The 57,264-nt window shown below is 68.2% G+C and carries 46 protein-coding genes and 2 pseudogenes (1 of these 48 cut by a window edge); 10 read left to right on the top strand and 38 right to left on the bottom strand.

The window, feature by feature from the left end; all coding sequences use genetic code 11:
- From IEZ31_RS30620 to IEZ31_RS30665, 10 genes are all read right to left on the bottom strand, one after another.
- On the bottom strand, nucleotides 1–290 hold the 5' portion of the coding sequence (locus IEZ31_RS30620) for a TadE/TadG family type IV pilus assembly protein (RefSeq protein ID WP_373294719.1). The gene continues 112 nt to the left of window position 1, outside the view; the window shows 290 of its 402 coding nt (coding positions 1–290); the start codon lies at nucleotides 288–290; its stop codon lies beyond the left edge, outside the window.
- A 41-nt stretch (nucleotides 291–331) separates the two neighbouring features.
- Entirely contained in the window at nucleotides 332–748 is a 417-nt protein-coding gene (locus IEZ31_RS30625) for a TadE/TadG family type IV pilus assembly protein (RefSeq protein WP_268241699.1), read from the bottom strand.
- On the bottom strand, nucleotides 745–954 hold the full coding sequence (locus IEZ31_RS30630; RefSeq protein ID WP_190253493.1) for a hypothetical protein: 210 nt from the start codon (nucleotides 952–954) through the stop codon (nucleotides 745–747). Before IEZ31_RS30630 ends, IEZ31_RS30625 begins: the two co-directional genes overlap by 4 nt.
- A 22-nt stretch (nucleotides 955–976) precedes the next feature.
- Nucleotides 977–1,927 carry a type II secretion system F family protein gene (locus IEZ31_RS30635; RefSeq protein ID WP_229835999.1) on the bottom strand — a complete coding sequence of 317 codons (951 nt, stop codon included), beginning with the start codon at nucleotides 1,925–1,927 and terminating at the stop codon, nucleotides 977–979.
- Nucleotides 1,858–2,745: a type II secretion system F family protein gene (locus IEZ31_RS30640; RefSeq protein WP_190253495.1), complete on the bottom strand. Its 888-nt coding sequence runs from the start codon at nucleotides 2,743–2,745 to the stop codon at nucleotides 1,858–1,860. The genes IEZ31_RS30635 and IEZ31_RS30640 overlap by 70 nt, the downstream gene beginning before the upstream one ends.
- The gene (locus tag IEZ31_RS30645; protein ID WP_229836000.1) at nucleotides 2,742–4,082 is read right to left on the bottom strand and encodes a CpaF/VirB11 family protein; all 1,341 of its coding nucleotides are present in this window, start codon (nucleotides 4,080–4,082) and stop codon (nucleotides 2,742–2,744) included. Before IEZ31_RS30645 ends, IEZ31_RS30640 begins: the two co-directional genes overlap by 4 nt.
- Nucleotides 4,083–4,185: 103 nt before the next feature.
- Nucleotides 4,186–4,938 (bottom strand): CpaE/TadZ family protein, encoded by a 753-nt coding sequence (locus tag IEZ31_RS30650; protein ID WP_190253497.1) that lies wholly within the window; start codon nucleotides 4,936–4,938, stop codon nucleotides 4,186–4,188.
- Between the two features lie 2 nt (nucleotides 4,939–4,940).
- The gene (locus IEZ31_RS30655) at nucleotides 4,941–5,582 is read right to left on the bottom strand and encodes an SAF domain-containing protein (RefSeq protein ID WP_190253498.1); all 642 of its coding nucleotides are present in this window, start codon (nucleotides 5,580–5,582) and stop codon (nucleotides 4,941–4,943) included.
- Entirely contained in the window at nucleotides 5,579–6,151 is a 573-nt protein-coding gene (locus tag IEZ31_RS30660; protein WP_190253499.1) for an ATP/GTP-binding protein, read from the bottom strand. The genes IEZ31_RS30655 and IEZ31_RS30660 overlap by 4 nt, the downstream gene beginning before the upstream one ends.
- Before the next feature lie 335 nt (nucleotides 6,152–6,486).
- The gene (locus IEZ31_RS30665) at nucleotides 6,487–7,038 is read right to left on the bottom strand and encodes a hypothetical protein (RefSeq protein ID WP_190253500.1); all 552 of its coding nucleotides are present in this window, start codon (nucleotides 7,036–7,038) and stop codon (nucleotides 6,487–6,489) included.
- A 309-nt stretch (nucleotides 7,039–7,347) separates the two neighbouring features.
- Between IEZ31_RS30665 and IEZ31_RS30670 the strand changes: the two genes are divergently transcribed.
- The gene (locus IEZ31_RS30670) at nucleotides 7,348–7,614 is read left to right on the top strand and encodes a hypothetical protein (RefSeq protein WP_190253501.1); all 267 of its coding nucleotides are present in this window, start codon (nucleotides 7,348–7,350) and stop codon (nucleotides 7,612–7,614) included.
- Between the two features lie 18 nt (nucleotides 7,615–7,632).
- Here the strand turns inward: IEZ31_RS30670 and IEZ31_RS56995 are convergent.
- Nucleotides 7,633–7,737: pseudogene (locus IEZ31_RS56995) on the bottom strand (IS5 family transposase); the annotation flags it as partial.
- Between the two features lie 596 nt (nucleotides 7,738–8,333).
- On the opposite strand from IEZ31_RS56995, the gene ltrA reads away from it, so the two are divergent.
- Entirely contained in the window at nucleotides 8,334–9,818 is a 1,485-nt protein-coding gene (gene ltrA / locus IEZ31_RS30675) for a group II intron reverse transcriptase/maturase (protein ID WP_190253502.1), read from the top strand.
- A gap of 108 nt (nucleotides 9,819–9,926) precedes the next feature.
- On the opposite strand, the pseudogene IEZ31_RS30680 reads toward ltrA, so the two are convergent.
- Nucleotides 9,927–10,722: pseudogene (locus IEZ31_RS30680) on the bottom strand (IS5 family transposase); the annotation flags it as partial.
- A gap of 310 nt (nucleotides 10,723–11,032) precedes the next feature.
- On the opposite strand from IEZ31_RS30680, the gene IEZ31_RS30685 reads away from it, so the two are divergent.
- Nucleotides 11,033–11,398, top strand: coding sequence for a hypothetical protein (locus IEZ31_RS30685; protein ID WP_190253503.1), 366 nt, complete (start codon nucleotides 11,033–11,035; stop codon nucleotides 11,396–11,398).
- Between the two features lie 84 nt (nucleotides 11,399–11,482).
- Nucleotides 11,483–12,208 (top strand): prepilin peptidase, encoded by a 726-nt coding sequence (locus tag IEZ31_RS30690; RefSeq protein ID WP_190253534.1) that lies wholly within the window; start codon nucleotides 11,483–11,485, stop codon nucleotides 12,206–12,208.
- Between the two features lie 393 nt (nucleotides 12,209–12,601).
- On the opposite strand, the gene IEZ31_RS30695 is transcribed toward IEZ31_RS30690, so the two are convergent.
- Genes IEZ31_RS30695 through IEZ31_RS30710 form a run of 4 tightly spaced genes read right to left on the bottom strand, consistent with a single transcriptional unit; the run spans nucleotide 12,602 to nucleotide 15,657 of the window.
- Nucleotides 12,602–13,363: an SDR family oxidoreductase gene (locus tag IEZ31_RS30695; protein WP_190253504.1), complete on the bottom strand. Its 762-nt coding sequence runs from the start codon at nucleotides 13,361–13,363 to the stop codon at nucleotides 12,602–12,604.
- Complete coding sequence (locus IEZ31_RS30700) at nucleotides 13,360–14,325, bottom strand: zinc-dependent alcohol dehydrogenase (protein WP_229836002.1); 966 nt, start codon at nucleotides 14,323–14,325, stop codon at nucleotides 13,360–13,362. The genes IEZ31_RS30695 and IEZ31_RS30700 overlap by 4 nt, the downstream gene beginning before the upstream one ends.
- A gap of 56 nt (nucleotides 14,326–14,381) precedes the next feature.
- Nucleotides 14,382–14,717, bottom strand: coding sequence for an L-rhamnose mutarotase (locus tag IEZ31_RS30705; protein ID WP_190253506.1), 336 nt, complete (start codon nucleotides 14,715–14,717; stop codon nucleotides 14,382–14,384).
- Between the two features lies 1 nt (nucleotide 14,718).
- Nucleotides 14,719–15,657 carry an aldo/keto reductase gene (locus tag IEZ31_RS30710; RefSeq protein ID WP_190253507.1) on the bottom strand — a complete coding sequence of 313 codons (939 nt, stop codon included), beginning with the start codon at nucleotides 15,655–15,657 and terminating at the stop codon, nucleotides 14,719–14,721.
- 144 nt (nucleotides 15,658–15,801) lie between these two features.
- On the opposite strand from IEZ31_RS30710, the gene IEZ31_RS30715 reads away from it, so the two are divergent.
- Complete coding sequence (locus IEZ31_RS30715) at nucleotides 15,802–16,545, top strand: FadR/GntR family transcriptional regulator (RefSeq protein WP_190253508.1); 744 nt, start codon at nucleotides 15,802–15,804, stop codon at nucleotides 16,543–16,545.
- Here IEZ31_RS30715 and IEZ31_RS30720 read toward each other — a convergent pair.
- The 5 genes from IEZ31_RS30720 to IEZ31_RS30740 all read right to left on the bottom strand — a co-directional run bounded on the left by IEZ31_RS30720 (nucleotide 16,521) and on the right by IEZ31_RS30740 (nucleotide 22,569).
- Nucleotides 16,521–17,366 carry an amidohydrolase family protein gene (locus IEZ31_RS30720; RefSeq protein WP_190253509.1) on the bottom strand — a complete coding sequence of 282 codons (846 nt, stop codon included), beginning with the start codon at nucleotides 17,364–17,366 and terminating at the stop codon, nucleotides 16,521–16,523. The genes IEZ31_RS30715 and IEZ31_RS30720 overlap by 25 nt on opposite strands.
- On the bottom strand, nucleotides 17,363–18,661 hold the full coding sequence (locus IEZ31_RS30725; RefSeq protein WP_190253510.1) for an enolase C-terminal domain-like protein: 1,299 nt from the start codon (nucleotides 18,659–18,661) through the stop codon (nucleotides 17,363–17,365). Before IEZ31_RS30725 ends, IEZ31_RS30720 begins: the two co-directional genes overlap by 4 nt.
- A gap of 272 nt (nucleotides 18,662–18,933) precedes the next feature.
- A complete protein-coding gene (locus IEZ31_RS30730) occupies nucleotides 18,934–19,968 on the bottom strand; it encodes an ABC transporter permease (RefSeq protein WP_190253511.1) in 1,035 nt (344 codons plus the stop codon).
- Nucleotides 19,961–21,505: a sugar ABC transporter ATP-binding protein gene (locus tag IEZ31_RS30735; RefSeq protein WP_190253512.1), complete on the bottom strand. Its 1,545-nt coding sequence runs from the start codon at nucleotides 21,503–21,505 to the stop codon at nucleotides 19,961–19,963. The genes IEZ31_RS30730 and IEZ31_RS30735 overlap by 8 nt, the downstream gene beginning before the upstream one ends.
- Complete coding sequence (locus IEZ31_RS30740; RefSeq protein WP_229836003.1) at nucleotides 21,502–22,569, bottom strand: sugar ABC transporter substrate-binding protein; 1,068 nt, start codon at nucleotides 22,567–22,569, stop codon at nucleotides 21,502–21,504. Before IEZ31_RS30740 ends, IEZ31_RS30735 begins: the two co-directional genes overlap by 4 nt.
- Nucleotides 22,570–23,129: 560 nt before the next feature.
- Here IEZ31_RS30740 and IEZ31_RS30745 point away from each other — a divergent pair.
- The 3 genes from IEZ31_RS30745 to IEZ31_RS30755 all read left to right on the top strand — a co-directional run bounded on the left by IEZ31_RS30745 (nucleotide 23,130) and on the right by IEZ31_RS30755 (nucleotide 28,910).
- Nucleotides 23,130–25,034, top strand: a complete 1,905-nt coding sequence (locus IEZ31_RS30745; RefSeq protein WP_190253513.1) for an RICIN domain-containing protein — start codon at nucleotides 23,130–23,132, stop codon at nucleotides 25,032–25,034.
- Nucleotides 25,035–25,416: 382 nt separating this feature from the next.
- Nucleotides 25,417–27,684, top strand: a complete 2,268-nt coding sequence (locus tag IEZ31_RS30750; RefSeq protein ID WP_190253514.1) for an alpha-L-fucosidase — start codon at nucleotides 25,417–25,419, stop codon at nucleotides 27,682–27,684.
- Nucleotides 27,681–28,910 carry a ricin-type beta-trefoil lectin domain protein gene (locus IEZ31_RS30755; RefSeq protein ID WP_229836004.1) on the top strand — a complete coding sequence of 410 codons (1,230 nt, stop codon included), beginning with the start codon at nucleotides 27,681–27,683 and terminating at the stop codon, nucleotides 28,908–28,910. The genes IEZ31_RS30750 and IEZ31_RS30755 overlap by 4 nt, the downstream gene beginning before the upstream one ends.
- Nucleotides 28,911–29,185: 275 nt before the next feature.
- Here IEZ31_RS30755 and IEZ31_RS30760 read toward each other — a convergent pair whose 3' ends face one another.
- From IEZ31_RS30760 to IEZ31_RS30785, 6 genes are all read right to left on the bottom strand, one after another.
- Nucleotides 29,186–30,106 carry a carbohydrate ABC transporter permease gene (locus IEZ31_RS30760; RefSeq protein WP_190253515.1) on the bottom strand — a complete coding sequence of 307 codons (921 nt, stop codon included), beginning with the start codon at nucleotides 30,104–30,106 and terminating at the stop codon, nucleotides 29,186–29,188.
- Between the two features lie 3 nt (nucleotides 30,107–30,109).
- Complete coding sequence (locus IEZ31_RS30765; RefSeq protein WP_190253516.1) at nucleotides 30,110–31,027, bottom strand: carbohydrate ABC transporter permease; 918 nt, start codon at nucleotides 31,025–31,027, stop codon at nucleotides 30,110–30,112.
- Between the two features lie 98 nt (nucleotides 31,028–31,125).
- Nucleotides 31,126–32,427 (bottom strand): ABC transporter substrate-binding protein, encoded by a 1,302-nt coding sequence (locus tag IEZ31_RS30770; protein WP_229836005.1) that lies wholly within the window; start codon nucleotides 32,425–32,427, stop codon nucleotides 31,126–31,128.
- Nucleotides 32,428–32,496: 69 nt separating this feature from the next.
- Nucleotides 32,497–34,695 carry a beta-galactosidase gene (locus IEZ31_RS30775; protein WP_190253518.1) on the bottom strand — a complete coding sequence of 733 codons (2,199 nt, stop codon included), beginning with the start codon at nucleotides 34,693–34,695 and terminating at the stop codon, nucleotides 32,497–32,499.
- Entirely contained in the window at nucleotides 34,590–34,916 is a 327-nt protein-coding gene (locus IEZ31_RS30780) for an L-rhamnose mutarotase (RefSeq protein ID WP_190253519.1), read from the bottom strand. Before IEZ31_RS30780 ends, IEZ31_RS30775 begins: the two co-directional genes overlap by 106 nt.
- Before the next feature lie 88 nt (nucleotides 34,917–35,004).
- Nucleotides 35,005–36,090 carry a LacI family DNA-binding transcriptional regulator gene (locus tag IEZ31_RS30785; RefSeq protein WP_190253520.1) on the bottom strand — a complete coding sequence of 362 codons (1,086 nt, stop codon included), beginning with the start codon at nucleotides 36,088–36,090 and terminating at the stop codon, nucleotides 35,005–35,007.
- Between the two features lie 335 nt (nucleotides 36,091–36,425).
- Here IEZ31_RS30785 and IEZ31_RS30790 point away from each other — a divergent pair, with 335 nt between their 5' ends.
- A complete protein-coding gene (locus tag IEZ31_RS30790) occupies nucleotides 36,426–37,466 on the top strand; it encodes an aldo/keto reductase (RefSeq protein WP_229836006.1) in 1,041 nt (346 codons plus the stop codon).
- Nucleotides 37,467–37,639: 173 nt separating this feature from the next.
- On the opposite strand, the gene IEZ31_RS30795 is transcribed toward IEZ31_RS30790, so the two are convergent.
- The 6 genes from IEZ31_RS30795 to IEZ31_RS30820 form a co-directional block, all read right to left on the bottom strand.
- Nucleotides 37,640–37,963 (bottom strand): DeoR family transcriptional regulator, encoded by a 324-nt coding sequence (locus IEZ31_RS30795; RefSeq protein ID WP_190253521.1) that lies wholly within the window; start codon nucleotides 37,961–37,963, stop codon nucleotides 37,640–37,642.
- A 437-nt stretch (nucleotides 37,964–38,400) separates the two neighbouring features.
- Nucleotides 38,401–39,315: an LLM class flavin-dependent oxidoreductase gene (locus IEZ31_RS30800; protein WP_190253522.1), complete on the bottom strand. Its 915-nt coding sequence runs from the start codon at nucleotides 39,313–39,315 to the stop codon at nucleotides 38,401–38,403.
- A gap of 351 nt (nucleotides 39,316–39,666) precedes the next feature.
- Nucleotides 39,667–41,718 carry a beta-galactosidase gene (locus IEZ31_RS30805; protein WP_190253523.1) on the bottom strand — a complete coding sequence of 684 codons (2,052 nt, stop codon included), beginning with the start codon at nucleotides 41,716–41,718 and terminating at the stop codon, nucleotides 39,667–39,669.
- An 83-nt stretch (nucleotides 41,719–41,801) separates the two neighbouring features.
- Nucleotides 41,802–43,142 (bottom strand): ABC transporter substrate-binding protein, encoded by a 1,341-nt coding sequence (locus IEZ31_RS30810; RefSeq protein ID WP_190253524.1) that lies wholly within the window; start codon nucleotides 43,140–43,142, stop codon nucleotides 41,802–41,804.
- A 74-nt stretch (nucleotides 43,143–43,216) separates the two neighbouring features.
- Entirely contained in the window at nucleotides 43,217–44,137 is a 921-nt protein-coding gene (locus IEZ31_RS30815; RefSeq protein ID WP_190253525.1) for a carbohydrate ABC transporter permease, read from the bottom strand.
- A gap of 2 nt (nucleotides 44,138–44,139) precedes the next feature.
- Complete coding sequence (locus tag IEZ31_RS30820; protein WP_190253526.1) at nucleotides 44,140–45,057, bottom strand: carbohydrate ABC transporter permease; 918 nt, start codon at nucleotides 45,055–45,057, stop codon at nucleotides 44,140–44,142.
- A gap of 200 nt (nucleotides 45,058–45,257) precedes the next feature.
- Here IEZ31_RS30820 and IEZ31_RS30825 point away from each other — a divergent pair, with 200 nt between their 5' ends.
- Nucleotides 45,258–46,349 carry a LacI family DNA-binding transcriptional regulator gene (locus tag IEZ31_RS30825; protein ID WP_229836007.1) on the top strand — a complete coding sequence of 364 codons (1,092 nt, stop codon included), beginning with the start codon at nucleotides 45,258–45,260 and terminating at the stop codon, nucleotides 46,347–46,349.
- Between the two features lie 476 nt (nucleotides 46,350–46,825).
- Here the strand turns inward: IEZ31_RS30825 and IEZ31_RS30830 are convergent, their stop codons facing one another.
- The 5 genes from IEZ31_RS30830 to IEZ31_RS30845 form a co-directional block, all read right to left on the bottom strand.
- Nucleotides 46,826–49,333, bottom strand: coding sequence for a hypothetical protein (locus tag IEZ31_RS30830; RefSeq protein WP_229836008.1), 2,508 nt, complete (start codon nucleotides 49,331–49,333; stop codon nucleotides 46,826–46,828).
- Between the two features lie 150 nt (nucleotides 49,334–49,483).
- Nucleotides 49,484–49,609 (bottom strand): hypothetical protein, encoded by a 126-nt coding sequence (locus tag IEZ31_RS58290; protein ID WP_268241700.1) that lies wholly within the window; start codon nucleotides 49,607–49,609, stop codon nucleotides 49,484–49,486.
- Nucleotides 49,610–49,743: 134 nt separating this feature from the next.
- Nucleotides 49,744–55,755 (bottom strand): ThuA domain-containing protein, encoded by a 6,012-nt coding sequence (locus IEZ31_RS30835; RefSeq protein ID WP_190253527.1) that lies wholly within the window; start codon nucleotides 55,753–55,755, stop codon nucleotides 49,744–49,746.
- A gap of 107 nt (nucleotides 55,756–55,862) precedes the next feature.
- On the bottom strand, nucleotides 55,863–56,714 hold the full coding sequence (locus IEZ31_RS30840; protein WP_190253528.1) for a sugar phosphate isomerase/epimerase family protein: 852 nt from the start codon (nucleotides 56,712–56,714) through the stop codon (nucleotides 55,863–55,865).
- A 7-nt stretch (nucleotides 56,715–56,721) separates the two neighbouring features.
- Nucleotides 56,722–57,264, bottom strand: a 543-nt coding sequence (locus IEZ31_RS30845) for a substrate-binding domain-containing protein (protein ID WP_190253529.1), incomplete at its 5' end; no start/stop codon positions are given.

Below are 57,264 nucleotides of genomic sequence, written 5' to 3' on the forward strand. Positions count from 1 at the left end.
ACGGTCACGGTCACGCTGGCGGGCTCGCCGGCGTCGCGCGCGAACTGCGAGGTGTCGACAGCGACCAGGAGAGTCAGGCAGCGCAGACCCTGGCCGTCGAGGGTGCTCACCACCGATTCTTCGGCGCGGCGCTGGGCGGTAGCGGCATCCCGGGACAGCGACGCAGCCCGCGCCGCGGAGTACGCGGCGGCGTCGACAGCAGCGTTGGCGAGCGAGACCCGGCCGACGAGCATCGCAAAGGATGCGAGCAGCAGCATGCTGGGCGCCAGGATCGCCAGCTCGACGGTCACGGAGCCGCGCTGTCCATCTCGACGCTGCATGCCCCGGGACATCACGGACTGCTCTCCGTGGTGAACCGCTCGATCGGGCTGTAGGCGGTCTGGCTGACCCGGAACCGCATGCCGAGCCACCCGAGCGCCGTGCCCGTGACGGTGACGCGGACCCCGATCACCTCGCCACCGCCCTCAGCGACCGGGACCACGACGACGTCCCAGTCGGTGAGGACGTCGCCCATACTTGCCAGGTAGGCGGCGGCCCGCGCCTCGCCGGCGCCCGGAGGAGCGGCGAACGCGGACTCGGCGGCAGCGCCCTTCTGCGCGGCCGCGAGGGCGACGGTGCGCGCGTGGAAGACGTTCGCCACCTGCACGCCGACCAGGATGAGCACGACGAAGACCGGAAACAGGATCGCCATCTCGACGTTGGTCGAGCCTCGATCGTCCCGGAGGCACCTGCCCAGCCGGCCGGTCATGGTGCCGGAGCGGCCGGGGCGGCGGCGTCCGGCCACATCCCAATCCAGCCGTACACGTAGTCGCTCACGGCGGCGAGCAATGCGAGCGCAAGGATCGCCCCGACCGCGTAGATGATCGCGGTGGGCACCACTTCCCCGCGGTCGTCCTCGCGAAGCGCGACCATCAGCCGCCACACGCGCGCTGCGATCGAGTTGATTACGTCCATCGGGGACCTCCTTGTTCAGCGGTCAGTTCACGGCGGGTGCGTCCAGCAGTCGCGCCGCGAAGGGGTACAGGGCGAGCAGCATGAGCACGATCAGCAGCAGCGCGCCGGGGATCTCCAGCTGGGAGGTGCGCAGTTCGGCGCGGGTGAGTTCGTCGGTGCGGATCTGGGCGCGTAGCGACGTCGCGCGTGCGCGCAGCGTCCGGTACACCTGGGCACCGGTCACGCCGGCGGCCTGCATGATGTCGCTGAGGTCGCCCAGCTCCGGCACGCCGACGTCGGCGCCGAGCCGCCGGAGTCCGTCCCAGGGCGCGGTGACTTCGAGCTCGGCGCGCAGGAGCGTCTGGCGGATGCGGGCGAAGACCCATCCGGTGCCTTTGCTCGCTGCCCTGGTGAGGGATTCTTCGGTACCGCGGCCGGCCGCACGCTGCAACGCGACCAGGTCGATGAATGTGCACACCGCGCGGCGGCACGCGCGCCGAGCACCGGCGGCCTTGCGAGCGACGTCGCGGTAGACGACCAGGACGAACAGGGCGGCGCAGCCGATCGCGGCAACGACGGGAACCCCGGCGCCGAAGGTTCGTCCCGTCAGCCCGAGCAGTCCGAGCAGGACTGATGGGAGCGCGAGGCCGATCAGTCCGCTTACGACCAGGCTGGTAAGGAACTCCTCGGGTCTGCGGCCGAGCAACTGCAGGTCTTTGACCGGGACGACGCGGAGCAGTTTGGCGGTGAGCCGGCCAATGACCCTGGACTGTCGGACATGTGCTGGGCGGTCATCCGCCGCTTGGAGCCGGACGAACGCCGGTCCGAGCGGCGGGCCGGCGGGGCGCAGCTCGTGGGCGACGAGGAAGAGCGCCAGGCCGAATCCGGCGCCGATGACGGCGGCGATGCCGACCCACGTGACGGTCATGACGGGTTCCGCGTGGTGGAGAGGAAGCGCGCGTCGGCCGGTGGCAGGCTCAGCGATCGCGCCCACCAGAGACAGCCGACGAACGCGCAGGCCAGCAGGGCCAGGACGAGCTGGCCACGCGGTTCGGCGTAGGGCGCGGTGTACTGGCGGCTGGCGATGCCGACGCCGACCAGGACGACCGAGCCGATGGTGAGGAACTGGATCTGGAATCGGGCCCGGGCCCGTTTCGAGGTGACCTCGCGCCGCATGGCGACCTCGTCGGCGGCGGCCTCGGCGATGCCGGTCAGCGCGTCGGAGAGCCTCGCGCCGCGGTCGCTGAGGTGGAGCGCCAGCGCGACGACCACCTGGTCGCTGATCGGGTCCTGCAGCGCGTCGGCAAACTCGTAGAGCGCGGCTTCCGCGTCCCATCCGGCTTGGATCCGAGCTGCGAGGAGCTGCACTTCGGCGGAGATCGCCGTCGGCGGGGCCTGTGCGGTCTCGACGATCGCCTCCTGCAGGCCGACGCCGGACTCCTCGATGTCACGCAGGCGCCGGGTCCACGCCTCGACCGCCTCGACGCGGACGGCGCCGCGCTGCTCCTCCTTGCCGGCGGACAGCAGCCATGGCACGCCCGGGACAGCGACGGCAACCAGCGGCGCGACGACCGGAACACCGCTGACGATCCACGCGAGCGCTCCCGCAGCGACCGAAGCGACCAGCCACATCCGATGCCGACGCCGCGCCTGCGCGTTCGGGTCCGGGCCGTGCCACAGCCAGCGCGCCCGCATCGCCCATCGCGACGGCGGTCGCTCCGTCCGCTCAGGATCGGCGACGGCGCTGATCGCCAGCGCCACGCTGCCGACGAGGCCCGCACCGACCACAGCGGCTGCGACGGTCGGATTCATGCGTGGCTCCTCAACCTCGGGAGAGGCCGAGGCCATGCGCCTCGGCCACGGGGCGTGATGAGCACGATGGGGTCGTAGCCGGCGAGGAGAAGCTGTCGCTTGAGGCGGTCCGGCTGGTGGAGAGGCACGGCCCGTCCATCCGGCCCGGGACCGAAGACGTGGGTGGTGCGCGGGCGACCTGCCTCGGTTAGGCCACCGACCTCCACGACGTGCGACACGAAGCGGTGCCGGCGTCCGCCGATCGCGCTCTCGTCGACCATCGTCACGTACACCACGAGGTCGAGGGCGTTGGCGACCTGGAGGTGGGCGCGGCGGTCGGAGTGTTCCTGCCGGTGGCTCAGGGCGAGTTCCACGACTCGGTCGAAGACCAGGCCCGGCTCGCGGGCGTGGATCGTGCACAGCGATCCGTTCGTGGTGCCCATCGCCTGGAGCATGGCGACGATCTCGCGCGACTTGACCTCCCCGACGATGATGTGCCGGGCGTTGAGCTGGAGGCTGAGCGGGATCAGGTCGTCGAGGGTGATCTCGCCGGCGGGCCGGCCGTCCGGGCCGCGCTCGCCGTGCCCTTCGCGCGCCTCCATCGAGACCGCCCACGGATGTCGGCCGGTCTTGTGCAGGCCCAGCTCGCGGGCCTCCTCCAGGACGACGAACCACTCATCCGCTGGGATCTCGCTGGCCAGAGCACGCAGCAGCGACGTCTTCCCGCTGCCGGGGACGCCGGCGACCATGATGTTGAGCCCGGCCCGCATCGCCGCGCGCAGAAAGTCCCGCAGCAGCGGGTCGATCATTGCGGTCTTGTTCGGGTCGGTCCGGTCGAGGTCAACGAGTTCGTCCAGGTCGACGCTGAGGATCTGATGGTTGCGGATCACCGCCACCGGCCGAGGGGTCACCAGGTACGTCGCCGCCAGGCGCTGGCCGGTGGGCAGCTCCATGCTCAAGGTCGGCTTGTCCTTGGTCAGCGCGCGCTCGGTACCGCCGGCTCGTCTTGCCAGCGCCTGCAGCATCAGCACGAGGTCTTCGTCGCTGTCGGCGACCGGGTCGGCCAGTTCGATCCGGCCGTCGGGGCGCTCGATCCGGACGCCGTCGCAGCCGAGGACTGTGATCGTGTCGAACGGATCGCGTAGCAGCCGCTCCAGCCGGCCCAGCCCGAGCAGCGCGGCGAGCACGGCGTCGAGCAGCCGCCGCTCGTAGTCGGGGCCGAGCGGCGATCCGGTCATGGTCTGCCGATCGACGTAGTCCCGGACACGTTGTGCCGCGATGCGCCGGCTTTCGGTGTCCAGGTCACGCGGCGAGAGGTAGACGCGTTCGGCGAGCGCTCGCGAAAGCTCGTCGCTCACCACTACCTGAAGCTCTCGGACGACGGTGTAGTCCGGATCCTCGAAATGCTCGTAGTGCCGTTCGACCGGTGAGGCTGCGGCGGAGCTCCGCCATTTTGGCCGTTCAGACGTCTGCATGTTCGACCTCCTGTCGCCCTGCGACGGTCGATCCAGCTGCTGCGGCGGCCCGCAGCAGTGGCTGGCGGGTCTTGACCGTGCCGCCGTGGGTGAGGACCCGCGCTGAGCGCTCGTCGCTCGGCAGCCGTGCCATGACCGGCACTTCCATGTGCCACGAAACGATCCGGTCGTCGTAGTCGCCGTCGCCGACGACGAGCAGGCCCAGCTGGCCGCCAGGGACGGTGTCGGCGAGGAGCGTCTGGACCAGCGCCCGCGCCGGCAGCAACGAAGCCAGCACGGGCCGGACGACGATCAGCGTCAGGTCCGCCTGATGCACCAACGGCCACGGCGCATGCGGTGCAACCAGCCGCCCGCAGTCGACGATGACGTCGAGGCCAATGTCCTGGCGGAGTGAGGCGAAGAACGACGCGAGCCGGTACCAGTTCGGGTCCAGGCTGACCGCCTGGTTGGGGTTCGCGATGCCGGGCAGCAGCAGCCGTCGCCGGTCCGGCGGGTCGAGGTCGACCAGCTGCGACCAGAACTGCTCGCGCGCCTGACCACGCAGCTCCGCGACGATGAGCTGCATGAGCCCACGTCCCCCGTCGAGCTCCAAGTGCTGGAGGTAGCCGGCGGCGACCGACCCGCCGGACGGATCGCACTCGGCGAGGACCACCGGGCCCGGCCAGGTCAGCGCGAGCGCCAGTCCCGACGTCGTCACCCCCGGGGAGCCCTTGGCGCTGGCCAGGCACACGACGACCATGGTCAGTTCCCCGAGGTGAGCGTCAACACGAGCCGTCCCTGGGCTGCGAGCCGCGCGACCTGCGGTCCGTCGTTGTCCCGCACGGCGACGGATACGGTCGCGGACCCGTCGCGGGCACCGGCGATGACGTGGACCACGGTGGCCGGGATGGACGGGGCAGGCTCGATTGGTTTGCCCTGCGCGGTCTCGTCCTGTGTCGACACGAGCAGTACCGCCGCTCCTGGACGAAGTGGTGTCGACGGCATTTGGCCGGCCTTCAGCGCGAGTCCGACCACCTGCTCACCTGGTGCCGGGAACGGCTTGTCAACGAGGGCGCCGTCAGACAGCAACGTTCCGGCCAGCAGCGGGATGAAGCTGTACTTGCCGACGACCGCTTGGGTCCGGTTCTGCGGTACAGGAGCCAATCCGGGATCCGGGTTGAGGTGAACGGTGACGAGGTCGGCCGCCGCGAGCCGGGCGCCGGCCGGCACGTCCCTGGCGAGGGCCAGGTACGGCTGGGTGCGGCTGACGTAGCCGAACAGCGCGACCGCCGCCAGCGCGAACACCGCCATGAGCGCCAGCGCCAGGCCGAGGCGGCCCCGGCGCACGGTGCGCCCACGCACCACTCGCGGCTGCGGGATCGCTGCTGTGGGCGTTGTGGTCATCCGGTCACCACCTGCAGCTCGTCGATCCTGATCGAGGTCGTGGCGACGCGGGTCACGGTCTCGGCGCCGCTGGCGCCGCCGCCTCCCACCCACCAGTCGATGTGCCATGTCGTCGTTGCCGTCACCGTGTAGCGGCCACCCGGCTTGGTGCGGCTCGGTGCCGAGTAGCCGTCGTAGCCGCATGTCGGCGAGCTGGAGCTGCCCTGTGCCGCCTTGTCGTAGGCGGTGCCCGGGTTACCGCACACGACGGCGTGGCCGTCGCCCATCTCCCAGCGGATCTTGGTGGCGTTACCGCGTGCGGTGACTGAGAGGCCGGGCACTGCAGCGGTTGCCGTGATCGGGCCCCAGGTCTGGGGCGTGACAGTGGTCCACATCCACACCGGCAGGCCGACGAGGCCGGCGCCGTCCCGGCCCGGGCTGATGCCGATCTGCGCGGCGCGCATCGGCAGGTCGCGGACCGCCCGGGCCGCCAGCTCGGCCGGAGTCGGTGCGCCCGCAGTCCCGGGTGGCGGGTCGTCCCGCCATACCAGGGTGCCGACGACGTCGCCGAAGCAGCGCTGCCGATACACGGCGCCGTCGCCTGGTGCGTGCCCGCCCCACGCCGGGTCCCCGGCGGGCGGCTGGGGTGATTCGAAGGCGTAGTAGCAACCGTCGGCCGGGTTCAGGTGCCCCCACCCCGGCTGGGTACACGGGACGACGACTCCGTTCGCGGTGCATTTCTCGCTGCCGCCTCCCCCGCTCCCGCCTGGCGTGCCTCCGCCACCACCTTCGCCCGGCTTCTCGGCGACGACCTTGCACTCGCCGACTGGCGGGCAGGTCCAGTAGTCCGCAGACGCCGGCTCCGCCGCCAGACCGATCGCCGCAGCAACGGTCGTGGCAACAATTGTGCTGCGCAGGGCCGGCGTCAGCACGGATCGCCCCGGTAAGCCGTCGACTCGTAGACGTACCACTTAGCGTTGACCCGCTTCGCTTTCACGACGACCGGGTAGCGCTTTGGCTGCGCCGGTGGCGGTGTCTTGCCACCTACCGCGTGCCAGTTCGTGCCGTCGAAGCAGTCCTCGATCACGGCCTGGCCATCGGAGAGCTGGAGCTCTGTGACCGCCGGCGTCCAGGTCGGTCGGCCGTCGTTGTGCACGCCATCGATTGACATGATGTACATGCTGTTCAGCAGCTGGCCCAGGAGCGGCTCGCCGACGTAGGCGGCCAGCTCGGTGGTGCGATAGTCGGCCGTTGCCGACGCCTTGATGTACGTAGCCAGATAGCCGTTGTAAACGGCGAGGATCTGACGCCGTGCCTCGTCCTCTTCCAGGCTTGTGGTCGGTGTAGCGCTGGCGCTTCCGGAGATTTCCGGCAATGTCGGTCCGGTCTGTACGTCCTCGCCGCATCCTGCGAGCGTGGCTAGGACCATCCCCAGTACCAGCACCGCCCGTGTTCGGATCCACGTCGTCACGATCATGCTGCTCAACCTCCCCCGTAGAGCTGTTATCCACGGGTTTAGCGCGCATCGATGGCCATCCGCTACGCACTGTGCGGTGCGCATTCACGGCTCGTACCCTGTCGTACGCACTTGGCGGTGCGTTCTCAGCGGCGCGCACACTCGGCATGGAGACATGGCACGGAACCAGCCCACGCGCGGCCTTGTCGTGACGCGTGGGACACGACCACACTGTGGCCTAACGCGCGGAACGTCGATGCTGCCGCGGGAGTCTGACTCGTGGGAGCGGATCGGATGGAATCGCCAGGCGATCGCCGAGACCTGCAATCCGTGATCGATTTCCTGGGAACACCCCTGATCGTCGACGTTCTGCGGACGATCCGAGACGGGCGCCCGCCGCGCGAGAACCCAGACCTCTGCCGGTACGGCGACGCCGTCGACGTGGCCGTGGACGCACTCGCCGCAGCGGGAGCGGTTTGCCGCCATCCCGGGGCCCAGCATCCAGGCGAGCCGACGCTCGTGTTGACCACCAAGGGGCGGCTCGTCTGCTCGCTGGTGGACGAGGTCGTCGGCTTCGATTTCGACGAGGCCTGCTAGGGAGTGTGTCGAAGTCGGTCACAGCCATTCGTTAATCGCGGCGATGTGGAGGGTGGCTTCGTAGCGCACGGCGAGTTTGTCGAAGCGGGTGGCGACGCCGCGGTTGCGTTTGAGCCGGTTGATGGTGCGCCACGAGGCGCTGGTGTCCGGATGGGGGTGGAAGACCGTCCATCTCCTTGCTGTCGTAGCAGCGGGAAGAAGCTGGAGGCAGCCTGAGCCGGGGATCGCCGGGGAGGGTGGGAGCAGCCTCGACAAAGTCGTGTCGGTTCAGTACTACCGGATGGGCTGGGCGCGGTGAGCGAGACGGGAAGGTATACGCGAGGAACCGGTGACGTTACGCCTCTTGACGGCTCGCCAGCTCTAACCCGGTGGATTTGGGCTGGTTCGCGGTGCGCACCCGGTCATTGATCATGGCTGGGGAACTTCGGGTCCGGTCTCATCAGCTGGGGCTTGGAGGCCACGGTGAATGGTCTACGGCAGTAGCCGTGGCGATACCGCAGGGGCAGAGCCGGGTGCCTAACTCGTCGACCGGACAACAGTGAACGTGGGAATCACCCGCTTCCGTTCCATGCATCTTCTCGGCCAGAGCAGACATGTGGTGGATAGGCGCGATGCCGGCCGAAGGCGCGGGTGAGGCGGAGCCGCCGTAGTACTCCGAGCCAGGGAGAGCCTGTGCACATGGGGAAGGGCGGCAGCGTGTCAGTCAAAGAAGGAAGGCAATGTCCGAAGATGCGCCGGTGAATACCAGCGCCGTGCTGTGGCCAGATCCTGATTCGGCCATGCGCATGGTACGGAGTATGCAGACTAAATTGCACCGCTGGGCGGCCGGAGATCCCGGTCGCCGGTTCGGTGACCTGTTCAACCTCGTCGACGATCCGGCGTTCCTAGTGCATGCCTGGGAACGGGTGTCCACGAACAAGGGCGCCCGGACCGCAGGGATCGACAGGGCCACTGCGGCCCAGGTCGAGGCTTGGATCGGGGTCGAGGCTTTCCTGGAGCACGTCCGGGACGCGCTGAAGTCAGGCGAGTTCCGGCCGGTCGAGGTGCGGCAGGTGATGATCCCGAAGGGAACGTCCGGGAAATTCCGGAAACTGGGGATTCCAACTATCGCTGATCGCGTGGTCCAGGCCAGCCTGAAACTGGTGCTCGAACCCATCTTCGAGGCGGACTTCAAACCGTGTTCGTACGGGTTCCGTCCCAACCGGCGGGCACATGACGCCATCGCTGAGATCCACTATTTCACCGCCAACCCCAGGAACTATCAATGGGTGCTGGAGTGTGACATCAGAGCCTGCTTCGATGAAATTTCGCACACGGCTTTGATGGACCGCCTCAGGGTGAGGGTCAAAGACAAGCGTATCTGCGCGCTGGTGAAGGCGTTCCTCAAGTCCGGGGTCTTCACTGAACTCGGAAACAAGGAAGAGACACTGACCGGCACCCCACAGGGCGGTATCCTTTCACCGTTGCTCGCTAATATCGCGCTATCCGCGCTGGACGATCACTTCGACCGGCAATGGCAGCAACAGATGAAAACCGGCGGTCAACGAGCCAAACGCAGAAGACACGGCCAAGGCAACTGGCGCCTCGTCCGCTATTGCGACGACTTCGTCCTGGTGGTGTCCGGGGAACGCCGCCATGCCGAGGCTCTGCGGGAGGAGGTGGCGGCCGTGCTCGCACCCCTGGGGTTGCGGCTGGCACCGGAGAAGACCGCTGTGGTCCACATCGACGAGGGCTTCACGTTCCTCGGCTTCGACATCCGCAGAATGCGGAAGCGGGGGACAACGAAGTATTGCGTCTACACCAAACCGTCCAAGAAGGCCATCCAATCGGTCAAGGACAAGGTGAAGACCAAGACCTACAGGTCAACCCGCCACATGGATCCGGACGAGCTGATCCTCAGCCTCAACCGGTCATTGGCGGGCTGGGCGAACTACTTCCGGCACGGCGTGTCCAAAGCGACCTTCAGTGCGGTCGACTCGTTCGCATGGGAACGGTTGATGCGCTGGATACGCGCGAAGTACGCGGGCAAGACCGAACTGTCCATGAAGGAACTCCGCCGTCGCTTCTGCGACCAAGGGTGGAGATTCGCCCACAACGGGGTCGTGTTCATCGGCGCGTCCAGCGTCGCGGTGACCCGCTACCGCTTCCGCGGTAGCACCATCCCTACCCCGTGGACCCCGAAACCGGCAGCAGCCAACAGCTGACCCGCGGGAAAGACACGTGGAGCGCCCGATGCGCGGAGACGCGCACGTCGGGTGCGGCGGGCGGGCCGGGGAAACCCACCGTGAGCAATCACGGCAGGGCGCCCCGGTCCGACCCAACCCGCACTCGACGGCGTGACGTTGTTTGTAGGTCTCGGGGTCGAAGGCCGGTGGCCGGCCGCCCTTCGACCCGAGTTTGCGCCGGTTGGCGTCCTGGTCGGTCTTGGACGGGATGGTCGCCTTGATCCCGCGGCGGCGTAGGTAGCGGCGGTTGGCGCGGGAGGTGTATGCCTTGTCGGCCAGGACCCGGTCCGGGCGGGTGCGCGGCCGGCCGCCGTGCAGCCGGGGTACCCGGATGCCGTCCAGGACCACCGTGAACTGCGGGCTGTCGCCGCGCTGGCCTGCGGTCAGGACCACCGACAGCGGCTTCTGGCCCTGCTCGCAGCCCAGGTGAACCTTGGTGGTCAGCCCGCCGCGGGACCTACCCAGCGCGGGTCGGCTGGTTCGTCGCGGACTCCGCCGGGCGGATCCGCCTGCAGATCCCCCTTTTGCGTGCCCCGGCGGCGTGCTGATGCGCTCGGGCGGTCGTGGAGTCCACCGACACATCCCAGGTGATCTGCCCGGCCGCGTCGGCGAGGGTCTGCAACGCGGTCAGGATCTGCGCCCAGACTCCGGCTCGCTGCCACCGCCGGAACAGCCCGGCCACCGCGGACCACGATCCGTAGCAGGGCGGCACGTCCCGCCATGGGGCGCCGACCCGGACCCGCCACCGGATCCCGTCGATCAACTGCCGCTTGCTGAACAACGACGGCCGACCCGACCGTTGCGGCTTGGGCAGCAACGGTTCCAGCGCTGCCCACTGCGCGTCGGTGAGGTCATGCCGCCGTGTCACCGCTAAGGTGTCCACGAGGTCTCCGGTGCAGGTTCTTCTTGGTCGATGAACCAACTACCGGAGACCTCGCCCATTGTCGATCTCCGACACGCACCCGATCACGTCAGACCAGGTCACGCCACACCCTCGACTTCGACACACTGCCTAGCCCACGGACGCCCAAGGTTGGCGTTTCGGATGGCATCACAGCGAGAAATTTCGATCTCTGCGAACAGTGCCGGCGCTTCCTTGACGCGCGAGGTAGCGCCGCACGCAAACTGGTGTCGACGAAATGTCGGGTTTCGACGTGGAGCACAGACCAGCCGGGCGCAAGGGGGACGGTGGCGTGGAGTTCGGCGATCTCCTGGAAATCCGGGAACTGCTGCAGTACCAGCACGTGATCGGCGCCGTGGTCTGCCTCGGCGAGCGCCCGATGCGCTACGGCGAACTCGGCAGCGCCATCACCGAGTGGACCGGCAGCCGCATCGGCGACGGTGAGGTAACCCGAACCGTCCACCGGCTGGTCGGGAGCGGACTCGCCGACGAGACGTACGCCCAGGGACACCGCCTGCTCGTTCTCACGGCAGCGGGAATGCAACGGCTCGACACGATCCGCGCACTGGGACGGGCCCTTCGCCGCGGCAACAGCAGGATCGCCGCCCACTCTGCGGAGCCTGACCACATAGGAGGGTCATCAGGTGATGAACCGTAGCGCTGGTGCCGAGCGACCGACGCCGCCCAGCACCAGCTGTCGCTGAGTTCGGCAGCGTTCATGAACGCGTGGGCTCCCGCGGCCATGGCTGGCGTCGGCATCCTTGTCGGGTCTGCAGCGCGCGTCGAGGTCTTCCGTAGCTCCGTGCCCGCCGGCTCGCCACGACAGGCAGCGTGTCCCCGTTGTGCTTGCGAGCTTGTCCACCCGGGACGCCTGTGGCACAGCTGGGCTGTTCTCTGCCGCGGGACTTGCCGTTCGTGCGGCTCGCGCATCGGCCCCCCACTCGCCGCTGTCGAATTGGCGACGGCGTTCCCCTTCGCCGCCTTGACATTGTGCGTCGATGCGCTGGTCCCGCTGCTGGTCTACTGCTTCGTGGCTGCCGTGGGCGTCACGCTCACCTTCGTCGATCTGGCTGTGCATCGTCTGCCCGACCGGCTGACCATCACGCTGGCTACAGGCGTCGTGGCGGCGTTCGGAATCACTTCCCTCGCCGACGGCGAACGCATGGCATTGCTGGAGGGGCTCGTCTCGGGCCTTGGCGTGGCATTGGTCTACGTGTTGATGTGGTTGGTCACGAGCGGTGGAATCAGCCTTGGCGACGCGAAGCTAGCCTTGGGCCTAGGGGTCGTTGTCGGCTGGTCCGGCTGGCGATCCGCCGTCTTCGCAGTGGTTTTGGGCCTCGTCCTCACTGGACTCGCGGCAGTCGTGTTGTTGTCCGCCGGGCGGGCAAGCCGAAACGACCCCATTCCACATGGCCCGTTCATGATCCTCGCAGCGCTCACGACGGTCAGCGCCATACACACATGGTGACGGTCGCGCGGCCGCGGGAAGCGTGCCGGTCGCTGGGCGCCGGGGTTCGAACCCGGGTCTGGCGCCGCGTTCTGGTGCTCAATCGCGCCGCGGCCGCCTTCGGTGCCGCCAGGCGCCCGGCATTGGCTGCAGGTCGAGGTCAGCACGGAGCAGAACATTCCTCCGAGGAGCGGCGCACGTTCTTCCGTCAGTACGCGACCCGGAGGCGCTCACCGCACGGTGACGACGCTGTCGCGGTTCAGCCGCGCGGTACACAGTGGACAGTGCACATTCAATCGACGCCCTCGGCTGCCCGCCTCCCCGGGGCCACCGATAGTGGACAGCGGGCGCCGACGCATCGCGGCGTCGCCGGTGCCGGTCGCGGCTCGGCCGTGCCCGGCACCGACCAACGTTTCACCGGGCGAGCCAACCTCCGTCGACCGGGATGATGGTCCCGTGGATGTAGGCGGCGGCGTCGGAGGCGAGGAATACGGCAGCGCCCGAGATGTCTTCGGGTCGTCCCCATCGACCAGCCGGGATTCGCTTGAGAATCGCTTCGTTGCGTTCCGGATGGTCCTGCAGGGCCTGGGTATTGTCCGTGGCGATGTAACCCGGAGCGATGGCGTTGACGTTGACCCCGGACCCTGCCCACTCGTTGGCCAATGCTCGAGTGAGGCCAGCGATGCCCGACTTGGCGGCGGCGTAGCCTGGGACGTTGATGCCGCCCTGGAAGCTCAACATCGACGCGGTGAAGATGATACGACCGGCGCCCCGGGCCAACATGCCAGCGCCGATTTCACGGGCAAGCACGAACTGGGCGGAGAGATCGACCTCCAGGACGTGGTCCCAGTCGGCGTCGCTGTGTTCGGCGGCGGGGGCGCGTCGGATGGTGCCGGCGTTGTTGACGAGGATGTCGACCGGTCGGCCAGCCGCAACCAGTGTGGCGGCGAAGGCCGACACGGCCGCGCGGTCGGCGAAGTCGACGCTGTGTGCCGCGAAGGTACGGCCAAGGGCCTCGACCCGCTTGCCGGCTTCGCTGCCTTGCGATTCGAGGGAGGCGCTGACGCCGATGATGTCGGCCCCTGCTGCGGCGAGTGCTTCGGCCATCGCCAGTCCTATGCCGCGTCGGCAGCCGGTTACCACGGCGAGTCGTCCGGTCAGGTCGAAGGGGCTCATGCGTTGCCTCCGCAGTCAATGAGGACTTTCACGTCACCGCCGGTCTCGAGGGCAGCGAATGCGTCGGCGACGTGTTCCAGCGGTACGATGCGGGAGATGAGTCGGTCGGCCGGCACGTCTCCGGCGTGCACGAGTCGCACTGCCGCTTCGTAGTCTTCGCGTTGGTAGACCCGCACGCCGACGATCTCCAGCTCCCGCCAGAAGACGCGGTGCAGGTCGATCTCGCGGGCCTTCGGGTGGATGGCCACGACGACGAGGCGGCCGCGGACAGCAAGTAGTTCGGTGGCCAGGCGCACGCCGGCGGCGGAGCCGGAGACCTCGAAGACCACGTCCGCGCCGGCGCCGCCGGTTCGTTGCTGGATTTGCGCAGCGACATCGGTTGTCTGCGGATCGAGCGCCGGCAGTCCCAGCTGGGCGGCCACGGCGCGACGGTGGGGGTCGAGCTCCAGGACGGTGACCTTGGCTCCGGTGGCCTGGGCGACCTTGCCGATGAGCAGTCCGACCGGGCCGGCGCCGATAACGACGGCGGACTCGCCTGCGGTGAGCCGGGACCGGCGGACATCGTGTACTGCGACTGCGGTCGGCTCGATGAGGGCGGCTTGTTCCAGCGGCAGGTCCTCGGGCAGCCGGACCAGGATGTCCGCCGGCACGGTCCAGGACTGCTGCATTGAGCCACTTGAATCGATGCCGATGAAGTTCAGCCGGTGGCAGATGTGATTGTGGCCAGCCTCGCAGGCCGGGCACTCGCCGCACCAGGCGAGCGGCATCACGGTGACCGGGTCGCCGGGCGCCCATCCGGTGACATCGTCGCCCACCTCGGCGATTCGGCCGGACATCTCGTGTCCGATGACGGCGGGCAGCTGGACGCGGTGGTCCATGGCGCCGTGCAGGATATGCAGATCAGTGCCGCAGATGCCGGTGTATGCGACGTCGATGCGGACCTGTCCGGTCCTGGGCGGCACGCGTTCGGCGGTGTCGACGGTGATGGTGTGTTGGCCGGTGTAGTGGGCGGTTCTGGTCATGCCGTCTCCTCATTCAGGTGCCAGACCTCCTGCATCGGCGCCCACCAGTGCCCGGAGCCGGGTTCGGCGAGGGACTCCTGGCATGGGTCGGTCAGCGTCCACCATTGTCTGGTGCGAGGGTCCGCCGCGATGCGGGCCTGGTCGGCCTCGTGGTCGTCGCCGACGTACTCGTAGTAGCCGACGAGTAGATCGCCGTGCAGGAAGATGGAGTAGTTACGGATGTTGGCTCGAACAAGCATCTGTTCGACGTCCGGCCATACCGATCGGTGCAGCAGCAGGTACTCCTGCCGCTGCCCGGGCCGCAGCCGGATGATCGAGCAATAGCGCTGCATATCAGGCCTTCCTGGTGTTCTCGGGCCGGCCGCTGGGCCAGGCATAGCCGAGCACCGGCGCGAGAACCTTTTCAATGTCGACAAGCAGTTCGGGATCCGTCGGCTCCAGCGCCCAGCGCACGTTTCGCGCCATATTGCCGGGGCTGGCGGAACCGACGAAGGTAGTCGCGAATGCGGAGGGCTCGGCGGCGAACCGGACGGCAACCTGGGCGATGTCGGTCCCGCGATCGGCGCACAGACGCGCGGCGGCTGCGGACGCCTCGCGGACGGCCGCGGGGGCCGGGTGCCAGGGCGGCGCGCCACGCTGGGAGAGCAGGCCCATGCCGAGCGGGGAGGCGTTCATGACGGCGGTCCCACGTGCGGCAAAATGCGGCACGGCCTCGAGCAGTGCCCGATCGAGCAGGGTGTAGCGGCAGTAGGACAAGACGGTATCGACTGGAGCCTCGGCGGCAACGTGGGTCAGGGCTTCCAGGGGATAGCCGGTGATGCCGACGAAGCGGACTTTGCCCTCCTCCTGCAGGCGGCGCAGCGCCGGGAGCGCCTCCGCGGCAACCTGGCCGAGGTCGCCGAACTCGATGTCGTGGCACTGGATGATGTCGAGGTGATCGGTGCCGAGCCGGGCCAGGCTCTCCTCGACGCTCGCGACGACGCGGGCGGCGGAGAAGTCGAAGTCGTCCTCACCGTAGCGTCCGACCTTCGTCGCCAGAATGTAGCTGTCCCGATCGATGCCGTGCAGGGCGCGGCCGAGGACGGTTTCGGCGACGGTCGCGCCATAGTAGGGCGAGACATCGATGATGTTCACCCCAAGGTCGAGCGCGGTACGCACCGCGCGGATGCCGGCGTCCTGGTCGATCGGCGCGAAGACGCCGCCGAGCGGCGAGGCGCCGTATCCGAGCATCGACACGCGCAGCCCGGTTTTGCCGAGTGTGCGGTACTGCATGGGAGTCGCGCCTTCCTGACATCTGATGTCTACTCGATTCCGCCCAGGAGATGCGGAGCTGTGGGGGGAAACCCCGGACCACGGTCGACGATTCATCTGACGTGGGAGATAAGATGGCGGCTCTGGCGGGTGGAGGAGGCCGGTGTGGCACTGACGGATGATGCGATCGCGAAGATCCGCGGCATGATTCAGTCCGGCGCGCTGCCGCCCGGGGCGCGGCTGCCGACCGAGCAGCAACTGTCGGTGCAGATGGGCATCTCGCGGAGCGGGGTCCGCGAGGCGGTGAAGGTGCTCGAGGCGGCCCGCGTCCTCGACGTCCGCCGAGGCGACGGCACCTACGTGACGAGCCTCGCTCCGCGGCTGCTGCTGGAGGGCCTCGGCTTTGCCCTTGAGCTGCTCCGCGATGACACGCTGCTGGAGGTCATGGAGGTGCGCCGCATGCTGGAGCCGGTCGCCACCGGTGTGGCCGCCTTGCGCATCACCGACGAGGATCTCGACGAGCTCAGCAAGATTCTCGACGACATGCGCAGCGCGGCCGACGACGCCGAGCGGCTTATTCAGTACGACGCGGCATTCCACCGCACTGTCGCCGCGGTCACCGGCAACGAGACGTTGACCTCGTTGCTCGACGGCCTGTCCGGGCAGACCCTGCGGGCGAGGGTGTGGCGCGGGCTTATCGAGGGCAACTCGTCGCACATCACGCTCGCCGAGCACGAGGCGATCTATCACGCGCTGCGTGATCGCGACCCTTTGCTCGCCCAGGCAAGTGCACTTATGCACGTCAATACTTCGGAATCGTGGCTGCGGGCGGTGCTTGCAGCGCCACCGGAGGAGCCGGCCGACTCCGTCGCACCGCAACGGAGTCAACGGTCCACCGCCAATCCGTAAGTGCGCGCCGCCGTGCCGCCGAAGACCTCGTCCCACGCAGGCGGTGGCAGCACCTGCTCAAGGGCGATGCGGACGTCACCGTAGCTGGCGGCCAGCAGACAGACAGGCCAGTCGGAGCCGAACATCAGCCGGCCGGCGCCGAACTCGGTGACGGCGACATCGACGAAGGGCCGCAGCTGCTCGTGCGTCCACCCGGGGCCGGCCTCGGTCACCATGCCGGACAGCTTGCACGTCACATTGGCGTTGCCGGCCAGATCGGTGAACGGCCCGCGCCAGTCGCGCAGACCCGCCGTGCCTTCGTCGATGCGCGGCTTGCCGAGGTGGTCGAGGACGAGGCGCAGCTCGGGCACGGCGGCGGCGGCCCGGGCCGCCGCCGACAACTGGTCGACCCGGATAACCAGGTCAAATGCAAGGCCGGCGGCAGCCACCGTGGCAAGCCCGCGCCGCACATCCGCCCGGTCGAGATATGCCGGATCCGCCTCACCCTGCACCTGCGATCGAATCCCGACCAGCAGCTCACCGCCACGCAGCCGACGGAATCCCGCGATGGTTGCGGCCAGTTCGGGATCTGCCACGTCAGCCCATGCCACCACTCCAACGATCTCCGCGGTGTCCGCTGCGTAGCCGAGGAACTCGGCGGCCTCATCAACATGGCAGCGACCGCCCTCGACCAGCACGGTGCGGTCGACTTTGGCGCCGGCGAGCTCAACCCGTAGCTCGTCGGGGGTGAAAGCGCGGCGGATGCCGGCCAACGCGGGGTCGTTCAGCCACGTGTAGCCGCGTTCGGGCCGCCACAGATGGTGATGTGCGTCGACGATCACTCGGCCGCCCACTCCGGTCCTTCGGGAAAGCTGTACGCCGTCAGCGACTCCGCCACGATCTGCGCGCTCATGCCGGGCGCGGTGGGCGCCAGGTAGCGGCCGCCGCTGACTCGCACCGGATGGACGAAGTGCTCGTGCAGGTGGTCGACGTACTCGATGGCCCGGTTCTCTGTCGTGCCGCTCACGGCTACGAAGTCGAACATCGCCAGGTGCTGCACGAGCTCACACAGCCCGACACCGCCGGCATGCGGACACACCGGCACACCGAACTTCGCTGCCAGCAGCAAGATTGCCAGGTTCTCATTCACGCCACCGACCCGGCAGGCGTCGATCTGCACGACGTCCACGGCGCCGGCCTGCAGGAGCTGTTTGAACATCACGGCGTTGTGCACGTGCTCGCCGGTCGCCACCTTGATCGGCGCCAGAGCCTTACGGACGGCGGCATGGCCGAGCACGTCGTCGGGCGACGTCGGTTCCTCGATCCAGTAAGGGTCGAACTCGCGCAGTTCGCGCATCCAGCCGATGGCGTCGGGCACGCCCCAGATCTGGTTGGCATCGACGGCGATGCGCGTCTTCGGGCCGACGGCCTCGCGAGCGATCGCCATGCGGCGCACGTCATCGGCGAGGCTGCCGCCAACCTTGAGCTTAATCAGCTCGTAGCCGTCCTCGACGGCCTCTTTGCACAGTCGCGCGAGCTTTTCGTCGTCGTAGCCCAGCCAGCCCGGCGTGGTGGTGTACGCCGGGTAGCCCTCTCGCCGCAGCAGTTGTTCGCGAGCGTCGCGGTTGATGCTCGCCGCGCGCAACAACTCGAGGGCCTCGACCTCTGTCAGCGCGTCACGCAGGTAGCGGAAGTCGATCTGGGCGACGATCTGCTCCGGCGTGAGGTCGGCGAGCAGTTTCCACAGCGGCTTGCCGGCACGGCGGGCGGCAAGGTCCCACACCGCGTTGACGAGTCCACCGGCGGCCATGTGGACCACACCCTTCTCCGGCCCCAGCCAGCGGATCTGGCTGTCTCCGATGAGCCGGCGGGCCAGTGCCCCGGGGTCGGCGACGAGCTCGGCGACCGGCTGCCCGACGACCATCTCGGCGAGGGAGCGCACCGCGGCCACCTCGATCTCGGTGCCACGTCCCACCGTGAAGATCAGACCGTGGCCCTCCGCGCCCTCGGTGGTGCGCAGCACGACGTAGGCGGCGGAGTAGTCCGGGAAGGGGTTCATCGCGTCCGAGCCGTCGCGGTGCCGGGACGTGGGGAACCGCACGTCGAGGGTGTCCACGGACAGGATCGTTTCAGTCACAGTTGCTCCTGGGGTTGGTCCGGCGCCGCGCAGCGGCCCGCGAATGCACGATGAGCCGCTGGCGGAAGCCGCGCTCGCTCACCCACATACATCTGATGTATTTGTACCGCGGCGGCCGGCCCTACGTCCAGTACTCGGCTCCAACTGACCGTCTAGCAGCACATATTCGCGACCACCGCCGACCCGTCGCTCGCGATAGATCCTATGAATGTGAGATAGGGGCCGGATGCGCCCACTCGCACCCGGCCACCCACCCACCCTGGAACGACCGGTCAGGTCTGCGCCTTGCCGCCCGTGATGCGCGACACCACCAACGCGACCAGGATGACCGTGCCGTTGAGGAAGTTGGTCCACTGCGCCGGCACGCCGGCGAGGGTCAAAACATTGATAATCATAAATAATAGCAGGATGCCGGTGAACGCACCGAACACCGTGCCCTTGCCGCCATTGAGGCTGACGCCGCCGATGACCGCCGCGGCGAACACTTGGAAGATCGCTCCGTCACCTTGCGCCGCCGGCACCGCCGCGAGCCGGCCGGAGATGAGTAGCCCGGCGAGCGCGGCGAGCATGCTGGCGACGATGAGCGTCAGCCACAGCACTCGGTCGGTGCGGATGCCAGCCGCACGGGCAGCGTCGATGTTGCCGCCGATCGCGTAGAGTGCCCGGCCCGCTCTCGTGAACCCCAGCACGACGACCGCCAGGGCGAAGAGCAGCAGTGAGATCCAGATCGATGCCGGGACGCCGAGCCATGACGTGGACCCGAGGTACCGCATCGACTCCGGGAGGGCGAAGAACGTCTTGCCGCCGGACACGCCGGTCAGCAGGCCGCGCAGCACGATCAGCATGCCGAGCGTGACGATGAATCCGTTGAGCCCGAACCGTACGATCAACAGGCCGTTGAACGCGCCGACGAGGGCTCCGACGAGCAGCACCACGGGGATGGACAGCGCATCGGGCAGGACGTTGAGGCCGAGTCCGTGCGTCACCGCTGGGTCGATGATCAGCCACGCCGCAATCCCCGGTGCCAGGCCGAACGTCGACTCCAGCGACAGGTCCATCTTGCCGGTGATGAGCACCAGCGTCTCGGCGAGGACGACGATGGAGATCTCCGACATGCTCTGCAGCACGTTGATGATGTTGTCGGACTGCAGGAATACCGGGTTGACGATGAAGCCGACGATCGCGACGGCGACGATCGCCGGCACCAGCGCCAAGTCGCGCAGGCGTGCGATCGCGATGGTCCGCCGTCGCGTGGCGGGCGGGGGCGCCGCCGACGAGGCGGTGGCGTCCAGAAGCGTGTCAGACATGGTCGAGATCGACCCCTTCCATGGCGGCTACCAGGTCGTTGTCGCGCCAGCCGGACGGCATCTCGCGCACGACACGACCCTGGAACATGACCAGCACGCGGTCGCAGATACGCAGGTCGTCCAGCTCGTCTGAGACGACGAGCACGACGCTGCCGCGCTCACGCACGTCATCGATGACGCCGAGCAGCGTCTGTTTCGAGCGCACGTCGACGCCGGCGGTCGGCGCGATGAGCACCAGCAGCTTCGGGTCGCTGGCGAGGGCGCGGCCCATCACCACCTTCTGCTGGTTGCCTCCGGACAGGTCGGAGACCGGCACGTGTGGACCGGACGCCTTAATAGCCAGCGCATCGATGGTCCGGCGAGCGAAGGTGTCGCGCCGGGCCGGTGAGATGAGCCCGCCGGCGGAGATCCGGTCCGGCACGGTCATGGTGACGTTCTCCGCGATGGACAACAGCGGCACGAGGCCCTGGTGGTGCCGATCCTGTGGCACCAGACCGACACCGGCTGCAATCGCGTCGGGCACGCTGCCTGGCCGCACCCTTCGACCATCGACGGTCACCGTGCCGGCAGCGGGCTTCGCCAGGCCGACAACGGCCTCGGCGACCTCGAGCTTGCCGCTGCTACCGCCGCCGGCAAGCCCGACGACCTCGCCGGCCCGAGCCTCGACCGTGATCTCGGCGCCGGATACGGTCCGTAGTTCATGGACCACCAGGCGGACCGGGGCGGCGGCGGGTGGCGGCGGCCGGTGCGTCGCTTCGGGTAGGCTGACGTCCTCGCCTGTCATCGCGGCGACCAGGGCCGCGCGGTCGAGCTGGGCCACCGGCGCGGTGATGACATGGCGCGCGTCGCGGAACACCGTCACCTGGTCGCAGATGTCGTAGATCTCCTGCAGGTGATGGCTGATGAACAGGAATGTGACGCCCTGCGCCCGCAGTGCCTCGATGCGCTCGAAGAGCCGGGCGATGCCGGCACCGTCGAGTTGTGCGGTCGGCTCGTCGAGAATGATGAAGCGCGCACCGAACGACAGTGCCCTCGCGATTTCGACGAACTGCCGTTGCTCGACCGTGAGCGCCGACGCCGGTTGCTGGACGTCCACGTCGACCGACCAGGTGGCCAGTAGTTCTCGGGCGGCTCGGCGCAGCGCTCCCCACCGGATGAGCCGGGCCGGTCCGCGGTCGTGCCGGTTGAGGAAGAGGTTCTCGGCGACGGTGAGCGTCGGGATGATGGTCGATTTCTGGTAGACGCACGCGACGTTGCGCCGCCACGCGTCTCGGTCGGCCAGGCCCGGTGCCGGGCGGCCAGCGAACGCGACCCAGCCGGTGTCGGGCGCCTGGAGCCCGGTCAGGATGCTGACCAGAGTCGACTTTCCCGCGCCGTTGCGGCCGACGAGCGCGTGGGTCTCCCCCGGCCGCACGACGATCCCGGCGCCATCGAGGGCGACCGTCGATCCGAAGCGTTTGGTGATGTTGACGGCCTCAACGGCGGGCCGGTCGTCGCCGACCGGCCCGCCGATCGTGCCGTGCTGGTCGAGCGTCATGCGTTGTTGCCCCAGAGGGTTGCATCGTCGTACTTCAGCGTCTTCTCCCCGCCGATCGTGGCGCCGTCGGCGGTGACCAGCGGTGCGGCGAGCTGGTCTTCCAGCAGGCCGTCACGGACCTGGATGATGGTGCTGTTGTGGTCGGTCGGGCCGGGCTGGAACGTCTTGCCCTCGATGCCGGCCTTGGCGTAGTAGAGGCCGTACTTCGCGAACAGGTCGGCCGGCTGACTGACCGTCGCGTCGATGAGGCCTTCCTTAATGTTCTTGAGCTCCTCGGGGATGCCGTCGTTCGACACGATGAAGACGTGCTTCGGGTCGGTCGGGGCCACCTGCAGGCCCTTCTGCTTGAGCACCTGCAGGGTGCCCGACAGCGCGAAGGACGACTGCATGTAGATCCCCTTGATGTCCGGGTCGGACGCGAGGCGGGTCTGCAGCTTCGACGCCGCGACATCGCCCTTCCAGTCGGTCGCCTCACCGAAGACGGTGATGCCGGGGAAGTCCTTCTTCATGCACTCGTTGAACGCCTCGGTGCGGTCCCGGCCGTTGATCGAGTCGAGCCCGCCCTGCAGCATCACCACCTTGCCCTTGCCGCCGAGCTTCGTGCCGAGGAACTGGCATGCCTTCGTGCCGTAGGCGCGGTTGTCCGCTCGGACGACCATGAACACCTTGCCCGTGTCGGGCCGCGTGTCGATCGTGACGACGGGGATCTTCTTGCTCGACAGCTGTTCGAGCGTGGGCGCGATCGCAGCCGTGTCCTGCGGCGCCATCACGACACCCTTGACACCCTGGCTGATGAAGGTCTGGGTGTTGGAGATGAGGCTGGCGATGTCGTTCTGCGAGTTCGTCGTCTTCAGCTCGACGCCGAGCTCCTTGGCCGACTGCGGCACGTACTTGATGTAGGAGTTCCAGAAGTCCGTGTCGGACCGTGGGTAGTCGACACCGATGAGCGGCGCGGAGCCGCCCGAGTCACCGCCGGACGACGAGTTGTCGCTGCAGGCGGTCGTTAACGCGGTGGCAGCGATCATGGTGAGGACGCCGAGGCTGCGCAGGGACGTACGGTGCATCAGTCTCCTTCCGGGAGCGCAACGGCGCTTCGCCGTCGACGAGGCGGGCCGCGCGACGGCACGCCGGACTAGCCAGGCGGGGTGTCCTGGGGCGCTCCGCGAAGGGGTATTTGAGGGGTGTGGTCAGACCGCCCACAGAGCGGTATTCATCAGATGTCTTTATAGATCAGACCCCGGAGGATGTCCAGACATCCCGGAACATCCCAGCTCGCACGCGCATCGCTCATTCCCCCCGGGCCGTGTCATCAGATGAATCCAACCGATCGGGGCGATTGCGGCAGCCGCTCCTCATCGGCGCGCCCCGGCGAGACCCGCAGCACCCACGACCGGAGCTAGCCGGGCTGGCCACAACGCCAGAGTGTTGACATCGGCACCGATTCATCTTATGTTTCGTCAACGTTACGGCGGGGGCCGCCAGCCCGCCCTCCCTAACGATGACGCGCAACCAGTGGCAGCGCTGCTGTGCTGCCCAGTCCCGCATGAGCGCACCACCTCGTCGCGGCTTCATTGATCAGATGTCGATGCGCCGCGATTGACACCCCTCTGAGGAGCCGACTCTCATGCACCACAGCCACACTCCACGCCTGCCACGGCGCGACCTGCTGCGCCGCACCGCGATCGTCGCCGGCGCCGCCGCCGTCGCCGGACCTCTGGTGACCGCCGCCGAACCCGCACACGCCGCCGTCATTCCGCCCGGCGGCAACCTGCAGCAGGCGCAACAGCGCTTCGTCGACCTGCGGTTCGGCATGTTCATCCACTTCAACATGGGCACCTTCCACGACGCCGAGTGGGTGCAGCCCGGCCGCGACCCGCTGACGTTCAACCCAACAGCCCTCGACTGCGGGCAATGGGCAGCTGCGGCCAAGTCAGCCGGCATGACGTTCGGCGTGCTCACCGCTAAGCACCACGACGGCTTCTGCCTCTGGCCCAGCGCACAGACCACGTACAACGTCATGAGCAGCTCGGTCCGCCGCGACGTCGTCCAGCTCTACGTCGACGCCTTTCGCGCCGCCGGCCTACAGCCTGCCCTCTACTTCTCCATCTGGGACCGCAATCAGGGCGTCGCAAAGGACTCGATGTCGGCCGCCGACATCGCCTTCGTCAAGGCCCAGATCACCGAGCTTCTGACCGGCTACGGACCCATCCCAGCCCTCGTCATCGACGGCTGGGCCTGGCAGATGGGCCACCGTCAGGCCCCCTACGGTGAGATCCGTGACCACATCAAGGCGCTGCAACCCGACATCATCCTCGTCGACCACAACGGCCAGACCGAGCCGTTCGAAGAAGACGCCATCTACTTCGAGGAACCCAAGGGCATCTGGGCACCGGCCGGGAACACCTACGCCTGCTGCCAGGGCCAGAACATCGTCAACACGGGCTGGTTCTGGCACCCCTCGACTCCCAACGCCAGGCCGCTGAGCGCCGACAACATCGTCAACGGCCACCTCAGAGTCCTCGAGTCCCGGTACTGCACGTTCATGCTCAACTGCCCGCCCAACACAGCCGGTCAGCTCGACGCCAACATCGTCAACAGGCTTCGCGAAGTTGGTCCACTGTGGACGCCAAACCTCGCCAGGCCTGCGCTCCCTGCTCAGCCGGACGTCCTCGACCACGTCGTCACACCCGTCGCGGTGACATCAACCAGCGGCACCGCTACCAACGCCATCGACGGCATCCTCGACTACACCAGCCGCCCCGTGCAGACGCTCTGGCAGTCGACCGGCGCGCTACCCCAATCGGTAACACTCGACCTCGGCGCGGTGTATTCAAACCTCGACATGCTCACATGCCTGCCCCGCCAGGACGGCACCACGACCGGCAACATCACGTCGTACCGCATCCTCGCCAGCACCGACGGCGTCACCTACACGCAGATCACCGCTGGCGCCTGGTCGGCCGACAAGGCCCTCAAACGCGCGTCGTTCCCTCCGTTGCGCGCCCGCTACCTCCGGCTCGAGGCTGTCGCCGCGGTCGGCGGCAGCGTAGCGGTCGTCAGCGAGATCGACTGCGGCGGCGTCGCCGCCCGACCGGTCAGCGGAGGCACCGGCTACTGGAACCTCATCAACCGCTACAGCGGCAAGGCATTGGACGTCACCGCCGCATCGCTCGACAACGGCGCGCCGGTCATCCAATGGACCAGCACGAACGCAACCAATCAGCAATGGCAGCTCGTGCACGTCGGCGCAGGGTACTGCAAGCTCATCAGCCGCCACAGCGGCAAGGTACTCGACGTCACAGGGGCCTCCACGGCCGACGGTGCTCCCGTCATTCAGTGGACCGACACGACCAGCGCCAACCAGCTGTGGAAACTGGTCGGCGTCGGCGACGGTTACCACAAGCTCGTCTGCTACCGCAGCGGCAAACTGCTCGACGTTACCGGCCCGTCGACCAGTAACGGAGTGCAGGTAGTGCAATCGGCCGACCACGGCACCGCCAGCCAGCAGTGGCGGCTGACCAACGGCTGACCCCTTGCCGCTCAGCTCTCCGCGTCCGCGACGAATGCGAGAGCTGAGGTCGGCGTGAATGACGGGCTCCCGGCCGGCCTCGACGGCGTCGCCGTCGAGGCCGGCCATCGGTCGCTGGCTGCTGGGTCTTCCCGCCCCATCGCCGGGCAGCCGCACCGACGGCGCGCCTACGCCGTGGACGGCACCAAGCGGGGCCCACCGCCGACGCAAGGTCGATACATCAGATGTTGCTGGCGACAAACCGTCCGACTGGAGTCGCAGTGTCCCACTACCTCGGGATAGATGTCCAGTTATGTCCGCGTTGACACCGTTAGACATCGATCCTTAACATCAGATGTCTGGCACGGAGGTGTCAACGAAATCACTGCTTGGAGTGATCTCCATGTCCCGATCATCGCTGAGCCGGCGAGCCTTTCTGGCCGTCGCCGGTGCCACCGGAGCCGCTGCCGCCATCGGCTCCAACGAATTGCTCCACGCGGTCGCCGCCCAGGCCGCGATCCCCGGACCGACGAACTACTCCGCCACGTGGACGTCGGTCGACCAGCACCCACCGGCGCCCGAATGGTTCCAGGATGCCAAGTTCGGCATCTACTACCACTGGGGCGCTTTCAGCGTGCCGGCCTTCGCCAACGAGTGGTACCCGCGCAACATGTACAACAACGGCTCCTCCGAGAACAACCACCACAGAAGCGTCTACGGCGATCCGTCGGTATGGCCGTACCACAACTTCATCGACGGCGCCTATGACAAGGCCGGCACCTGGGCGCAGTTCGCGCCGAAGCTCAGGTCCGCCGGCGGCAACTTCGACCCCGACGAATGGGCGCAGCTGTTCGTCGACGCGGGCGCCAAGTTCGCCGGGCCGGTCGCCGAGCACCACGACGGCTTCTCCATGTGGAACAGCGGCGTCAACGAGTACAACTCCGTCGCCAAGGGGCCGAAGCTTGACCTGCTGCGGTTGCACGCCGACGCGATTCGCGCCAAAGGCCTCAAGCTCTTCGTGGCCATGCACCACGCGTACAACTTCACCGGCTTCTACCAATGGGCGCCGGCGCAGTCCGACCCGATCCTGCGGAAGGTTTACGGCCAGCTCGGTACTCCCGCCGAATACCAGCTGTGGTACGACAAGCTTCGGGAGATCGTCGACGGCTACCAGCCCGACATCCTCTGGCAGGACTTCAACCTGAGCCCGATTCCGGAGTCATACCGGCTGAACTTCCTGTCGTACTACTACAACCGCGCGGTCGCCTGGGACAAGGAGGTCGTCGCCACCTACAAGGACGGCTTCAACACCAACGGCGAGGTCTACGACTTCGAGCGCGGCGGCCCGGCGGGCATCCAGTCGCCCTACTGGCTCACCGACGACAGTGTCTCCAGCTCAAGCTGGTGCTACACCGTGGGCATTGGCTACTACTCGCTCAACGAGATGCTGCACTCGCTGATCGACCGGGTAAGCAAGAACGGCAACATGGTGCTCAACATCGCGCCGATGGCCGACGGCACCATCCCTTCCGGGCAGCGCACCGTCCTGCTGGGCATGGGTGACTACCTGAAGCGCTTCGGCGAGTCCATCTACGCCACCCGTGCGTGGAGTGCCTTCGGCGAAGGCCCGACGCAGATGGGCGGCGGCTCGTTCAGTACACCGCGTGCCGGCACCGCGCAGGACATCCGGTTCACCCGCAGCAAGGACAACCGGATCCTCTATGCCACTGTGCTCGGCTGGCCGGGTGGCACGCTGAACATCACCACCCTCAACCAGAACCGGATCAACCTCGGCACGCTGACCTCCGTGCGGCTGCTCGGCTTCACCGCCGGCACTTCCATTGACCTGCCGAACCGTACGCAGGACGGCAGCGGGCTGCGGATCACCCTGCCCTCCAGCGGCCCTCCCTTCAGCGCCGCTGCGTACGTGGTGAAGCTGACCTTCTCCGGCCAGATCCCAACCCTAGGCCCGGGTGGCAGCGGCGACTCGTCGACGGTTGCGAGCGTGTACTCCCACGTGGACTACGTCGGTGGCGCCAACCTGGCGTTGGGCAGGTACGACGCGGCGCGACTGCAGGCGGCCGGTATCGGGATGCGGAGCATCTCGTCGGTGAAGGTATCCCCCGGATACCAGGTCCTCGGCTACGCCAACGCCAACTTCACCGGCAGGAGCTGGACCTTCGCGTCCGACAACGCCGACCTTCGCAATACCGGCAACAATGACGCCATCGCCTCGGTGACCGTGACGTTCAATCCGTCGGCGTACCTGCGGATCGCGAACGCGACCACTGGGCTGGTGCTGGACAGCGGCGGGAACGTCGCATCCGGATCGGTGCTCAAGCAGTGGAGCTGGGACGGCAGCACAAACCTGCAATGGCAGTTCGTCGACCTGGGAAACGGCTTCTACCGCATCGTCAACCGCACCAACGGCATGGTCGCCGACAGCTGGGGAAACACGGCCAACGGTGCCAACGCCGTGCAGGCGCCGTGGAACGGCGGCGACAACCAGCAGTGGAGCCTCAACGGCATGGGCAACGGCCGCTACCAGATCGTCAACCGTGGCACCGGCACAGCCCTCGACGGCATGGGCAACGGCACAAACGGCTCCACCGTAGGCATGTGGATGCCGAACAACAGCCCCAACAACCAATGGACCTTCACGGTCGTATGACCGCCAGCACCGCGCCTCGTCGCAGCCGGTTGGAAGCCCTTCGGTGGTGGCTGCCACAAACTCGCGGCCTTGATGCACGTCGACACCTCGGAACGGCGGCTGCACGAAGGAAGAGAGGAACCGTCATGTACTCCTTCACACATAGGGCATCCGCCGCGGTCGGCGCGGTGCTCATGGCCGCCGCGTTGGTGATCACTGACGGCGGTGCGGCTCACGCACAGTCGGCCTCTGCCGTCAGGATCATGCCCCTGGGCGACTCGATCACAGATGGGCACAACGTCCCGGGCGGCTATCGCGTCGCGCTGTGGCAGAAGTTCGACGAAGACGGTACCGCCGTGGACTTCGTCGGCTCGGCCGCGAACGGGCCGTCGACGCTGGGAGACCGGAATCATGAGGGCCATTCAGGATGGCGGATCGACCAGATCGACGCCAATGCCGTGAGATGGATGAGGGCGAGTGCCCCACGCACCGTCCTGCTGCATGTCGGCACGAACGACATCCGTCAAAGCTATGACGTCGCCAACGCCCCGGCCCGCCTGTCGGGCCTCATCGACAAGATCCTCCAGGTCAACCCGGACGTCGAACTGTTCGTCGCACAACTCATCCCCGAGGCCGATCCGACCTTCGAGGCACGCATCCTGGCGTACAACGCCGCCCTGCCCGGCATCGTGCAGCAGAAGGCACAGGCGGGCTTCCACGTCCGGCTGGTCGACATGCACTCGGCACTGACCACCGCCGACCTCGCAGACGGAGTCCACCCGAGCGCGTCCGGTTACGCGAAGATGGCGGCCGCCTGGCACAGCGCGCTGCGCGCTGCGCCGCTCGCCCTGACCCCGTCGCCCGAGCCCCAGGTCGACGTCCCCGGCCGGCTGGGCACCTCGAACTCCAGCCGCTGCCTCGACGTGACCGGATATGTCACCGCGCCGGGCACGCCGCTGATTCTGTGGAACTGCCACACCGCCGGGAACCAGCGGTTCACCCGCAGCGCCACGGCCGAGCTGCGGGTCTTCGGCAACCGGTGCCTGGAGCCCTCCGGCACCTCGTTGCTCACCGCACTGTGCACAGGTTCCGACAACCAGAAATGGGTCTTCCGCGTCGACGGCCGAATTGTCGGTACCGCGTCGGGCCTGTGCATGACACCGGCGGGCGGCGGCACGGCCAACCACACCCCGATCAAGCTCGTCGACTGCTCAACCGCTCCCGCGCAGAGGTGGGTCGTGCGCTGATCGAATCTCGGCAGACAGACGGGTCGTGCCGGGCGGTCGCCGCCGCCCAGCACGACCCTGCCCGCGCACGGGCCAACCCGTCCACCACAACCGAAGCCGCTGCCGCAGCGCGAGCAGGTGAAAGGCCTCATCGGACAGCGAGCTCCGGCGATCGTTGCGCGGATACCGTGACGTTCCAGGTCGAGATCCGCGAGCAGGGCTTCCGCGGCAGCATCAGACGTTGCGCCGCAACCACGACATCACGACACCATGGGTCTCAGGAGATAGCTTGGATGTCATTTGATGGCACCGGCACCGAGGTCGTTGCGCCAGAAGCGTTGCAGCATCAGGAACGCGATGACGAGCGGGATCACGGACACCAACGAGCCGATGATGGTGAGGCTGAAGTACTCGGGGTAGTGGGTGACCTGCGAGTTCCAGGTGTACAGACCGAGGGTCACCGGGTAGGTGTGCTCGTCGGAGAGCATCACGAGCGGGAGCAGGAAGTTGTTCCAGATGGCGACGAACTGGAACAGGAACACGGTGACCAGACCGGGAGACATCAGCCGCAACGCGATGGAGACGAACGTGCGCAGCTCACCGGCGCCGTCGACGCGGGCGGAGGCCAGCAGCTCGTCGGGCACCGATGCCGCAGCATAGATGCGAGACAGGTACACACCGAACGGGCTGACCATCGACGGCAGCAGCACCGACCAGTAGGTGTTGGCCATCCCGACCTCGCTGAGCAACAGGTACAACGGGATCGCCAGGGCGGTGCCCGGGACGAGGACGCCGCCGAGCACGACAGAGAACGCCAGTTCCCGGCCGCGGAACTCGTACTTCGCCATCGCATAGCCGCACGCTCCCGCAAACAGGGTGGCCACGGCCGCGCCGACCAGTGAGTACAGCGCCGAGTTTGCCAGCCAGCGCAGATAGATGCTGTCGTCGTTGGTGAACAGGTCAGCCAGCTGGGAGCCAAGCGCAAAGCGTCGGCCGAACCAGAACCCGAATGTGCCGTAGAGGTCACCGGTGTCCTTGGTGGAAGCGATCGCGAGCCATAGCACCGGGGCGAGGAAGTACACGCCGAACACGAACAGCACGCTGGTGAACAGCAGCTGGCGAGGCAGTCGGCGGTTGCCCGTCGTGCGGGCGGCCGGGCCCGGCGAAACGAGCGGTCCGGGTGCGTTGACCGAGGAACCGGCCACGGTGGTGGTCATGTCTCACGCCTCCAGAGCTCGGCGCCAGGTGGCCCGCAGCAGGACAAAGGACAACACGAACGTGATCAGTGCGATACACACCGAGATCGCCGCGGAGTAGTAGATGTTGTTGCTGACGAACGCGGCGGTGTAGGCCATCAGGTTCGGGGTGTAGGCGCTGTCGACGGAACCGGTGAGTTTGGCCAGCACGGACGGTTCGGTGAACAGCTGCAGGGTGCCGATGATGGAGAACACACCGGTGAGCACCAGGGCGGGAACCAGCATCGGAACCTTGATTCGCAAGGCGATGGCGAACTCGGTGGCGCCGTCGGTGCGGGCGGCCTCGAGGATGTCGCGGGGCACGGCCTGCAGCGCCGCGAAGATGATCAGCATGTTGTAGCCGGTCCAGGACCAGGTGACGATGTTCGCGATCGACCACAGCGTCGCGTCGCTGCTGAGGAAGTTGACCCGCCCGAGTGGGGTGTGCGACAGCACGTCCGAGATCGGGCTCACGGCCGGGGAGTACAGGAATCCCCACAGGATCGCGGCGATGACGCCCGGTACGGCGTAGGGCAGGAAGTACACGATGCGGAAGGTCCGGCCGAGCCAGGCCAGCCCGCTGTCGAGGATCAGCGCGAGCGCCAATGCGATGACGAGCATGACGGGTACCTGCACGATGCCGAACAACAAGGTGCGCACAATGCCGCGACCGAACGACGGGTCGGCCAGCACCTGCGCATAGTTGTCGAACCAGACGAAGTTCACCGACGGCGCCGAGAATCCGAAGCCGCCAGTCTGGACGCGCTTGTGCAGGCTCGCCCACACCGCATAGCCGATGGGTGCGAGGTAGAAGGCGGCGAAGAGCACCGCGAACGGGGCCGCGAGCACGTACGGCGCGGCGGGTCGCCGGTTCCTGCGCCGGCGCCGGGCAGAGGCTGGCATGAGGTGCTCCACTCCTCGAAGCGGTGGGATGTGGGCCGGTGGCCGGCTCGGGTCGCGCAGCCGGCCACCGGCATTGACAGGATGAGCTGTCAAGAAAGTCAGGCCACGGGGAATCCCGCCGATTTCATGGCGGTCACGGTTTTGTCCTGGGTCTGGGTCAGGGCGTCGTTGATCGTGCCCCGGCCGGATTCCATCCTTCCGGTGGCGTCCTGGAAGAAGGTGAACGAGTCCGACATGGTCGGACCCCACCGCCAGGTCGGGGCCAGCGTCTGCGCCCCGAACGTCTCGTAGATCTTCTGACCGCCGAAGAAGTCGAACGACGCATGGTACGTGTCGGTCTTCGTCCAGTTGCTGGTGGCCATGTACAGGCCGCTGGCGGTGGCCAGCATGCTGATCGATTCGGGGTCGGTGTTGAGCCACTGGATGAACTTCGCGGCCTGCTCCGGGTGTTTGGAGCCCTTGAGGACCACGTTGGTCGAGCCGCCCCAGTTGCCCGTCTGGTTCGCTCCGGCGGTCCACTGTGGCATCGGTGCGGCGGCCCACTTGCCCGAGGTGTCCGGGGCGGCTTTCTGCAAGTTCGGTCCGCCCCACGCGCCGACGATCCAGGTGGCGAGGGTGCCGTCCTGCAGTTCCTTGTTCCAGCCGTCGCTCCAGAAGCCTTCGGCCTTGACCAGCTTGCGGTCGACCAGGTCCTGCCAGTAGCCAGCGACCTTCTTCGAGGCGTCGTCGTTGATCGACACACCCCACTTGTCGCCCTGCTGAGTGAACCAGGCTCCACCGGCCTGCCAGACCAAACCGGTGAACCAGTCGCCCTGGTTGGTGGGGAAGTTCGTGATGTAGGCGTTCGGGAACTTCGCCTTCACCAGCTCGGCGTCCCTGGCGTACTCCTGCCACGTGGCCGGCGGTGCGGTGATGCCGGCGGCGGCGAAGAGGTCTTTGCGGTAGAACAGACCCATCGGCGCGATGTCCTGTGGGATGGCGTAGATCGCCTTGCCACCCGACACTTGGGTCCAGGTCCACTCCGGGAACGCGGCCTTCGTCTCCGGCGTCACGTAGGAAGAGATGTCGACCAGGTCGCCCAGCTGGGCGAAGTTGGGCAGGAACGCGTACTCGATCTGCCCGACATCCGGGGCGTTGCCTGCCTTCACCGCCGCATACATCTTGGTGTAGGTGCCCTGCGACCCACCGGGTACCGAGTTGAGGTGGACCTGGATGTTGGGGTTCTTGCTGTTCCAAAGGTCGACGGCCTTGCCGATGTCGTCGACCCAGGACCAGAACTCCAGGGTCACCTTCCCGTCGGCGCTGCTGCTGGTGTTGTCGTCGCTGCACGCGGTGGTGGCGGACAGCGTGGTCAGGGCGAGGGCGGCTGCGCCCATGGTCAAGAACTTTCTTCTGTGCATGAGGTGTTTCCTCCATCCGAGGATTTGAGGTATGCACACACCCGGTGAGTGTCGGGTGGATTCGGAGCGTCAGGCGGTGAGCAGGGCGGTGGTGTCCCAGGCGGCCAGCTGCAGCTGGTGGCCTTCGGGGTAGGTGTCGCCCGTCCGCGCGCGCTGCGCGGTGAAGGGCAGCCGAACGCTGACCGGTTGGCCGGACCAGTTGCCGACGAACCAGAGCTTCCGACCGCCGGGCAGAGATGCCGAGTCGATGCGCACCGACGTTGGCAGCTCTGTCCACAATGGTGTAATGCCGGCAGCGGCTGCCGTCCATCGGGCGAGATCTCTCGCCAGAACCGGGTCGGGTAGGGTGCCGACCCAGGTGATGCGCCCGGCGAACCACCGGTGGGTGGTCACTGCGGGATATTGGCCCCATGACGGGTGGTCGTAGTGCAGGACCGGCTCGGCGGTGGTCACCCGCAGCAGGTCGGCCCAGTAGGTCGCCGAGGCGCCGTCGGAGGCGATCGGCTCGCCCGCCGCAACGGCCACCGGCACAGCGGTGCGCAGATTGGTGAATTCTTGGTATGCCACACCGGCCGGGACCGACAGTGGGCCGGGTGCCGTGTCGGTCCGGGCCCGGCCGTGCTCGTCGACGTAGCCCGTGCGCAGAGTGAGGACCAGGTGCCCACCCGCGGCGGCGTAGTCAACCAGCCGGCTCGCATCGGCATCGGCGAGCACGTACCCGGCCGGCACCACCAGCACTGGCCACCGGCTCAGATCCTCGCCCCGATCCTCCTCCAGGTCGATGCAAGCCATCTGGAGGCCGGCATCGAAGTAGCCACGGTAGAAGGTGTTGAAGATCCGCTCATAGGAAGCCGGATCCGGGCGCCCGGTCACGGGATCCGCCAGCGGCGGCTGGAACTGCAGTGCGTACTTGCTGTCCTGGGAGTAGAGGAACGCTACCTCGGCATCGGGTTCGGCCTGACCCAGCAACGGGGCGAGCGTAGCCAGCTCGGCGCCCAACGCGGCGATCTCGCGGTAGGGGCGGCCCGGCTGGTAGTCGTGGCCGAGGACGCCACGCCAGTAGATCTCTTTCCCGGTGTGGCAGGAGTGCCAGTGCCAGTACCCCATTCCGCGCGCCCCACGAGCGGCCAGCGCCAGCGCCGCCTGACGCCACTGGCCGTCGTAGGCGGGATGGTTCTCGTGCGGGTAGCCGGCGTTGGACGCATTCGACTCCAGTACCAGGAATCGGTCATTTTTGGCGGCGACCCGTGCCATGTCGGCCTGCAGGTACAGAGCCCATACCCCCACCCCGGCCGCCCAGGACGGCACCGGCGGCTCCGTGTGGTGATCCGGTAACTCCAGCGTGTCCTGCGTGGAGTAGTAGACGTTGACGCCAGGGATATCGACGAGGCGGGCAACCGCCCGGGCGTTGCCCGCGGGTCGGATGAGCTCGTGACCGCCGACGGTGCAGTGGGTGACGAACTGATCGGGCCGAGCCAGTTCGCGCACGATGCCGGCCTGCCAGGCCAGAAACTCGGTGACCAGGCTCGTCTGGAACCGCCGCCAGGCCAGGTTGTAGCCGGGCGAGCTGTTGTGGTCGGCCGGCCACAGATCGGCCCAGTCCCCCAGCCCGAGCGACCAATGATTGGTGCCCCACGCCTCGTTCACCGCGTCGAGGCTGCCGTACGTGGCCTTCAAGTGGTCGGCGAACCGCTCCCGCACGCCCGGGTTGTGCAACAGGTACACCCCGGTCTCGTTGTCGACCTGGAACCCGATCACGCCCGCGTGCCCGGCAAAGTGCCCCACCGCGGCGCGGATCACCCGCTCGGCGTGGAACAGGTACGCGCCGTGGGTGATGTCGACGTTCTGCCGTCCGCCGTAGGTCAGCGGCGTACCGGTACCGGTCTGGGCCAGGATCGCCGGGTAGCGTCTCGCCAGCCACGCCGGGATCGCGTAGGTGGGTGTGCCAACAATGGACGAGATACCGGCCGCGTGGCACCGGTCGACGACCCGGGTGATCCAGTCGAAGTTGAACTGCCCGTCGATCGGCTCCCACAGATGCCAGGTCGATTCGCCCACCCGCACGTAGTTGACCCCGGCGGCCCGCATCAGCTCGATGTCCGCATCGAGCCGGTCTACGGCCTCGTACTCGGGGTAGTAGGCGGCACCGAACAGCATCGCGGTCACTGCCCGTTCTCGGTCAACGCCCACACCTGGCCAAGCAGGTTGCGGTCCGGGTCGTCCATGTCGTTCTGGATTTCCAGGAACTGCTCCATCACCGCGCCCCACCCCTCGGCGGTCGCGTTGGTGGCCGGACCGGCGGCGAAGGCCCGGTAGTCGTCCACGTGCACGACGTGGAACAGGTGCACGCCACGGCGGAAGATCCGCCACTCGCTCACACCCCGCGCGCGCAGATCGTCGGCGATCTCAGCCGGCACCACCCGGTGCGCCTTCTCGTACTCCAGCTCCTGACCGGGCCGGAGCCGGGTGTACAACGCGACAATCTGCACGCTCAACCCCTCAAACAGCGGTATGTTATCGATAACAAAGTTGGGAACTGTGGAACCGGACTCCGAGTTGGGCCGGACCTGGTAGCCGTCAGATCCGCGGCGGGGCGCCCGTGCTGCGTCGCACGATGAGCTCCGGCTGGATCTGCGAGCGCAACGGTCGGCCGTCGTCGCCGCCGATGCGTCGCAGCAGCACCTGCACACAGCGCCGGCCGATCTCCTGGAAGTTCGGTCGGATCGTGGTCAACGGCGGCACCAGATACGCCGCCTCCGGGATGTCGTCGAACCCGACGACGCTGACGTCCTGCGGCACCCGACGGCCCCGTTCGGACAACGCGCGCAGCAGGCCAAGGGCCATCTGGTCGTTAGCGGCAAGCACCGCCGTGACGTCGTCCCGATCGGCCAGGTCACGGCCCAGCTCGTAGCCGGCGCGGGCTTCCCAATCCCCGACCAGCACCGCGGGCACCGGCACCCCAGCGTCGACGAGCGCCGACCGCCAGCCTGATACGCGGCCGTCCGCGGCGATCGAGTCGGTCGGCCCCGCGATGTGCCAGACGGTTCGGTGACCCAGCTGCAACAGGTACTCGGTGGCCTGCCGCGCACCGGCGGCCTCGTCGACGGTGACCACGGCGACGTGCGGGTCAAAACTGTCATCCAACGCCACCATCGGCACGTTCGCCGACACGTTCAGCAGAGCCCGGGCCATGTCCCTGTGCGGTGCGATCGTGATCATCCCGTCGACGGCCTGACCGGTGAGCAGGTCCACCGCGTCGCGCAGTGACCGCTGGTCCAGTGACCGCAGCGGTGCCACGCAGATCGCGTACCCCGCCTCCTGGGTGGCCTGCCCGATGCTCTGCAGCACGCTCGCTGGCCCGTAGCGGACCGCGTCGAAAGTGATCACGCCGATAGTACGGGTACGCCCGGTCCGCAGTGCCCGGGCGCTGGAGTTGAGCTGGTAGCCCAGCTCCCGCACCGCGGCCAGCACCCGTTCGCGGGTCTCCCGCTTGACGTGCGGGTGGTCGTTGAGCACCCTGGACACCGTCTGCGCCGACACCCCCGCGGCCGCGGCGACATCCGACATCACCAGCGGCCGGGTCTGATTCGACAGGCCACCGTCAACCTTCTCGCCCGCGATCAACGAGTCGTCGGTGGTGGGCGGAACGCCGACCTCGGTCATCGCGGCCACCTCTAGGTCATTGCACGACTGTCACATGCAGTTGGCCAGAATAGTTATCGATAACAGCACCACTGTCAAGCGCCCGTGACGCAACGGAAACCTGACCGGTATAGGGCTATGAGCTGCCCACACATGGCAGCGGCCGCACCGGGAGCAGGTCAGCCGGGCGATCGCATCGGTGTCGCTGACTAGCTTCGGCCGCAGCCGCCAGTCGCGCGCCGTACTCGGATCCCGTTGACAGGCGCTACATCGCGGTGGATCCGAACCTTGCTATCGATAACACTCTGAGGTTGACTGGATCACCGTCGACCGCGGCCGCGTCGATGGCGACATGCGTGGAGGGTGGTTGCCTGATGCCTGACAACGGTTCCGACCGTGTTCGTCTGGCGGACAGCTCGGTTCGCGTCAGTCGGTTGGGGTTGGGTTGCGCGCCGCTGGCGAACATGTACGACGTGCTGTCCGACGAGGCGGCGTCCGCCACGGTGGACGCGGCGTGGGCAGGAGGCGTTCGCTACTTCGATACCGCCCCGCACTACGGCCTCGGGGTGTCCGAGCGGCGGCTGGGTGCGGCGTTGGCGGGCCGGCCGCGCGCCGAGTATGCCATCAGCACCAAGGTGGGCCGGTTGCTGGTCGCCGACCCCGACGGCGCCGGCCGCAGCGACGACGGGTTTCTGGTGCCAGCCGACCATCGGCGGGTATGGGATTTCAGCGCCGACGGGGTGCGGCGCAGCCTGGAGGGCAGCCTGCACCGGCTCGGGGTCGATCGGGTGGACCTGGTCCTGCTGCACGACCCGGAGTTCCATGAGCAGGCGGCCATCGATGAGGGCTATCCGGCGTTGCAGGACCTGCGCGAGCAGGGGGTGATCGGGGCAATCGGCGCTGGCTCAACCCAATGGGAGGTCCTGCACCGGTTCGTCACCCGCACCGACCTGGACGCGGTCATGATCGCCGGGCGCTACACGCTGCTCGAGCAGCCAGCCCTCGACGCGTTGCTGCCCGCCTGCAGCACGCGGGGCGTCGCGGTGCTCAACGCCGGTGTCTACAACAGCGGCCTGCTCGCCCAAGACGCTCCCGATCCGTCCTCCCGCTACGACTACCGGCCGGTACCGGCACACCTGCTGGCCCGGGCGCAGGCGATCGCCGCAGTCTGCGCGCGGCACCAGACCACCCTGCCAGCCGCCGCGCTGGCGTTTGCCGCCGCGCACCCAGCGGTGGCATGCCTCGTGGTCGGTGCCGCGACGCCCGGCCAGGCGGCCCGCAACGCCGCGCTCGTCGCCGCGCCACCGGCCCCGGCCGAGCTGTGGTCCGACCTATTCGCCGAGGGACTGCTCCGACCCAACGCCCCCGTTCCAGCCGACGGTTGTCCCGACGGGTGAGCCCGCATCGCCCCAGCGCGGACGGTAGGGCGCACTGCTCGCCCGGACGACCAGCTGGGCGCGCACCACCGACCGGCCCGGTCGCTCGACCGGCCGAGCGATCTGCTCAACCATGACCGTCATCCACCGCTGGCCTCGGCTGCGGGTGGTTGCCCGGATTCGTTTGCTATCGATCATCGGCGTAGCCGTTCGCAGGCGAGCAGTGCCTGGGTCAGCAGCCTGTGAACGGCGGCCAGGTCGCCACGGTCGAGTACTCGTGGAAGGGAAACCAGCCGGTTGCGAAGCTCCGCCACCGCCTCGACAGGCTTGGCCGCCCGGGTCACGCCGCCACGGATGCGTCGCACCACGCCAGCTTTGGCCAGATGTGCCAGATCGCGGTGGACCGTCGAAGCGGAAGCACCGGTGACAGCTTTGACCTCGGCGATCGTGGCGTACTCCCGCTGAGCCACGAGCTCGAGGATCGACTGCCGGCGCTGGGCGGCGAGCTCGTGGATCATAGGCCGGGCGCGAAGGTGCGGTTGCCGAGACAGAGGGCGCTGCGGGGCAAGGTGTCTCCTCGGTACGGGGGGTCAGGACTCCATGGAGTCCCTCCAAAGGATCTCGCAAACATCTGATGCATATATACGCCAGAGCCCCAATCACGTCCAGATTCGGGACTCGACGCCGCACAATTGTGCACATACATCAGACCTAGCGGCACAGAATCTCCCGCCGGCCAGCCGGCTACGCCATCGCCGAGCACATGCGCGCAGAACTCGTCATCGACGCCCGGACCGCCGCCCGGCGCAGCCCGGCGGCAGCTTGACCGGGGCGATCCTGCGCACCGATTACCGCGCGGACCACACCACCCGGCCTTCGCCACCGTCTGCCGCGCCCGCCGTCGTCCGACAGTCAATGCGCCCGATCGGCAGCTGCCGACACCGTCGCCGAGTCGTCAAGCCCCCTCCGCGGGACTGTCGAGGGCGGCGAGCACCGCGCGGACCTGGCCCAGCCGGTCGTCGCCGAGGGGGCGCAGCACGACGGTCTGCGCGCCGGCGTCCCACAGCGTGCGGACCGCCTTGGCCGCCGTGGCGGCGGGTCCGGCGATGACAAACACGTCGGCCGGCTCGACGCCGAGCCACGCGGCCTGCGTGGCGACGATCCGGTCGGTCGCGGCGCGTACACGAGCAGCATCGTCATCGGCGCAGAGATAGGTGAAGACAGTCAGTTCGTGCCGGGCGGGCGCGCCGGGCGCGGCCCGGCCTTTGTCGATGTGCGCGAGCGCGGCGGCGACCTCGCGGGGTCCGTGGCCCTCGGCGACGATGGTGCCGTCGGCGACGCGGCCGGAGAGCTCGAGTGAGCGGGGGCGCACGACACCGGCGAGGATGGCGGGCGGTTCGGCGGGCGGGTGCCACAGCTGCACGTCACGCAGGTGTACTGCGCGACCATCGAGCGTGACGGGCCCGCCGCGCAGGAGCGACCGCACAGCGCGGATGGTCTCTTCAAGGAGCGCGAGCTTCTGCGGGGTGGAGGCGCCGACCTGCGCCATCCACTCGGATACGCCGTGTCCGATGCCGGTAACGAAGCGGCCGGGGTACAGCCGAGCGAGCGTCGCCGCCTCCATGGCGAGCAGGGCTGGGTTGCGCAGCGGCGCCGGCACGATCCCGATCCCCACCCGCAGCCGTTGCGTGCTCGCCAGCACGGCGGCCGCCGAGGCGATCGCGCCACCCCAGCCGAGATCCTCGACCAGCCAGAAATCATCAACCCGCAACACGTCGAGGGCCTGCGCGAAACCAACAAGCTCCTCCGGCTCCCGGTCACAGTCGAACATGACGCCGATGCGGCACTCAGGACGTGGTATTGAGGACATAGGGCCACCTTTGCAGAGAAGTGAGCGTCCTCCGCGACGATCACGGAAGGGCGTGCGACAGCGACCTACGGCTCGACCTACGGCTCGACCTTCGGTCGCAGGTCGCGGCCGACGGCTGAATGTCCGATGCTGGGCAGTCCCGCAGCGACCTTATGACCATCGGCAACCTGTTGGCGTACTGCTCGATGCGATGTGGGGCCGACTGGACCAGGTCGCCGAGCACCGCGGGGTCGATCCATCGGCGTCAACGGCGGCGCCGGCGGCGCCGTTGCCGGGTCGCGGGCAGGGCCGCGACCCGGCCTTCCAGCCGCGCATCCGATCCCGTGGCCCGCGACGGCGCATGCGGCGCGGTCATACCTGCCTCCGGCGCAGCACTGTGACCGCGTGCGGACCGAGCAAACCGGGGGCGGCGGTATCGCCAGCCTGCTGCATGTACAGGATGGCGCCCTCGACGCCGGACAGATCCCGCGGCTCGCCAGTGCGGTTGACGAGGAACCAGTACTCGGCGTCGGCGGACTGCCGGACGGCGAGCTCGACCTGTCCGCGCAGCGTGTCGGGCAACTCACTGCGCACGCCGGCGGTGTCGAGGACGTCGGTCAGCACAGGCCGCAGTCCCGCCGGTCCGAGCCGGGTCGACACGTAGGTCGCCGATCCAGTACCGACACTGCGGCGGGTGATCGCGGCGCGGCCGGCCAGGTCACCGGACTTGTACCAGGCGAGCACCTCGACGTCGGCGTCGATGATGTCGATGCGGTCGGTCCACAGGATGCCGGTCGTGCCGTTGTCGAGTTCAACGCTCTGGTCGTCGAGCAGCGGGGCGAACTCCTCGATCCGGATGCCGAGCAGGTCCCGCAGTGCGCCGGGATAGCCGCCGAGCCAGACGTGGTCGTGCTCATCGACGATGCCGGAGAAGTAGGTCGTGACGAGATGGCCGCCGTCGGCGACATAGGCGCGCAGCCGATCGGCGAGCGCGGCGGGCACGACGTGCAGGATCGGGGCGACGAGCAGGTCGTAGTGCTCCAGTTCGGCGGTGACCGGGACGACGTCCGCGCGGACGCCGAGGTCGACGAGCGCGGTGTACCAGTCCAGGGCTTCCCGGCGGTAGCGCAGCCGGTCGGTGGGGTGCGAGTCGTGCTCGGCGGTCCACCAGGACTCCCAGTCGAAGACGACAGCAGCCCGGGCCGGTTGGCGGGTCGTGCCGGCGACCTCGGCCAGATCACGCAGCGCCGCGCCGAGTTCCGTGACCGCGCGGAAGACGGCGCTGTCCTCCCCGGCGTGCGGCAGCATGCCGGAGTGGTACTTCTCTGCGCCGGCCGCGGACTGCCGCCACTGGAAGAAGCACACGGCGTCGGCGCCGTGGGCCACGTGGGTGAGCGAGTCACGGGCCAGCCCACCCGGGGCCTTCGCGACGTTGACCGGTTGCCAGTTCACCGCGCTGGTGGAGTGTTCCATGAGGTACCAGGGCCGGCCGCCGGCGATGTTGCCGGTGAGGTTGGCCGAGAACGACAGCTCGTCGAATGCCTGCGGACCGGGCACGACGTAGTGGTCGTTGGCGACGAAGTCGACCTCGGACGCCCAGTCGGCGTAGTGCATCCCCTTGGTCTCGCCCATGATCATGAAGTTGGTGGTGACCGGGATCCCGGGCGTCACCTCGCGCAGCACCGTGCACTCGGCCCGCAGGTAGTCCTTGAGCGCGTCAGAGGAGAACCGTTTGAAGTCCAGCTGTTGGGTGGGGTTCGGGTGCGAGGCCGCCAGGCGTGGCGGCAGGACCTGCGCCCACTCGCTGTACCGCTGCGACCAGAACGCCGTGCCCCAGGCTTGGTTCAGCGCCTCGACGGTGCCGTACCGCCGGCACAGCCACTGCCGGAACGCGTCCGCGGCGTCGTCGGAGTAGTCGTAGATGTTGTGGCAGCCGAGTTCGTTGTTGACGTGCCAGGCGGCCAGCGCCGGGTGGCTGCCGTAGCGCCCGGCGAGTGCCCGGACCAGACGCAACGCGTGCTCGCGGAAGACCGGCGACGTCGGCCGCCAGTGCTGCCGCGCGCCGGGCCACACCGTCCGGCCGTCGCGGTCGACGGGCAGGATCTCCGGATGTGCCGTGGTCAGCCATGGCGGCGGTGATGCCGTTGCCGTGGCCAGGTCCACGGCGATGCCGTTGGTGTGCAACAGGTCCATGATGTCGTCGAGCCACGCGAAGTCCCACTCGTCCGCGCGGGGCTGGATGCGCGCCCAGGAGAAGATGGCGAGGGAGACGATGTTGACTCCGGCCACCTTCATTGCCCGCACGTCGTCGTCCCACACGTGACGCGGCCACTGCTCCGGGTTGTAGTCGGCGCCGAACCCGAGGCGTGGCCGGGCGGGGTCCGACGGCCAGCGCAGCCATCGGTGACCGTGGTGTTCCTGCACAGCTTCTCCTGGTTGCTACGTGCTGATGGTTACGTAAACATGTCCGTCCGGCCGCCGCCCTGGACGGCCGGACGGACCGGGGATCATTTGACCGTGAAGCCTTGTTCCTTGCCGTACTTCACGGAGGCGTCCTGCCAGGCCTTGAGGCCGTCCTGCAGGGTGGTGCCGCCGAGGTAGGCCTTGCCGGCGGTGTCACCGAAGACGTTGTTGGCGTAGACCTGGAACGGCAGGTAGGACCAGCCGGTGACGACCTGCCCGGCGGCGTCGGCGAGGACCTGGTTGACCTTCTGGCCGCCGAAGTACGGGAACTCCTTGTCCTTGAACGCCGGCGAGTTGAGCTGGGCGGTGGTGGCCGGGAACGCACCGTTGTCGGCCCGGCTCTGCGCGCCGGCCTCGACGGTGGCGTACTTCAGGAACGCCCAGGCGAGCTTCTTGTTCGCGCCGGCGGCGGGGATCGCCAGGGCGCTGCCGCCGTTCTCCGAGGTGGCCTTGCCACCCGCCTCCCATTGCGGCATCGGCGCGACCCGCCACTTGCCCGAAGCGGCCTTCACGCCCGATTCGAGGTTGGCCGGCATCCAGGCGCCGATGACGAGGGTGGCGATAGTCCCATCGCCGAGGCCCTTGTACCAGGCGTCGCTCCAACTGGTCACCGGCGCGAGCAGCTTGCCGTCGACGAGCTGCTGCCAGAGTGTCGTGTACCGCTTGGTGCCGGCGTCGGCGAAGTCGACACCGACCGTGGTGCCGTCGACCTGGTAGGGCTTGCCACCGGCCTGCCAGATCATGCTGGTGGTGAACCCGGCGTCGCCGGTGTCGCTGGTGATGTATGCCTTCGGGTCGGCCGCGTGCAACTTCTTGGCGGCGGCGACGTACTCGTCCCAGGTGGCCGGCACCGCGATGCCGTACTTGTCGAAGACCTCCTTGTTGTAGAACAGCGCCATCGGCCCCGAGTCCATCGGCAGGCCGTAGACGGTGCCGCCGGACCGCACCCCGTTCCACGGGCCGGGTGTGAACGTGCCGTCGAGCGCGCCGGCGCCGTAGGGGCCGAGGTCGGTCAATGACCTGGCGAGGGCGAACTGCGGCAGCGCGTAGTACTCGACCTGGGCCAGATCGGGCACCCCGGAGCCGGCCTTGATCGCGTTCTGCAGGGCCGTGTACTGCTTGTCACCGGTGCCGGCGTTGACCAGGTCGACCTTGACCTTGGGGTACTTGGCCTGGAAGTCGGTGACGACCTGCTTCAGCGTCGGCTCCCAGGCCCAGACCGTGATGGTGCCGCCGGCGTCGAGCGCGGCCTGGACGTCGGCCTCGGACACGGGGCCGGACTGTTCGCCGGGGCCGCTGTCACCGCCGGAGCCGCATCCGGTGGCGAGTAGCGCCACGGACAGCGCGGCACTGGCGAGCAGCCTACGGCGACGGATGACCGTCATGAGTGTTCCCTTCGTGGGGTGTGCCTACCGGGATTACGTGGGTGTGTGGGGCGGGGCTGAGGACCGTGCGCCGGTCATTCCTTGACGCTTCCGGCGGACAGGCCCGACTGCCAGTACCGCTGCAGCAGCAGGAACGCCGCGATCAGCGGGACGATGGTGAGCAGCGAGCCGGTGATCACGAGGTTGAAGACCGCTTCGCCGCCCGCGGTGCCGGCCTGCTGGTTCCATTCGTTGAGGCCGAGGGTGAGCGGGTACCAGTCCGGGTCCTTGAGCATGATCAGCGGCAGGAAGTAGTTGTTCCACGTCGCCACGACGTTGAAGAGCAGGACGGTGACGGTGCCCGGGGCCAGCAGCGGCGCGGCGATCGAGAAGAAGGTGCGCAACTCCCCCGCGCCGTCGACACTGGCTGATTCGAGCATCTCGTCGGGCACGGCGTCGCGGGCGAAGGTCCACATCAGGTACAGGCCGAACGGCGAGACCAGCGACGGGACGATGATCGCCCACGGGGTGTTCGTCAGGCCCAGGTTCGAGAACATCAGAAAGATCGGCACCGCCAGCGCGGTACCCGGCACCGCGACCGCGCCGATGACCAGCGCGAACACCGCGCGTTTGCCCAGGAAGTCGAACTTGGCCAGGCCGTAGCCGGCCAGCGCCGCCAGCAGGGTCGCGCCGCCGGCGCCGACGATGACGTACAGCAGCGTGTTGAGCAGCCAGCGAGTGAAGACGCCGTCGTCGTAGGTGAAGGTGTCGGCGACGTTGCCGAACAGCGCGAAGTCGCGGTCGAACCACAGACCGAACGACCGGAACAGGCCGTCCTGCGTCTTGGTCGCGTTGATCAGCAGCCAGGCCAGCGGCAGCAGCGTGTAGACCAGCATGAGCCCGGTCAGCGCGGTGAGCGTGAGACTGCGGCGCCGCCGCGGCGACCGCCGCCGCGCAGCGGTGCGATCGCCGGCGGCCGGGCGGGTCGTCGGGTCGGCGAGGGCGGTGGTCACCATGGTCAGCCCGCCTTCCGCGCGCCGCGCAGCTGCACCAGGTAGGCGACGACCATGGTGAGCACGCCCATGACGATGGCGACCGTGGCGGCGTAGTTGTACTGCTGTCCGGCGAACGACAGCGAGTAGGCGTACAAATTGGGCGTGAAGTACGTGGTGATCGAGTTCGGCGCCATCGTCTTGAGGATTCTGGGCTCGTTGAACAGCTGGAAGCTGCCGATGATCGAGAAGATCGTGGCGATGAGCAGAGGTCCCCGCAGCGCCGGCAGCTTGATCGCCGTGACGATGCGCACCTGCCCGGCGCCGTCCATCTCCGCCGCTTCGTACAGCGACGGGTTCACCACCCGCAGCGCCGAGTAGAGGATCAGCATGTTGTAGCCGACGAACTCCCAGGTCACGATGTTGCCGATCGAGGCAAGGATCAGGTCCAGGGACAGCGGGTCGGGCAGCGTCACGCCGAGCATCTCGTTGAGGTTGCCGACGAGACCGAAGCGGTTGCCGTACATGAAGCCCCAGATGAGCGTGGCGACGACCGCGGGCACCGCGTACGGCAGGAACACCGAGATACGGAAGAACCCGGCGCCGTGCAGGCGACCGCTGTCGATCACCAGGGCGACGAGCAACGCCAGGAACAGCATGATCGGCACCTGCACGGCCAGGAACAGCGCCACCCGGCCGAAGCCGGACCAGAACTGCGGGTCGCTGAGCGCCTTCACGTAGTTGTCGGCGCCGACGAACGTGGTGCCGCCGACGAGCCGGGTGCGGAACACACTCAGGTAGAGCGAGTAGCCGATCGGGGCGAGGAAGACCAGGGCGAAGACCGTCATGAACGGCCCGACGAACCGCCACCCGACCCAGGATCGTCGTCGCCGGGCCGGCGCCCGGTCGAGTGCCGTGACGCTTGCGAGCCCTGCCGAGGCCATCGGTGCGCTCCTTCCCGTCCGCACGACCGGACGTTCAGTGTTTACGTAAACATTCACGATCGGTTTCCGCCACACGACAAGTGGCGACAGGAGGGTTACAGTCGGCAATGTTTACGTAAACTTGGTTGCGGTATAGTGACACCCCTCACCAACGTCGTCAAGCCGGTGACACCGACCGTGCGCAGTAGGCAGGGAGCAGCATGGATCTCGACGCCCAAGGGCACCGCCCACAGCTCGTGCCCATGGGCGGCGCACAGCGCGGCGGTTCGGGCATCCCCGGCGGTCGCCGCAAGCAACGCGTCTCCATGGCCGACGTGGCCAAGCTCGCCGGCGTCTCCTCGCAGACCGTCTCCCGGGTCTCCAACGGCCACCCCAGCGTCGTCGAGGAGACCCGCGAGCTGGTCCTGGCAGCGATGCGGGAGCTGGGCTACCGGCCCAACAGCGCCGCCCGCGCCCTGCGCTACGGCCAGTTCAACACCATCGGCGTCATCCTCTTCAGCCTCTCCTCCACCGGCAACAGCCGCACCGTCGAGGCGATCGCCACCCACGCCGCGGCCGAGGGCTACGCCATCACGCTGATCCCGGTCGGGGCGCCCACCCAGGACAACGTGCTCGGCGCCTTCACCCGCATGGGCGAGCTCGCCGTCGACGGCGTCATCGTCATCATCGAGGTCCACCTCCTCGACGCCAGCACGGTCGCGCTCCCGCCGGGCGTGCACGTCGTGGTCGTCGACTCCGACGCCGGTGACCGCTACCCGGTCGTCGACACCGACCAGGCCGACGGCGCCCGGCAGGCCGTCCGGCACCTGCTCGACCTCGGCCACCGCACCGTCTGGCACGTTGCCGGGCCGGCCGAGTCGTTCGCCGCGGAGCGCCGCGCCAAGGCCTGGCGGGAGACCCTGGAGGCCGCCGGCTGCCCGCTGCCGCCGATCGAGCGCGGCGACTGGTCCGCCGAATCGGGCTACCGGGCCGGCCTCCGGCTGGCTGACAAGTCCGACTGCACCGGTATCTTCGCGGCCAACGACCAGATGGCCCTGGGGGTACTGCGAGCCCTGCACGAGCGCGGGCGCATCGTGCCCACGGACATCAGCGTGGTGGGCTTCGACGACATCCCCGACGCCGCGTCGTACCTGCCCCCGCTGACCACCGTGCACCAGGACTTCGCCGAAGTCGGCCGACGCTGCGTGCAGGCACTGCTCCGGCAGATTCGCAACGAACCCGCCGGCCCTGGCACCGACCTCGTCCCGACCCACCTCATCGTGCGCGGCAGCACCACGCCAGCAACTGGCTGAAGCCCCGTGGGCTAGGTTCATTTCGACTCGGTCCCTGCTGATCGCGGGTCGCGCGCCCCGGCCACCCGTTCACACCACGAACGAGGGCTACGTCCTCATCGGCAGCACCGGGCAGCCGGGCCGCAGCGCCGAGCAGGAGTAGCAGACACGCTGTGGAGGGCACATAGCGTGCAGGCCCTTCGAGGAAGACATCCGGGCGCGGATCACCGGCTGGAACGGCCATCCGCGCCCGGATGCCTGGAGCAATCCGGACCAGTTTCCGGCGTGGAACAGTAGGGCCCGCCACACTCCGCTGGCCACCACATCGGCGGCCGGAGGCCAACCCAATCCGCCGTCGCGCCCGGAGTGACTCGGAGGACATCGCGAGGTCTGTCCTTTCGGTGCCCGGCCGCGAGACCGCCCCGTCCGGGCACGACGATTGTTTGGTGAGCGGACCACCCCGCGATCCTGCCGAAGCGAGTGCACTACATTGCCGGTTAGCTGTACACCAGCTGGGCGGTGGCGGTGGCATCCGACATGGCCACCGTGCGCATCCAGTACGCCGAGAAGCCGGCCGGGAACATGTGGGTAACCGTGCGGCCTTTCCGCACCGTGAAGGTCTGGTAGGTCACCCAGCGGCCCTCGCCGGTCAGGTCCACCTGCACCGCGATGTCGATTGCCTGATCACTCTTGTGGGAAAGCCGGATGATCTTCTCCTGGTACGCGGTCATCAGGTAAGGATCGGATGGTTTGCCCGCGATGACTGGAGTGTCCTTCCATGGTCCGCCGACTCCGCGAGGACGTCCGAGTTTCCACAGGTCGTCGGCGACGCCGACCCACAGGGCGGTCTTGCCGTCGGTCGACGTCAGGACATGCTCGCTCGCCGGGGCGTTGTCGCGCAGACCGGTCAAGACGACCATGCCCCGGTAGGAGCAGTAGTCCTTGATCCGTCGTCCATGCGTTGCTACGGGGCGCATCTTGGAGAAGCCACCGGCGTTCTCCGCGGGCAGCTCGTAGAACGTGCCGTGGGCGTTGAACAGGTCCCGTTCGGTGCACACCTCCCGGGCGATCCGCTCCGGGCCGAGGGGCTGCTCGGTTTCGTAGGCGTCGTGGAGCTTCGGCAACCGCCAGCGCCTCGCCTTGTCGTCGATGACGAGCACGGACGCCTCGTCGACCTCGAGCACGCCGACCGGGACGGCGACATTCGTGCGGTGCCAGGTGTCGACGTCGGGATCGTTCACGCGTGCGAGCGTGAGGTTGTCGTTCAGCTCGTAGTACCCGACCGGCGCCGTGGCCCCGTCGGCGGCTGGCCGGTCGACGACGTAGGCCAGCGTCCGCAGGTTCGCGCCGCGGGCCCGGACGAGCCCGCCGGTGACGGCCCGGTCGCCGATCCGCGCCAGAGCGTCGAAGATGGGGTCGGCATCGCTGCTGCGCCGGTCGATATTGGACAGTGAGAACGCGGCGGTAACCTTCTGTGCGGCACGGTCGGTGCGCAACCGTACCCATTCGAAAGTGGAGGGCAGTCCTACCCACTTGTACCCTCGGCCTGGCACCTGCATGTTCAGCCAGCTGGTCCATACGCCGTCACCCATGCGGTCCACCTCGATGGTGAACGTGACCGTGCGCTCCGAGTCGTGGGTGAGGTGGAGCACGCGACGATCGAACCCCGCGACGAGGAACGGGTCGGAGACGTCGCCCGCCTCGACCGGATCGTCGTTCCAGACCGTTCCGCGACCGATCGCGAAACCAAAGCCGTCGAGGTCGGCGGGGTCGACGAACCAGAGGTTCGACTGGGACTGGCCCGGACCGGCGATGTTGCCCTTGTGACGACGCTTGTTGTAGAACTCCGCCACGGCGGTGTCGTCGCAGCCGAAGACGACCTTGTCCTCCCACCGGGCGAAGTCGCCGATGACCTTGAGGTAGTTGCTGCGCGGACGGATGCCGGCGGTGCGACCGACCCGGAAGCCGGCCGGAAAGCGCCAGAAGCCGCCGTGCATGGTCATCAGCAACTCGTCGCCCTGGCCGATCTCGCGGATACGCGGCCACTCGGTGTTCCAGCCGTGGGCGCCGTCGTAGCTATGGCTGCCCTTGGGCAGCCGGTAGCTGTGCCACTCGCCGTCCTGGCGGACGTTGAGGATCAGGGACCGGTGGTCCCATCCCAACGCCCACACCGCGTCGCCGGGGCTGTTGCTGCCTCCCGCGATTCCGGCCGGACCGGTCAGTTCGGTGAACTGATTGCGGCGGATCAACTGCCAGTCGCCACTGCCGCGCCACTCCGCGAGCGCCCCGGAGGCGGTGGTCGGGTCGGTCTGTGCCTGCGGTGCCTGATCGCCGTTGTTGCTGTAGATCAGCACATCTCCCTGCGTATAGAGGCCCTTGCCGTGGTAGCCGGGCAGCTTTGAGCTGATCGCCGCCGGATGGGTCGGGCTGGTCAACCCGCTGTTGCCGTCTCTGATCTCCCCCCAAACCTCCAGGGTGTTGACGTCGACGGAGTAGAGGCCTTCCTCCATGGTCGCGAAGTGGACTTTGTTCCGAGGGTCGTTGATGTGACGGGCGGTGCCGGTCAGCCGGCCGGGCATCGCGTCGCGAGCGATGGTGCGCACCGTGCCGTCCTCGCGGATCACGTAGCAGGCGATGAACAGTTGCCGGGACTCCTCGTGGATCATCCGGTTGGCATGGGTGCCGCCGACGCTCTCCGGACGCACGACCTGCTGCAGGTCCGGCGTCACCTCATAGAGCTTGTCGCTGGAACCCTTCACCAGGTGCGGCCCGTAGGTGGTTACCCACAGCCGGCCGCTCCACGGAACCACTGCGCCGGTACCGCATTCGTCCTCATTGTTGAACATCGCCAGCGTCGGGTAGATCCCCGAGACCGACCGCGGCACGGCGGTGGCGGCTCTGGCAGCGGCCGAGCTGAGAAGCCCCGGAGCAACGTAGGCGGCGCTGGCGAGCAATGCGGAGCGGAGGACTGCACGCCGACTGGCGGGAACATGCGCGAGGTCCATGACGCTTCTCCCAAAAGATGGTGAGTGAGTATTGGTGACCTTGTGCGGATAGTCCCACCGAGGGCTGAAATGTATTCAGCTCGACCTCGATGGTGGTGGTAACACGTGCCTGTATCACGGCACGAATCGGTTGCGCATCTGTGTGCTGGATCAAGCTGCCGCATGGCCGGTTGAGTCGCGGATGACCAGCCGGAGCGGCATGAGCACTTCGGTGTGGCCGGTGTCGGCCGGATCGACGCCAGAGGCCAGGCGCATCGCGGTGCGGCCCTTGTCCATGGCGGCGGTGGTTAGCGGCGGAAGGTGTACAGGGCGTCGATGCTGTCCTTTCAGCGCGGCCGCGGTGCCGGAGCACGCCAAGCGTGCTCCGGCACTGGTCGGGAGCCGGCCGGCACCGGCTCGCCGTCATTTCCTCACAGGTGGGTCCTCAGGTAGGCGCTGGCCGCGAGTAGCTGCGTGCGCGCCGCCTCGTCGCCGACCTTGTGAGCTACCGCCTCGAACCGGTCGAGCGCAGCCTTGGCCTGCCTGACGTTTCCGTTCTTCGCGGTGTTCCGGGCGGCCGTGAGATGGCCGTGCAGCTGGTCGGCCATCTCCCGGCTGATCCGGCCGTCGTCCCGGTACCGCTGGACGAGCGCCTCGGTGTTCACGAAGGTGGCGACTACCTCGAACGAGACCGTCACCTCCGTGACGTTGCCCGCCAGGTCGGTCGCCACGACGGTCAGCTTGTGACCGCCCGCTGTGGGCTCGACCCCCGCACCACTCCCGATCGTCGCCCCGTCCATACGGAGGGTCACCGAGTCGACGCCCGAAGTGGCGTCCCGTGCCGTGGCGGCGATCGGCAGCGACGCGCCGACGTCGTACTTGCCGCCGTTCGCCGCGCCATCGACGGTCACGACCGGGACCGTGGTGTCGACGCGCAGGGACGCCGTTGCCGGTGCGGAGAGGTTGCCGGCCTCGTCGATCGCCCGGAACCGCAGCTCCCGCATTCCGTCCTCGGTCACCCGGACCGGCTCGCGGTACTGCGTCCAGGGGCCGTCGCCCTGGGCGAACTCGATGCGGACCGGGCCGCGACGGTCATCGCTTGCGGTCGCGGTAACCGTCGCCGGTGAGGTGTACCAACCGCGCTTACCGTTCGGCTGCGCCGGGTCGACCGATACGGTCAGGTTCGGCGCGGTCGTGTCGAGGATCCGGAAGTGGTCGAACGCGACCGTGACCGGCTGTGCCTGCGCCGGACCCAACGCCATCACACCGAACGAGGTCATCGCGGCGTCGTTGGTGACCGGCTGACCGAGCGAGGTCCAGTTGACCCCGCCGTCGCTGATCTGGGCCGAGTAGGTGTTCCCGCTTCTGCTCAGCCGCAGGTAGAACCAGCCGCTCTCGGACGAGTCGGCGATGTCGATCGACCGGTTGCCGCCGTTGCCGAACTGCGCGTTGCGTTCCGAGACGAGCTCGGCGCGCAGGTTGGTCGGCGTTCCGGCGTTGTTGTTGGCCACGACGTCGAACTTCACGTAGTTGTCGTCGTTGTTGTAGACCAGGAAGCCGGCCAGCTGCCACTTGTGCAGCATCGTCGGCGTCAGCCTGGTCTCGATCGTCCAGTCACCGGCGGCAACGTCCGCTGGGATCGTCTGCAGGACGAAGTTGCGCGGCGAGGCGTTGTCGGTGCCGTTGATGTCGCCCGGCTGGGTCTCGATGCGCAGCGCACCACCGCTCACCGCGACCTTGGACGAGTCGTACCGTACGGCCGCATTCCACCGGCACCCGTCGAGAGCGCTGCCGTCGAACTCGTCGCCGGGCGCGCGGGCACCGTCGTCCGAGCCGTCCGGCGTGATGGTGAAGTGGTCGAACACGGCGTCGACCTGTGCCGTCCCGGTATCACCGGCGGCCATGAGGCCGACGGTCGCGTTCGGGATGACGTTCGCGGAGCCGGCGAGCGCGGTCCACGTCTGGCCGTCGGCGGAGTACGCCGCGGTCAGCTTCTGACCGTCGCTGACCAGTCGCAGGTGCGCGGTGGACGGGAAGTCCGCCGGCACACCCACATTGGCGTGCCAGGTCCGCGTCCCGCCTGCCTCGGTCTGGAATTCCATGATCCGACCGCCGGACGACGTGCGGGTGAAGGCCACCTTGACGTAGTCGTTGTCGGTGCCATGCATGAGCAGACCGGCGTGCTGCCACTCGCGGTTGTGCGGGATGGTCACCTTCGTGGTGATCGTCCACGGCCCAGTCTTGGCGCGCTGACCGACGAAGCTGATCGGCCCGGTGTTCGCCTCGTTGATGTCACCGTTGGTGACCGGCAACACCAGCCCGCCGCTGGTAACCCGCACCGGCACGTTCGGCGCATTCCGCACCGTGGTCCACCGGCCGGTGTTCAGCGTGTCACCGTCGAAGCCGTCCGAGCCGCGGATCGCACAGGACGGAACGGTCTCCGGCGGTGCCGGATGGATGGCCCGGTCGACCAGCGTAAAGCCGCTGAACTTCACGGTGCTGGTGGCTGACGCGTTGTGCGCGGTGACCGCGAGGCCGATGTCCTGCGGGCCGGCCGCGCCAGGAAGTGTCACCGGGTCGCCGACCGGGGTGAACGACGTTCCGTCCTTGCTCCAGTATCCGTAGTACTTCCCGCCGTCGCGCACGATCCGCACCCAGGACGGGTAGCTCGTCGTGCTGGCGCCGGTGCTGGCGTCGAGCTGGCCGTTGCCGTCGGTGTCGCGCAGCCACTCGAACCCGGAGCCCGCCCGCAGCGTCATCGCCGCGTACCCGGGCGAACTGCCCGGCTGGGTGATGTCGTTGCGGACGATCAGACCGGCCTTGGCGGAGTTGTTCGTGTTCGTCTGGCTCTCGATCTTCACCGTGGCGGTCCAGGTATCGCCGGCCGCCGCCGGCAGGTACACCGAGCCGTACTGATCGGTTCCCTGCCACATGTTCGCGCCGCCGGCGTTGACGATCCAGGTGTCCTGGTCCGGCCGGTTGAACGTGGCGGTGGTGTTGGTGTAGGTCTGCCAGGCGCCGAGCAGGTTGCCGACCTCGACCTGCACGGCCCGGGACTTCGTGCGGTAGCCCTTGTTGTTGGTCGCGACCGCGGTCAGCTGGTAGCGCTTCTCGGTGGTCGCGTTCCAGGTCACCGAGTACGGCGCCGTGGTGTCGGTGCCGATCGACGTGCCGTCGGCGAAGAACTCGACCTTGGTGATCGTGTTCTCCGCGTCGCTCGCGTCGGCGGACACCTGGATCTCGCCCGGCTCCAGCTTGTCGGCCGTCGTCGGGGAGATCACCGCGACCCTCGGCTTGCTCGTCGGCGAGACGCCCTTGCCGTCGGCCTCGATGAAGTTCAGCCTCCGAGCACCCGCGCCCGGGAACACCGCGTACAGAGTGAACGTTTCGCCGGGGTCGGACACCTCGACCGGGACATCGACGTAGCCCCCGCCGTTGGTCGCCGGCACCTGCGCGGTGCCGAGCAACGCACCGTCCGGTGCGCCCCGCCGCAGTTCGATCCTGCCTGCGCCGGCGGCGGACACGCGCAGGATCAACCGATTGACGTTGTGCAGGTTGACCGGGGCATACGACGCCCAGGCGCCGTTCTGGCCGGTGATGGAGCTTGCGTGGCCCTCGATGTCCTGCGACGGGCTGACCGTCACGTTCGACGAGTTGTCGAAGAACTCCGCCTCCCGCTGCTTCGGGAACAGCAGGGTGGTGTCCGAACCGGTCAGGCTCGGGATGCCTCCCGCGCCGCCGGAGTCGGCGTAGCGGCCGTCGAGCGCGTAGAAGACGTTCATGTCCTCGCCGTGCCCGCCGCCGAGGGCGGTGACCACGGAGCCCGTGCGCCCGTGCAGCGGTTCGGCCGGGTGCGCGTGCTCGTCGTGGCCCATCGCCGGCTGGATCACCACGTCGGCGTCGTTGATCTGGGTGTCCTCGGCGTCGCTGACCGACAGATTCCAGCTGACCTCGTCGCCGAAGTCGAAGAACGCGCCGTTCGGCGGCAGGTTGAACGTGACCTCCGGCCGGGTGTTGCCGACCGTGATCGGCACGGTCGCCGTCCCGGTCTTGCCGGCCGGGTCGGTCACCGTGAGCCGGGCGTTGTAGACGCCGTTCGTGGTGTAGGTGAAGGTCGGCTTCAGCTCGGTCGAGTCGACCACGCCGTCACCGGTGAAGTCCCATGCGTACCGCAGCTGCTCGTTCTCCGGGTCGGTGCTGCCCGCGCCGTCGAAGGTGACCTGCAGCGGTGCTTGGCCGGCGTCCCGCGACGCGCTGATCTTCGCAGTCGGCGAGCGCGAGCCGGAGATGTAGTCGATCCGGTACAGGCCTGAATTCGGGTTGTCACGGCCGAAGCCGCCACCCCAGTCCAGCACGTACATCGAGCCCTCAGGGCCGAACTTGGAGTCGATCGGCGCGCGGAACTGCTCCTGCGGCAGGAACGGGTTGACCTTCTCGATCCCGCCCTGCCCGTTCGGGATGATCGAGTACATCTTGTTCCGCGCCCACTCGTAGAAGAACGCCTTGCCGTCGTAGGACGACGGGAACTTGGTGTCCGACTGCAGGTTCGGGTCGAAGCTGTAGAACGGGCCGCCCATCGGAGCCAGACCACCGCCCTGCGGGATGACCGACGGCACCGATGAACGCTTGTAGCCGTACCACATCTTCGGCGGCTTGGCCGCCGGCAGCTCGGTCAGGCCGGTGTTGCGCACCGAGTCGTTGATCGGCCGGCTGCAGTCGAAGGACGGGCCGGCCGTCACCGGGCTCGTCCGGTAGTCCACGTCCCGGAACGGCTCGTTGTTGCCCATGCACAGCGGCCAGCCGTAGAAGCCGGGCTCGGTGATGAGGTTCCACTCGGCGATGCCGGCGGGTCCGCGGTCCGGGTTGTCGTTGCTGTTATCCGGCGAGTAGTCCGCCAGCCCGACGGCCCCGGTCTTCGGGTCGATCGAGAACCGGAACGGGTTGCGGAAGCCCATCGCGTAGATCTCCGGCCGAGTCTTCGGCACGCCCGGCGCGAACATGTTGCCCGCGGGGATGGAGTAGGTGCCGTCGGGCTCGGGGTGGATTCGCAGGAGCTTCCCGCGCAGGTCGTTGGTGTTGGCCGAGGTCGCCCGCGCGTCGTGGAACGTTCCGTCCCGTTCCGACAGTGGCGCGTAGCCGCCGGACGGCTCGGAGTGTGGGTTCACGTCGTCGCCGACGCTCAGGTAGAGGTTTCCGTCCGGGCCGAACGCGAGACCACCGCCGGTGTGCCCGGGCTCGTCGGGCAGCCGCCGCGCCGGCACCTGCAGCAGGACCTTCTCCGTGGCACGGTCGATCTGCGAGCCCGGCCCGACGGTGAGACGGGACAGCCGGTTGGAGAAGTTCGCCGGATCGCTGTCGTTCGTGCTCGCCGGCGCGTAGTAGACGTAGAGGTAGCCGTTCTGGGCGAAGTTCGGGTCGAGCGCGATGCCGAGCAGGCCGTCCTCACCGCCGGAGTACACCGGGATCGTGACCGCGGTCGAGGTGGTCCTGGTCCGCGGGTCGTACACCCGGATCTGGCCGCGGACCAGCTCGGTGAAGAAGACCCGGCCGTCCGGCGCGACGGCCATGGCGAACGGCGCGCTGGTGTTCTCGTCCAGCGGAACGCGTTCGAAGTTGTCCCATATCGTGCCGCCGCAATCGCCCTGTTCCAGCCCGGCGGCCCACTTCACGCCGCCCACGATGTGCTGCACCAGCTGCGTCTCGCCGGTGAAGTGGGCGCCGAAGTGGCCCATGCCGGTCATCCAGGCTCGGCCGCCGCTGTACGGCTTGCACCAGGAGATCGGGTGGTCGTAGCCCATGGCGTTGCCGCCCGGCACGTACGTCGTCTCGTCCATCGTGGCGAGCACGTGCGCGGAGCCGCGGACGTTGAGCGAATAGTTGTACCACTCGTCGGCGCGCTGCCACCGCTGCGACAGGTGCCGTGTCGACGGGTGGGTCTGGTCCTCGACGCGGACGGTGCCCGGCTGGCCGGGGCTGGTCCCGGTGGCGGCGTGGCCGGGCATCAGCGTGCCGATCATGTTGTCCCACCACGCGTAGTTGCCGCGCATGTCGGTCGCGTTGTGGATGGCGACGATGCCGTGCCCGGCCCGCATGTAGCGCTCCATCGCCGCCTTCTGGTCGGCGGTCCACGGGTCGCCGGAGGTCTGGAACATCACGAGCGCGTCGAAGTGCGCGAGGTCCGCGTCGTTGAAAATGGACGAGTCCTCGGTGTGCTGCGAGGTGATCCCGGCGTCGGCGAACGCGGCCTGCAGCACGGGAACACCCTGCTCGATCGCCTCGCTGTGCCGGAACTGCGTGGTCTTGGTGAAGATCAGCACGTGGGCTTGGTCGTGCGCGCCCTCATGCGCGGCCGACGGCGACGAGCCCATCATGGACAGTGCGAGCGCACAGGCGACTGGTATCGCGAACAGCCGTCCCCACCGGGGACGCCAGGTCACGTTCATGAGATGCGGTACCTCTCTGGGACACGAGGAACTACTGGGTGCGGTCATGACCGTGCGGCGTGCCGGCGCCGTCGGATTGGCGGGGAGTTGGCTCTAGGCTTTTGATGTCAGGCGGTGATCCTCCGAAGGAAGGCGAAGCCGTTGAAGGCGAGGCTGTCCTGGGTGGGGGCCAGCGGTCGCCAGATGGAGGCGGCGGTCGCGATGGTTTCGTTGTCGGCGGTGAAGGACTCGATGCAGATCGCGCCGCGGTAGCCGGTTGTTGCCAGTGCGGTGAAGAACCGGGGCCAGTCGAAGTGGTCGGTGCCGGGTGCGCCGCGGTTGGTGCCGCTGACCTGGACGTGTTTGATGTAGGGGCCGGCGATGATCAGCGCGGTGTAGGGGTCGGCCTCCTCGATGTTCATGTGGTACGTGTCGATCATGATGCCGACCGTGTCGGTGAGGCCGTCGATGAGCTGCAGGGTCTGCTCGACGGTGTTGACGACGCTGGTCTCGTAGCGGTTGAGCGCCTCGACGCCGATGGTCACCCCGCGGGCCGCGGCGTGGTCGGCGACCGGGAGCAGGGCCCTGCGGAAGTCGGCGTAGCAGGCGGCCCGCTCATCCGCGGTCATCCGCCAGGTGCGGCCGACGGCGGCGTAGACGGGGCCGCCGACGCACGGAGCGCCGACGGCCGCCGCACTGTCCACACAGCACTTGAGGTACGCCACCGTCGCCTCGACGGTCTCCGGGTCGGTGGCCACGAGGTCACGGCCTGGTGGCGTGACCGCGCAGACACCGGCGGCGGTGAGCCCGTGAGCGGCCAGCAGGTCGCGGGTCCGCGCGGGGTCCCAGTCGCCGGGCTGCTCGATCGGCAGCTCGACGGCGTCGAACCCACCGTCGGCGATCCGCGGGACGAGGTCCGCCAGGGCGGCGTCGTCGACCGGCGAGGTCCACACCCACGGGTTGATGCCGATGGCGTACATCCGGTGCCTACTTCCAGCGCTGGGGGTAGCCGGGCAGGTCGGTGCAGCCGCACATGGCGTAGTGCAGCGGCGGCATGCCGGCGTCGAGGTACTGGTCGAGGTTGTCCTGGGTGATGGTGGGCTGGGGCAGCTTCCAGGGGCTGGACACCTGCTCGCCGTTGAGGACGCGCAGGGCGGCGATGATCGGGGTGCGCCACTGGTAGGTGGGGTAGGTGGGTGCGATGGCGGTGAGCTTCTTGTCCTTCCACAGTTTGAGGAAGTCGAGCTGGTCCTCGCCGTTGATCGGCGGGACGGGCTTGCCGGCGTCCTGGAAGGCCTCGACGGCGGCGACGGCGGTGGCGCCGGCGTCCATCCAGATGCCGTCGATGGTGCCGTAGCGTTGGATGTAGTCGTTGACGATCTTCTTGGTCTTGGCGGGGTCGCCGTCGGTGAACTCGACCCCGACGACGTTGACCTTCGCCTTGTCGAACTGGACCTTCGCCGCGGACCAGCGGGTCTCCAGGACGTCGACGCCGGGCAGGATGCGCAGGGCGAGGACCTTGCCGCCGGG

This window comes from Dactylosporangium sucinum, from assembly GCF_014647515.1.
Classification (GTDB): Bacteria; Actinomycetota; Actinomycetes; order Mycobacteriales; family Micromonosporaceae; genus Dactylosporangium; species Dactylosporangium sucinum.

Excerpts from the sequence above, each read along its gene's own strand:
- IEZ31_RS30625 (WP_268241699.1), bottom strand. The coding sequence starts at position 748 with ATGACCGGCCGGCTGGGCAGGTGCCTCCGGGACGATCGAGGCTCGACC.
- IEZ31_RS30630 (WP_190253493.1), bottom strand. The coding sequence starts at position 954 with ATGGACGTAATCAACTCGATCGCAGCGCGCGTGTGGCGGCTGATGGTC.
- IEZ31_RS30640 (WP_190253495.1), bottom strand. The coding sequence starts at position 2,745 with ATGAATCCGACCGTCGCAGCCGCTGTGGTCGGTGCGGGCCTCGTCGGC.
- IEZ31_RS30650 (WP_190253497.1), bottom strand. The coding sequence starts at position 4,938 with ATGGTCGTCGTGTGCCTGGCCAGCGCCAAGGGCTCCCCGGGGGTGACG.
- IEZ31_RS30655 (WP_190253498.1), bottom strand. The coding sequence starts at position 5,582 with ATGACCACAACGCCCACAGCAGCGATCCCGCAGCCGCGAGTGGTGCGT.
- IEZ31_RS30665 (WP_190253500.1), bottom strand. The coding sequence starts at position 7,038 with ATGATCGTGACGACGTGGATCCGAACACGGGCGGTGCTGGTACTGGGG.
- ltrA (WP_190253502.1), top strand. The coding sequence starts at position 8,334 with ATGTCCGAAGATGCGCCGGTGAATACCAGCGCCGTGCTGTGGCCAGAT.
- IEZ31_RS30690 (WP_190253534.1), top strand. The coding sequence starts at position 11,483 with ATGGCTGGCGTCGGCATCCTTGTCGGGTCTGCAGCGCGCGTCGAGGTC.
- IEZ31_RS30695 (WP_190253504.1), bottom strand. The coding sequence starts at position 13,363 with ATGAGCCCCTTCGACCTGACCGGACGACTCGCCGTGGTAACCGGCTGC.
- IEZ31_RS30705 (WP_190253506.1), bottom strand. The coding sequence starts at position 14,717 with ATGCAGCGCTATTGCTCGATCATCCGGCTGCGGCCCGGGCAGCGGCAG.
- IEZ31_RS30710 (WP_190253507.1), bottom strand. The coding sequence starts at position 15,657 with ATGCAGTACCGCACACTCGGCAAAACCGGGCTGCGCGTGTCGATGCTC.
- IEZ31_RS30730 (WP_190253511.1), bottom strand. The coding sequence starts at position 19,968 with ATGTCTGACACGCTTCTGGACGCCACCGCCTCGTCGGCGGCGCCCCCG.
- IEZ31_RS30735 (WP_190253512.1), bottom strand. The coding sequence starts at position 21,505 with ATGACGCTCGACCAGCACGGCACGATCGGCGGGCCGGTCGGCGACGAC.
- IEZ31_RS30740 (WP_229836003.1), bottom strand. The coding sequence starts at position 22,569 with ATGCACCGTACGTCCCTGCGCAGCCTCGGCGTCCTCACCATGATCGCT.
- IEZ31_RS30745 (WP_190253513.1), top strand. The coding sequence starts at position 23,130 with ATGCACCACAGCCACACTCCACGCCTGCCACGGCGCGACCTGCTGCGC.
- IEZ31_RS30750 (WP_190253514.1), top strand. The coding sequence starts at position 25,417 with ATGTCCCGATCATCGCTGAGCCGGCGAGCCTTTCTGGCCGTCGCCGGT.
- IEZ31_RS30755 (WP_229836004.1), top strand. The coding sequence starts at position 27,681 with ATGACCGCCAGCACCGCGCCTCGTCGCAGCCGGTTGGAAGCCCTTCGG.
- IEZ31_RS30760 (WP_190253515.1), bottom strand. The coding sequence starts at position 30,106 with ATGACCACCACCGTGGCCGGTTCCTCGGTCAACGCACCCGGACCGCTC.
- IEZ31_RS30765 (WP_190253516.1), bottom strand. The coding sequence starts at position 31,027 with ATGCCAGCCTCTGCCCGGCGCCGGCGCAGGAACCGGCGACCCGCCGCG.
- IEZ31_RS30770 (WP_229836005.1), bottom strand. The coding sequence starts at position 32,427 with ATGCACAGAAGAAAGTTCTTGACCATGGGCGCAGCCGCCCTCGCCCTG.
- IEZ31_RS30785 (WP_190253520.1), bottom strand. The coding sequence starts at position 36,090 with ATGACCGAGGTCGGCGTTCCGCCCACCACCGACGACTCGTTGATCGCG.
- IEZ31_RS30795 (WP_190253521.1), bottom strand. The coding sequence starts at position 37,963 with ATGATCCACGAGCTCGCCGCCCAGCGCCGGCAGTCGATCCTCGAGCTC.
- IEZ31_RS30800 (WP_190253522.1), bottom strand. The coding sequence starts at position 39,315 with ATGTCCTCAATACCACGTCCTGAGTGCCGCATCGGCGTCATGTTCGAC.
- IEZ31_RS30810 (WP_190253524.1), bottom strand. The coding sequence starts at position 43,142 with ATGACGGTCATCCGTCGCCGTAGGCTGCTCGCCAGTGCCGCGCTGTCC.
- IEZ31_RS30815 (WP_190253525.1), bottom strand. The coding sequence starts at position 44,137 with ATGGTGACCACCGCCCTCGCCGACCCGACGACCCGCCCGGCCGCCGGC.
- IEZ31_RS30820 (WP_190253526.1), bottom strand. The coding sequence starts at position 45,057 with ATGGCCTCGGCAGGGCTCGCAAGCGTCACGGCACTCGACCGGGCGCCG.
- IEZ31_RS30825 (WP_229836007.1), top strand. The coding sequence starts at position 45,258 with ATGGATCTCGACGCCCAAGGGCACCGCCCACAGCTCGTGCCCATGGGC.
- IEZ31_RS30830 (WP_229836008.1), bottom strand. The coding sequence starts at position 49,333 with ATGGACCTCGCGCATGTTCCCGCCAGTCGGCGTGCAGTCCTCCGCTCC.
- IEZ31_RS58290 (WP_268241700.1), bottom strand. The coding sequence starts at position 49,609 with ATGGACAAGGGCCGCACCGCGATGCGCCTGGCCTCTGGCGTCGATCCG.
- IEZ31_RS30835 (WP_190253527.1), bottom strand. The coding sequence starts at position 55,755 with ATGAACGTGACCTGGCGTCCCCGGTGGGGACGGCTGTTCGCGATACCA.
- IEZ31_RS30840 (WP_190253528.1), bottom strand. The coding sequence starts at position 56,714 with ATGTACGCCATCGGCATCAACCCGTGGGTGTGGACCTCGCCGGTCGAC.